This window comes from Kineococcus sp. GCM10028916 (assembly GCF_042674865.1).
Taxonomy (GTDB): Bacteria; Actinomycetota; Actinomycetes; order Actinomycetales; family Kineococcaceae; genus Kineococcus.
In genome coordinates this window covers 57,196-114,374 of the sequence record NZ_JBHTFM010000015.1, presented here as the reverse complement: position 1 = coordinate 114,374, position 57,179 = coordinate 57,196, and the positions used below count along the sequence as shown (strand labels likewise).

The following is a 57,179-nucleotide window of genomic DNA, read 5'->3' as shown; positions in this document are numbered from 1 at the left end:
CGGTGGCGACGGCGTCGAAGCCCAGGGCGATCCCCTTGTCGAGCAGGGCCGCGAACTTGATCCGCTCGTTGCAGCGCACGCACGGGTTCGGGGTCCGGCCCGCCGCGTACTCGGCGACGAAGTCCTCCACCACGTCCTCCACGAAGTCGTCGGAGAGGTCCCAGACGTAGAACGGGATGCCGAGCAGGTCCGCGGCGCGGCGCGCGTCGAGGGAGTCCTCGATCGTGCAGCACCCGCGGGAGCCCGTCCGCAGGGTCCCGGGGTTGCGGTTCAGCGCCATGTGCACGCCGACGACCTCGTGCCCGGCGTCGACGGCCCGGGCGGCGGCGACCGCCGAGTCGACCCCACCGCTCATCGCGGCCAGCACACGCATCAGGACACTCCCCCGGTCGATCCCATGGCCAGTTCCTTCGTCGTGCGCGGTCGTCGCCGCGCCCGGGCCGTGCGCGACCCCGTCGCCCGCCGGGCCCGTTCGACCGCCGGCCCGATCGCGGCGAGCGCCGCGTCGACGTCGGCGTCGGTGGAGTTCCAGCCCAGCGAGAACCGCAGGGCGCCGGCCGCCTCGGTCGCGCTCAGGCCCATCGCGAGCAGGACGTGGCTGGGTTGCGGGACACCCGCCTGGCAGGCCGACCCGGTCGAGCACTCGACCCCGGCGGCGTCGAGGAGGTAGGTGAGGGAGTCCCCCTCGCAGCCGTCGAAGGTCACGTGGGCGTTGCCGGGCAGCCGGTCGGGAGCGGCGGCTCCCCGCAGGGTGGCGCCGGGGACCTCCAGCAGGCCGGTGACCAGCCGGTCGCGCAGGGCCGAGAGCCGGGCGCCCTCGGCCGGCAGGCCCGCGGTCGCCGCGGTGAGCGCAGCCGCGGTCGCCCGGGCCCCCGCCGCGTCCAGGGTGCCCGAACGGACACCCAGCTCCTGCCCGCCGCCGTGGACGAGGGGGACGAGGGTGGTGCCGCGCTTGACCAGCAGCGCCCCGCTGCCGACGGGGCCACCGAACTTGTGGGCCGAGAGGGAGAGCAGGTCCGCACCGGAGGCGGCGAAGTCGAGCGGGAGGTGCCCCACGGCCTGGACGGCGTCGGTGTGCAGCGGGACCCCCGCCGCGTGGGCGAGCTCCGCGGCCTGCGCGACGGGCTGGACGGTGCCGACCTCGTTGTTCGCCCACATCAGCGAGACGAGGGCCACGTCGTCACCCCCGCCGTCGGCGAGGGCGGCGGCCAGGGCGTCGAGGTCGGTGCGCCCGCTCGCGTCGACGGGCAGCCAGGTCACCTCGGCCCCTTCGTGGGCCTGCAGCCACTCGACGCAGTCGAGGACGGCGTGGTGCTCCGTGGCGCTGAGCAGCATCCGCCGCCGGGCCGGGTCGAGGGCGCGACGGGCGCGCAGCAGTCCCTGCAGGGCGAGGTTGTCGCTCTCGGTGCCCCCGGAGGTCCAGACGACCTCCCCCGGGCGGGCGCCGAGCGCGCTCGCCAGCGCCTCGCGGCTCTCCTCCACCGCCACCCGGGCGCGACGGCCCGCGGAGTGCAGCGAGGACGGGTTGCCGGCGCCGAGGCGGGACTCACCGACGAACGCCTCGAGCGCCTCCGGGCGCAGAGCCGTTGTCGAGGCGTGGTCCAGGTACGCGCTCACACCCGACAGTCTAAGGACTGGCAGACTGCGCCGGTGCCTGTCCCGACCCACCGAGAGCCCACCGCAGCGTCGTCGCCCGGTCGCGGCGCGCCGACCCGCGCGCACCCGCTGGGGGTCACGCTCACCGGTGACGGGGCGGACGTCGCGGTGCTGGCGGCCCACGCCGACGGGGTCGAGGTGTGCCTCTTCGACGACGCGGGACGCGAGACCCGCACGGCCCTGCCCGACGTCGAGCTCGGCGTGTGGCACGGTCACGTCCCCGGTCTCGTCGCCGGCACCCGCTACGGCCTGCGCGTGCACGGCCGCTGGGACCCCGAGCGCGGGCTGCGGCACAACCCGGCCAAGCTGCTGCTCGACCCCTACGCCCGGGGCGTGGAGGGCGAGGTCGCCCTCACCCCCGAGATCTTCGGGCACACCGTCGGTGAGGACCTCGAGGGCGAGGACCTCGCGGTCGCCGACCCCCGCGACAGCGCTCCGCACGTCCCCCGCGGGGTGGTGCTCGCGCCGATGCCCGAGGCGCTGCGGGTGCTCGAGGGCGAACGACCGCGCACCCCGTGGTCCGACACCGTCCTCTACGAGGCGCACGTGCGCGGGTTGACCCAGCGGTTCCCGGAGGTGCCCGAGGCCGAGCGCGGGACGTACGCGGCGCTCGCGCACCCCGCGGTCCTGGCCCACCTGAACTCCCTCGGCGTCACGGCCCTGGAACTGCTGCCGGTGCACGCGAGCACCTCCGAGATCGCCCTGCGCCGGCGCGGGCTGTCGAACTACTGGGGGTACAACACCCTCGGGTTCAACGCCCCGCACGCCGGGTACGCGAGCGCGGCGGCCCGGGACGCCGGGGCCGACGCCGTGCGCGAGGAGTTCCGGCGCGCCGTGATGGCCCTGCACGAGAACGGGATCGAGGTCATCCTCGACGTCGTCTACAACCACACCTGCGAGGAGGGGCCGGACGGCCCGCACCTCTCGCTGCGCGGTCTGGACGACTCGACGTACTACCTGCGCGACGCCGGCGGCCGCCCCTTCGACGTGACCGGGTGCGGCAACTCCCTCGACTTCGCCGAGCACCGCGTCGTGCAGTTCGCGCTGGACTCGTTGCGGCACTGGGTGACCGAGTACGGCGTCGACGGGTTCCGGTTCGACCTCATGACGACCCTGGCGCGCGGGCGGGACGGGTACTCCCCCGACCACCCGTTCCTGGTCGCCCTCGGCGCCGACCCGGTGCTGGCCGGCACGAAGCTCATCGCCGAACCGTGGGACGTCGGGCCCTACGGCTGGCGCACCGGCCAGTTCCCGGCCCCCGTCCACGAGTGGAACGACCGGTTCCGCGACGGCATCCGCCGGTTCTGGCTCACCGACGCCCGCGAGATCTCCTGGGGCCACCCGGCCCCCGTCGCCGGGGGCCGGGGCCTGCCGGAGCTCGCGACCCGCTTCGCCGGTTCCGCCGACACCTTCGACGTCGCGCGCGGCCGGCTCACGAGCGTGAACTTCGTGACCGCCCACGACGGGTTCACCCTCGCCGACCTCACCGCCTACGACCGCAAGCACAACGAGGCCAACGGCGAGGGCAACCGCGACGGCAGCGACTCCGACACCAGCTACAACCACGGCGTCGAGGGCGACACGAGCGACGCGGCGGTCCTGGAGCTGCGCCGACGCGCCATCCGCAACGTGTTCGCGACCCTGGTGCTCTCCACCGGGGTCCCGATGATCACCGCGGGTGACGAGTTCGGGCGCAGCCAGGGCGGCAACAACAACGCCTACTGCCAGGACGACGAGACGTCGTGGATCGACTGGGAGCTCGAGGGCTGGCAGCGTGAACTGCTCGGTGACGTCCGCGAACTCCTGGCCCTGCGCCGGCGCTACCCGGTGCTGCGCGAGGCCGGGGTGCGGCGCGGGTCGCCGATCCGCGACCAGCGCAGCGACCTGATGTGGTTCGCCGAGGACGGCACGCCCATGAGCGGCGAGAACTGGCACGAGGCGGACCGGCGGATCCTGCAGGTCCTGGTCGACGGCCGCGACCGCGGTCAGGCCTCGGTCCTCGTCGTCGTGAACGGTGGACCGCGTCAGCGTGACGTCGTGCTGCCGAGGGTCGAGGGGTTGCCGACGTTCCAGCCCCGCTGGTCCAGCACCGCCGACCGCCGCCACCGGGCCACCCCGGCCGGTCGCTCGTTGCGGCTGGCGCCGTGGTCGGTGCGGGTCCTCGCCACCGCGTGAACCCGCTGGTCCTCCTCCCGGGCCTCGGCTGCGACACCTCGCAGTTCCGGTTCCTGGCCGGGGCGTTCTCCGGCGGGTTCGACGTGCGGGCGCTCGAACTCCCGGGCCACCACGGTGCGCCTGCGGTGGCGGGCCGGGCGTCCCTGGACGCCGTGGCCGAGGAGGTGGCGACACGGGTCCCGGCGGGTTCCGTGCTCGTGGGTCACAGCACCGGCGGGATCGTCGGCCTGGTGATCGCCGCGCGGCACCCCTCGCTCGTCGAGCGGCTGGTGCTGCTGGACTCCAACGTGCCCGTCACCCCGGAGGCGTTGGCGCGCAAGGTCGCCCGCGCGGGCGACGTGCGGGGACCGTCGTGGCGCACCGTGCTCGAGGAGTCGATGCGCTCCTCGTGGGGACCCCGCCGGCCGCAACTGCGCGAGGAGGTCGTGGCCGGGATCCTCGCCACCCCGGAGGCCGCGCTGCGCCCGTTGTGGTTCGACGTGCTCACCCTCGACCCGCGACCGCTCCTGGCCGCGCTGCGGGTCCCGGCGCTCCACGTGCGCTCCAGCCGCGACGTCGACGCCGCGGCCCTGCACGCCCTGAACCCGGGGGTGGGTTCGGTCGACCTGCGCGAACTCTCCCCCGGGCACTGGCCGCACCTCACCGAACCCGACGCGGTGGTCAGCGCCGTCCGGCGTTGGGTCCCCACTTGGCCAGCACCAGCGTCTCCACGATGCTGACGACGGTGTAGAGCAGGATCGAGGTGAACGTCACGACGACGACGATCGACCAGAGCTTGTTGTACTGGACGTTGGCGTTGGCGCGGAAGATCTCCGATCCCAACCCGGTCCCGCTGAACAGCCACTCGTAGAGCATCGCGCCGATGACCGCACCGGGCACCGAGATCCGGATCGCGGCGAACAGGTTGGGCAGCGCGGTCGGTACGGCGACCAGGCGCAGTGCCGTCCACTTCGTCCCGCCGTTGACCCGGATCACGTCGATCGCCTGCGGGGAGGCCGAACGCAGACCGATGGCCGCGTTGACCAGGACGGGGAAGAACACGACGACGCCGCCGATGGTCGCCGCGCGCAGCAGTTCGGAGTGGAAGGTCATCCCGATGATCGGGGCCATCGCGACGAGCGGGACCGAGCGCAGCATCATGGCCAGCGGCATGAAGACGAACTCGAGCGGGCGGATCACGGTGAACAGCGACGCGACGACGATCGCGCCGACGACCCCGGCCACGAAACCCGTGACCGAGTCGGTGAGCGTGACCTTCAGCCAGCCCCACATGTCGCTGCGGTTGGCGGCGGCCTTGTCGTCGGCGAACAGCCACTGGTAGACGTCGAGCGGGCGTTTGCCGACGAACTCGTCGATGGCGAGGATGCGCAGCAGGGCGTACCAGGCGATGACGAGGACGACCGCGGAGATCACCAGCGTGAGCACGGAGATCCCGATGCGCCTGCCCACGGCGGAGGCGACGGAGGCGTTGCTGCGGTTCTCGTGCACTTCGGTGCCCGCGGGTGCACCCGTGGTCGTGGTGGCCATCAGAGACCCGCCTTCCGTTCACCGGTCGAGGACCAGGGCGTGAGGAGCTTCGCGACGAGGCCGATGACGACGTAGGCGAGGCCCGCGATGAGGCCGCAGAGGATCGCCAGGCCCCAGATCTGCGCGTACCTGAGGTTGGTCTGCGCCGCGATGATCATGATGCCGATGCCGGAGTCCACCCCACCGAGGTACTCACCGAGCACCGCGCCGAGGAAGGAGGCCGGGGCGGCGAGCTTGAGGGCACCGAAGACGTTGGGCAGCGCGGCGATGAGGCGCACCTTCACCAGCGCCGTCCACGTCGACCCGCCGTAGGCGTGCACCACGTCGAGGGCGGTGCGGTCGGCGGCGCGCAACCCGAGCAGGCAGCCGACGACGGAGGTGAAGATGACGCTGATCGCGGCGAGGAAGATCGAGGCCGTCCGCGCTCCCGGGTCGGAGACGATGAGAACGATGGGCCCGATCGCCGTCAGCGGGATGCAGTAGGAGATGACCGCGACCTGGTTCGCCGCCCCCTCCAACGGCGGGATGAGCAGCACGATCACCGCGATGGCGATGGCGGCGAGGTTCCCCCACAGCCAGCCCTGCGCCGCCGAGGACGTCGTGACCGAGAGGTTGTTCCAGTAGGTCTGGAACCCGGTGTCGCCGAACTGGCGCAGCACGCCCCAGGGCGTGGGGACGATGCCGTTGCTGCCGAAGAAGATCGAGCTGACCAGGCTCCAGACCGCCAGCACCGAGACGACGCCGATGACGCCGCCGACCCACGGCGGCATCTCCTTCCCGGCGACGACGCGCCTGCTGCGGGGGGCCGTGGCGCCGGCGAGACCGGTGACCGAGGCCTCGACCTCGGCCTGCGAACGCGGGGCGACGACGTTCTCCGACATCAGTGCTCGTCCCCGCTGCCGCCGCCGAAGAGGATCTCGGAGAGCCGGTCGTGGTAGGCGTGGAACTCCGGGGTGCGCATCATCTCCGGCGTGCGCGGGCGCGGCAGGTCGATCTCGACGACCTCCACGACCCGGCCGGGGCGCGGGCTCATGACGGCGACGACGTCGGAGAGGAAGATCGCCTCGGAGATCCCGTGCGTCACCATGAGGGTCGTCGCGGGCTTCTCGGTCCAGATGCGCAGGAGTTCGACGTTGAGGCGCTGGCGGGTCATGTCGTCCAGCGCCCCGAAGGGCTCGTCGAGCAGCATCACCGTGGGCTGCACGACGAGGCAACGGGCGATGGAGACGCGCTGGCGCATGCCGCCGGAGAGCTGGGCCGGCTTGGCCTTCTCGAACCCCTTCAGCCCGACGAGGCCGATGAGGTCGTCGACGAGGCCCTTCGACGGGTTGACCCCGGCGACCTCGAGGGGCAGCCGGATGTTCTGGGCGACCGTGCGCCAGGGCAGCAACGCGGAGTCCTGGAACGCGACGCCCAGCTCGTGGGCGCGCTGCAGCTCCCGCGTCGTCATGCCGTTGACCAGCGCCTCCCCTCCCGAAGGGGTCTCGAGCCCCGCGAGGATGCGCAGGATGGTCGACTTCCCGCAGCCGGAGGGCCCGAGCAGCGAGAGGAACGCGTTCTTGCGCGTCCCCAGGTTCGTCTGCTCCAGCGCCAGGACGCTCTTGCGGCCCAGGTCGAAGCGTTTGGTCAGGCCCTGGAGGTTGAAACCCGTCGCCGCCTCGGGGTGGCCCTTCGGATCGGTCGTGGCCGAGAGCGTTCCCGCGGCGCCGGTGGTGACGGACAGGGACGGGGTGTCGTACGACACGGTCTGGCCTTTCTCGAGGACGGCGACGGGGTACCGCGCAGGGGTGACTCAGCCGGTGGCTCAGCCGGTGATGAGGTCCGGGTTCTCCTGGTAGACCTCTTCCAGCAGGGAGAGGTCGAAGAGGTCCTCCGCCGTGATCTTGGTGCCCATGACCTCGAGCGCCTGGATGTTCTCGTCGATGAGCGCCTGGGTCATCGTGAAGAGCCCCTTGGCCTTGGTGTCCTCGGACACGATGAGCGCCGCCTGCGCGGTCGCCTCCTGGGTCTGCTCGGCCAGGTCGAGGTCCTGGTCCTTGCCGTAGGTGTTCACCGCGAGGGCGGCGCTGGCGGCGGCGTCGGCGACCGCGTCGTTCCAGCCCTGGATCTCGGCCTTGAGGAAGGCCTTGAGCAGGTCGCGGTCCTTGTCGATCGTGGCCTGAAGGACGGTGAAGGTCTCGGAGACGACGGGGAGGCCGTTGTCGGCGAAGCCCAGCGTGACCGGGGTGAGCTTGCGGCCGGCGAGCAGGATCGGCTCGTTGGTCAGGTAGGCCATGAACGCGTCGACCTCGCCGGTCTCCACGACGGATGGGTCGTACTGCACGGGGACGATGGTGAAGGTGGACTTGTCGATGTCGTTGGCCTTGCAGAAGCCGTCGAAGATCGTCTCGTTGCCGCCGGTCTGGATCCCGACCTTCTTGCCGGCGAGGTCGGCGATGGTCGCGACCGGGGTCTTCTCCTTCACCGACACCAGGCAGAACGGGTTCTTCTGGAAGGTCGCACCGATGATCTTCAGCGGCGCGTCCTCGTTCGCGATGGCCGGGCCGGTCAGCGTCGGCGACGACAGACCGACGAGGGCCTTCTTGGAGAGGACCATCGCCTCGGCCGCGGTCCCCGAGCTGCCACCGGCGAGCAGGTTGACCTTGGAGAAGCCTGCCGCGGTGTAGTAGCCCTTGCTGTCGGCCATGTACTCGCCCGCGAACTCGATGTTCTTGATCCAGGACAGCTGGACCGAGATCTCGCCGAAACCGTCGGAGGAACCGCCGCTGCTCGAACCGGTGGTGGACCCGGCGTCGTCGTTGCCGCAGGCGGCGAGGCCGGTGATCCCGGCGACGGCGAGCGCGCCGAGGCCGGTGCCGCGGAGGAAGGTGCGACGGTCGCCGACGAGACGCGGACGGGATTCGTTCATGAGCTGCTCCACGGGTGCTTGGGTGTCCTGCGAGTCCGGGACGGATCGGTGCGGACAGACGAGGCCGGCTGACGTTCGGCTCTGATCCGGTACTGAAGCACCTGCGCGCTGCGGGGCTGTCACGTCCGCGTGAACGGGGGGTTACGTGGCGGCTCATCGTGTGACAACCGTGTTACGGGGACTCCGGGGTGGGCCGAGCGGGGGACGAGTGGTGACGGATCCGTCACAGTCCCCCACGGGGAGACACCGTCGGGCTCGGCCACGCCCGCCCCCTGCCCCCGGACGCACCCCGGACGCACCTCGCACGAGCTTTACACGCCCGAAACACGGGTGTGCTGTCATCTGAACCAGTCGGTTCAACGAGAGGGGTCACACCAGTGCGCACGATGCACCTGGGAGTTTTCGAGGTCGCGGGGCCGCAGGTCGGTGGCACGCTGAGCTGGTCGCACCCGTACAGCGATTCCGTGCACCACCGGGAACTGCAGCACTGGATCGACGTGGCCCAGCTCCTCGAGGCCGCGGGTTTCGACTTCCTGTTCTTCGCCGACGGCTACGGCTACCCCACCGTGGGCGGTGACCTGCCGGCCGTGGCCGCCGCCGGCGGCCTCAACTTCAGCGGGATCGACCCCATGATGATCATCCCGACCCTGGCCCACCACACCTCCACGCTGGGTTTCGTGCTGACCTCCTCGACCGGCGTGGACCACCCGGTGGCGACGGCGCGGCGCTTCGCGACCCTCGACCACCTGACGAACGGCCGCATCGGCTGGAACATCGTGACCGGCGCCTCCCAGGACACGATCGCCCAGTTGTTCGGGCACACCGAGATGGTCGCGCACGACACCCGCTACGAGATGGCCCAGGAGTACGTCGACCTCACCCTGCAGTTGTGGGAAGGCTGCTGGGAGGACGCGGCCCTGGTGCAGGACAAGGAGTCCGGCGTCTTCGCCGACCGCGACAAGCTGCACCGCGTGGAGCACGTCGGCAAGCACTTCCGCTCCTCGGGGTTCTTCACCGTCGCGCCCTCCGTGCAGCGCACCCCCGTCCTCTTCCAGGCCGGCAGCTCCGACCGCGGTCGCGAGTTCGCCGCGGGGCAGGCCGAGTGCGTCTTCCTGCAGGGCACCACGTTGCCGCACGCCGCCGCCAACGTCGCCGACATCCGCGCCCGCGCGGCGGCGGCCGGCCGCGACCCGCAGTCGGTCAAGGTGCTCGTCGGCGCGACCGTGACCGTCGCCGCCACCCACGACGAGGCGATCGCGCGGCGGGCCGAGTTCGAGGACATGCAGACCGACGAGGTCGCCGCCGTGATCTACGCCGGCAACACCGGGATCGACCTGTCCGCCCTCGACCCCGACCGCCCGCTCAGCCAGATCCACGAGAGCAGCGACGGCCGCATCGGTCAGATGGGGCAGAGCAACATCGACCGGTTCAAGCGGGCCGACGGGACCTGGCCCCTGGTGCGCGAGGTCCTCGAGGAACTGCGGGGTCGCGGGACCCGCGGCTTCACGGTCGTCGGCGACCCGATCGAGGTGGCCGACCGGCTCGAGGAGATCATGGACGTCACCGGCGTCGACGGGTTCCTGCTCGAGGCGATCTTCTCCCCCTCCGACCACCGCCTGTTCTGCGAACTCGTCGTACCGGAACTCCGGCGCCGCGGGCGCCTGCTCGCCGAGGAGGACCGCCCGGCGGGTTCCGGGTCCCTGCGCGAACGCATCGGGGGTTCCTCGCCGCGGTTGAGCGCCGACCACCCGGGCGCGCGCTACGTGCCGGAACCCACCGCGGTCTGAGCGCCGGTGCGGGCGCAGAACGCCTCGAGCGCCTGCGCCTGCACCGCGTCCACCCCGGCGTGGTCGGCGGTGATGATCAGCGTCATCTGCAGCCCGCGCCACAACGCGATGAGTTCGGTGGCGCGGGCCCGGGCGAGCGCGGGCGCCAGCCCCTCCCGCTCCAACCGCGCCACCGCGGGTCGCTGCCAGGACCCGATGTCCCCCAGCAGCTCCGCGTACCCGGGCTGCTGGGAGGCCTGGCCGAACACCTCGAAGAACAACCGCAGGAACGCCAGGTTGGCCGGGTCGGCGATCTGGTCCCAGACGTGCTGGAGGTCGCCCCGCAGATCGCTCTCACCGTTCTCCAGGGCGACCCACGCGTTCTCGAAGGAGGGGAACGCGTCGCGGCCGACGGCCTGCAGCGCCTCCCCGATCAACTGCTCCTTGCTGCCGAAGTAGTACAACAGCATCCGGTGGTTGGAACCCACGGACCGGGCCAGCCCGCGCAACGTCAGCGATGTGACACCGTGGGCCAGGACGTGTTCCGCCACCAGCCGCAGCAACCGGTCCCGTTCCATCCCGACAGGGTAACCACCCACCAGGAGACACCATGCGCGATCTCGCGACGCTGCCCAAGGCGCACCTGCACATCCACCTCGAGGGCGCGATGCGTCCCTCCACCCTCGCCGAGTTCGCGGCGGAGGCCGGCGAGGCCGCTCCCCCCACCCGGGGTTTCACCTCGTTCCCGCAGTTCGTCGAGCACTACGACGGCGCGGTCGCGTTCATCCGCACCCGCGCGCAGCTCGCCCGGGTGGTCCGCGAGGTCGTCGAGGACGCCGCGCTCGCGGGCGCGGTCTGGATCGAGGCCCAGGCGAACCCGATGTTCTACGTCCCGCGGTTCGGGACGCCCGAGGAGGTCCTGACCTTCATGCTCGAGGTCGGGCAGACCGAGGCCACCCGGCTCGGCATCGGTTTCGGTCTGATGGCCGTCGCCATCCGCAGCCTCCCCACGAGCGAGGCCGAGACCCTCGCCGTCCTGGCCGCCGAGTTCGCCGGACGCGGTGTCGTCTCCTTCGGGCTCGCCGCCGACGAGGCCCTCTGGCCGCCGGCCCCCTTCGAGCGGGCCTTCGACATCGCCCGCGAGGCCGGCCTGAAGTCGGCCCCGCACGCCGGGGAACTGCTCGGTCCGGAGAGCATCGTCGGCGCCCTCGACAAGCTCGGGGCGCAGCGCATCCAGCACGGCGTCCGCGCCGTCGAGGACCCGGAGCTGGTCCGCCGGCTCGCGGCCGAGGGCATCGTCCTCGACGTCTGCCCGACCTCCAACGTCGAACTGTGGGTCGTCCCGGAGATCGGCGCGCACCCGCTCCCCGCCCTCCTGGAGGCCGGCGTCCGCTGCTCGCTCAACGGCGACGACCCGCTGCTCTTCGGCCCCGGCCTGCTCGAGGAGTACGAGACCGCCCGCACCGAGCTGAAGCTCACCGACGCGGAGCTCGCCGGCGTCGCCAAGGCCTCGCTCGAGGGATCCGCCGCCCCGGCCGACTTCGTCGCCACCCAGGTCGCGGCCGTCGACGCGTGGCTCGCGGGGTGAGCGCGTCGACCCCGGAGTTCCTGCGCTCGCTGCCCAAGACGGAGCTGCACTGCCACTTCGCCTCCACCATCCGCCCGGAGCGGCTGCTGCGGTGGGCCCGCGAACGCGGGGTGCCGCTGCCCAGCGACGATCCGGCGGAACTGGCCCGCTACACCGGTCTGCAGGACTTCCTCGTCCTGTTCAACGCGGCGCACGCGGTCTTCCGCTCCGGCGAGGACGTGGCCCTCGTCGCGTACGAGGGCGTCCGGGCGGCGGTCGCCACGACGAACCTGCGCTACCGCGAGTACTCCGTGAACCCGCACAACTTCGCCGAGCTGGGCCTGCCGTGGCCGGTCGTGCTCGCCGGGCTGGTGGAGGGCCTGACCCGCGCCGAGGAGGAGTTCGGCGTCGGTTTCGGGATCGTGCCGGCGCTGAACCGTTCCCTCGACCTCGCGGCCGCGCACGCCACCCTCGACGTCGTCCTCGCGAACCCGCACCCCGCGGTCGTGGGGTTCGGTCAGGACGACCTCGCCGCCGACGGGTACGAGTCACCGCTGACGTGGGAACCCGTCTACGCCCGGGCCCGCGCGGCGGGGTTGCGCCTCACCGCCCACGTCGGCGAGATCGCCACCTCGACCGCCGCGTCGGTGGTGGAGGCCGTCGAGGTGCTGCACCTGGACCGCGTCGACCACGGGTACCACGTCGTCGACGACCCGGCCGTCGTGGAGCGCGCCCGGGCCGCCGGGGTGCACTTCTGCTGCACGCCGAAGTCGGCGCACCTGCTCTCCGGCTGGGCCTTCGACGCGCAGCACCCCGTCGCCCGCATGATCGAGGCCGGGTTGTCGGTGAACCTCTCCACCGACGACGAGGTGTTCTTCGCCACGAGCCTGCAGGCCGAGTTCGAGCACGTCGGCCTCGACCTCGGTTTCGGGGACGACGTGGTCGAACAGCTGGCCCTGAACGGGGTGGCGGCGTCGTTCGCTCCTGAGGACGTCAAGGCACGACTCCGCGCGGAGATCCGCGCCCTGCGCGGTGGCCCACCGGGGTGAGGTGACGTCACCCGCGAAACTCCCGAGGTGGGATCGTGGGAACCTGCCGCCCGGACGGGGCCCGCTATGATGGAGGTCGAGTCGTATCCTCACCACCTCCTGGGAGCCACTGTGTCGGGACGCTCATCGCTGACGATGGCGGATGTCGCGCGGCTCGCCGGGGTGTCGACGGCCACCGTCTCCCACGTCGTCAACAAGTCCCGGCGACACACCCCCGCCACCGAACGCCGCGTGCACGAGGCCATCGAGCAGTTGGGCTACGTCCGCGACCCGTTCGCCCGTTCGCTGCGCACCCGCACGAGCGGGATCATCGGCATCGCGATGTCGGCGATCTCGAACCCGTACTTCGCCACGATCGTGCAGGAGATCGAGCGGAACCTCAGGGGAACCGGAACCTCGATACTCCTCGCCGACACCCACGACGACCCGGTCATCGAGGACCGCGTGGTCGAGGACCTCATGTCCCGCCGCGTCGACGGCCTCGTCCTGGCTCCCAGCCGGTCTCCCGAACGTGCTCTGCGCCTCGCCGCCCGCTACGGCGGCCCCCTGGTGGTCGTGGACCGCATCGACCCGGGGATCGACTGCGACCAGGTGGCGGTGGAGAACGTCGAACCGGTCCGCGAGATCACGGCGCACCTGCTGGACCTGGGCCACACGCGCCTCGGGATGGTCACGGGGATTCCCGGGATGACCACCAGCGAGGAACGTCTGCGAGGTTTCCGCCTGGCCCACGAGGAAGCGGGTCTGGACGTCGATCCCGTACTGGTCAGGTCCGGTCGCAGCAGCAGCGTCGGGGCCCAGGAGGCGGTGGAGGAGATGCTGGGCCTGAGCAACCCCCCGACCGCGCTGGTGGCGGGCAACAACGCCATGACCATCGGGACGCTCCGGGCGCTGAAGGCCACCGGCCGGCGCGTTCCCGACGACACGGCCCTGGTCTGCTTCGACGACTTCGAGTGGGCCGACCTGTTCGAACCCGCCCTCACCGCGGTCGCCCAGCCCGTGCGGGCCATGGCTCAGCGGGCGGTGGAGATGCTGAACAGCCGGCGGTCGGACAGCTCGATCGCCGTCCGCCGGGAAGTTCTGCGTCCCGTCGTCGCGCACCGCACGTCCTGCGGCTGCGGGGGTGTCGCACCCGACCGGCCGGCCCGCCCCGGCGGTCTGCACTGGGAGAACACCGGGGCGGGCGGTCACGCGCCTCACGACGCCGGGGAACCCCGCAGCGGCACGTCGAGCGTCTCCCCGTCGATGACCCGGTCGGCGTAGTCCCGGGAACTGCGCACCACGGCGGCGTTGTCCTCGTCGCTGCCCTCCGCCCAGCGGCGCGCGGACGTCTCGTCCTTCCCGAACGCGACGTGCCGGGCGACGAGGCGCTCCACCCGACGGGCCGGGTCGGTGTCGACGTACCAGACCTCGTCGAGCAGGGGCGCGACCTGCGACCAGCCCCCGGCCCGGCTGAGCAGGTAGTTCCCCTCGGTCAGGACGACGGGAACCTCCGTGGTCACGGCGATCGCCCCGGCCACCGCCTCCTCGAACTCCCGGAGGTAGTCGGGGGCGTAGACGACCTCGTCCGCGCGGGATCGCAGGCGTCCGAGGAGGGTGACGTACCCGGCGACGTCGAAGGTGTCGGGCGCCCCCTTGCGGTCGAGGCGCCCCAGCCTGACCAGTTCGCGGTTGGCGAGGTGGAAACCGTCCATGGGAACCACGGCGGCATCCCCCCCGAGACGGGTGGCGACCGCTCCGGCGACCGTGCTCTTGCCGCTGCCGGGCTCACCCACGATCCCGACGAGAACCCGGTCCCGGCCTGCCTGCAGCCGTCGCACGCACCGGACGAGGTCGTCGACGCGTGAGACCCGCGGCCGGAGCCCGGCACCGCTCACGGCGAGGTGGAGCGCACGGCGAGCACCGGGCAGGTCGCCTCCAGCAGGACCCGCTGGGCCGTGCTGCCCAGCAGGGCCTTGCGGACCGGGGAGAGGCGGTGGAGGCCGACGACGATGAGTTCCGCGCCGATCTCCTCGGCGATCTCCAGGATCACCTCGGCGACCGGGGTGGAGGAGGCGTCGCGGTGCTCGATGCGGAACGGGACGCCCTCGTCCGTCATGCGTTCCTGCAGGGCGTCGAGGTCGCGTTCGTCGGCGGCCGTCGGCCTGGTGTACCCGGCCCGGTCGACGGTGTTCACGATGACGACGTCGCTGCCGCGCCAGCGCGCCTGCTGCACCGCCTCGGTGACGGCGAGGAACCCGGTGCCGTCGGGGACGTAGCCGACGACGATGCTCACGGCGCGACCTCCTGCACCGGTTCCGGCGGCGGCAGCGCACCGGTCATGAACCCGACGACCTCGTTCATCTCGTGGTCCTGGGGCCGCACGACCGCGGCCCGGCGACCGAGGCGGTGGATGTGGATGCGATCGGCGACCTCGAACACGGCCGGCATGTCGTGGCTGATCAGCACCACGGGGATCCCGGTGGCGCTGATGCGCCGGATGAGGTCCAGGACACCCTGGGACTCCCGGACCCCGAGGGCGGCCGTGGGCTCGTCCATGATGACGACGCGACGCCCGAAGGCCGCCGCCCGCGCGACCGCCACCGTCTGCCGCTGACCGCCGGAGAGGCTGTCGACGGGCTGGGTGATGGACTGCAGGGTCGTGATGCCGAGCTCGTCCATCTGCCGGCGGGACTGGCGGCGCATCTCCTTGACGTCGAGCATGCGCAGGACCGAGCCCAGGGGCCCCTTCCGGCGCAGCTCGCGGCCGAGGAAGAGGTTCGTGGCGATGTCGAGGGCGGGAGCCATCGCCAGGTCCTGGTAGACGGTCTCGATCCCGGCCCGCTGAGCGTCCTGCGGGCTGCGGAAGTGCACGGGTTTCCCGTCCAGCAGGACCTCTCCGGCGTCGGGGACGACGTCACCGGAGAGCACCTTGATGAGACTGGACTTGCCGGCGCCGTTGTCGCCGATGACCGCCAGGATCTCCCCGGCGCGCAGGTCGAAGTCCGCGCCGGCCACGGCGGTGACGTGCCCGTAGCGCTTGACGATGCCGCGGGCCTCCAAGACGGTGTCGCTCATCGCGCCTTCCTCCGGGTGACGGTGTCGAGGGCCACCGCGGCGATGACCAGGACGCCGGTGACGATGTTCTGGAACAGCGGGTCGATGCCGGCCTGGGTCAGACCGGACTGGAGCACCAGGACGATGAGGGCCCCGATGTAGGTGCCGACGACCGTGCCGCGGCCGCCGAAGAGGCTGGTGCCGCCGATGACGACGGCGGTGATGGTGTCCAGGTTCGCGGTGGGGAACGCGTTGGGGGAGGTCGCCGGGCTGCGGCCGAACGCCTGCAGCGCAGCGAGGGCGTAGAACACACCCGCCAGCACGTACACCGAGAGCAGGACCCGGTTCACGTTGATGCCGGTGCGCTTGGCCGCGAGGTCGTTGTTGCCGACGGCGTAGACGTGCCGGCCCCACGCGGTGCGGGTGAGGGCGTAGTGCAGGACCGCCACGCTGATCAGCACCACGACGACGCCGGTGGTGACCTGGAACTGCCCGAAGAGGTATCCGCCCTTGGACAGGACCGTCAGGGGCCCCTCGTCGACGAGGACGGTCTCCTTGGTGTACAGCCGCGAGGCGGCCTGCAGGATCGTCAGCAACCCGAGGGTGACGATGAACGGCGGCAGGCCCAGCTTGGAGACGATCAGGCCGGAGACGAGCCCGAGCGCCGCGCAGACGAGGAGCCCCGCGAACAGCGCGGGAACCTGGGCCCCGGTGCTGCCGGCGGCGAGCTTGGCGACCACGAGGGTCCCCAGCACCATGATGGCGCCGTTGGCCAGGTCGATGCCGCCGGTCAGGACGATGAGGGTCTGCCCCAGGGCGAGGGTCCCCACCACGACGGACTGCTGGAGGATCAGCGAGAAGTTGTCCACGCTCGCGAAGTTCTCGGTGAGGACCGAGAACGCGATGATGGCGAGGACCAGGGCGGACAGGGGGCCCAGGACGGGGTTGCGGAAGATGTGGTCCGCGAGGGTCGCGGCGCGGGTTCCCGAGGTGTCGGGCACCTCGGCCGCCTTCTCGCTCGCCACCTGGAGGGAGTCGGACATCGGGACGCCTTTCGGGTCGCTGTTCACGGTCGAGGACCGCGGTCCGGCGCGACGCCGCGCCGGACCGCGCGGGATCAGGAGGCGGTTCCCCAGCAGTTCTGCAGGCCCCAGGTGGTGTCCTGGGACTCCAGGCCGCCCAGCGGCTTGTCCGTGATCAGCTGCACGCCCGTGTCGATGTACCCCGAGGCCGGGACGGTGGGCTTCGTGCCGTCCTTCGCGAACGCGACCGCCGCCTTCACGCCCTCGACGGCCATCTTGGAGGGGAACTGCATGACGGTCGCGGCGATCTTGCCGTCCTTGACGGCCGTGACGCCGGTGCAGCCGCCGTCGATGGAGCCCAGCACCGTGGTCGTGTCCTTGCCGGCGTTCTTCAGCGCGGTGTAGGCGCCGATCGCCGCGGGTTCGTTGATCGTGTACACGGCGTTGATGGCGTCGTTCTTCTGCAGCAGGTTCTCCATCGCGGTCTGGCCCTTGGCCTGGTCACCGCTGGTGTCCTGCTTGCCGGCGATCTCGGGGCTGTCGTCGGTGAGCCCGATGCCCGTGAGGAAACCGGCGTGGCGCTGGTCGCCGACGGAGACGCCGGGCTGCAGGTCGAGCATCGCCAGGACCGGCGCGGTGCCGCCCAGCGCCGCCTTGACGTAGGCGCCCTGCTCCTCGCCCGCCTTGGTGTTGTCGGTGGCCCACGTCGCGTCGACCCCCTGGTTGCCGTCGGTCTGGGTGTCGAGGGCGGCGACGAAGATCCCCTTGGCCTGGGCGGCCTTGAGGGTCGGCACGATGGCCTTGGAGTCGTTGGGGGTGATGAGGATGGCCTTGACCCCGGAGGCGATGAGGTTCTCCACCGCGGTGACCTGGCTGTCGTTGTCGCCGTCGGCGGTGCCGGCCTTGGCGATCAGTTCCGCGCCCTCGGCCTTGGCCTCCTTCGTGGCGGCGTCGCGCATGGAGACGAAGTAGGGGTTGGAGTCGGTCTTGGTGACCAGACCGATCTTGAGGGTGCCGCCGCTGTCGCCGCTGCTGCCCGTGTCACCCGTCTTCGTGGCGCTGCAGCCCGCGAGAGCCGTGGGGACGGCGAGGATCACGGCGGCGAGGGCGATGGTGCGGGTTCTGCGGGTGGTGGCGCGCATGACAGTTCCTCCTGGTGACCTCGACGAGGTCTGGACGTTGCTGGGCGGGCCCGTCGGAGACGGGTGGTGCGTGGGGGTGTCCGCTGCGGCGGACCGCGAGCTCGTGACACGGGGTGGACGGGCGCGGTGGGTGCGACCACGCGTGCGGTGCCGGTGGAGTGCGGTGGGGAGATCGACGGCTGATCACTCGCTCATGGGCACCCTTGCCTGTGGCTCGAGACGTAATCCATTGCGCAATGGATTACGTGAGGTTACGACACCCCCCTCGGCGGACGCAAGCACGTTCAGGACACGGAACTCTCACGAAGCGCGGGGCCGGGTCCGACGCGGCCGGGTCGGCGTCGACACGACCCGTCCGGGCTCCCCGGCGCCGTTCGCCACGACCTGGTCACCCCCGTCGGAGGGGGTGACCAGGCGCCCGGGGTTCAGGCGTTGGCGACGAGGCCCAGCTCGGCGGGGGTGGCCAGCCCCGCGTGGCGGGGCAGGACGCGCACGGTGTAGCCGAACGGGCCGGTCTGGCGGAGGGTGAACTCCCCCTCGAACCGGTGCCGGCCGTCGCCGAAGGACTCACCGTGGTGCAGCGACACCGTGCCCGAGGGGCGCAGCTCGTCGGAGTCGTTGACCCGGCCGTGGACGACCTGGACCTCGACGTCGTCGGTGGAGAGCTCCCCCAGCGACACGAAACCCCTGACGTGGACGACGTCGCCGATCTCGGCGGAGTCGCCGACGCCGGAACTCTCGACGTGGTCCACCCGCACGGACGGCCAGGCCCGGCGGACGGTGCTCTTCCAGGCGGCGAGGTCCTTGGCCGCGGCCCCGGAACCGGCGAGCGCCGCGCGGCCGGCCCGGGCGGCCGGCACGTAGAGCTGCTCGACGTAGTCGGTGACCATCCGGCTCGCCAGCACCTTCGGGCCGAGGGAGGCCAGGGTGTGACGGACCATCTCCAGCCAGCGGGCCGGCAGACCCCGTTCGTCGCGGTCGTAGAACCGCGCGGCGACGGAGTTCTCCACGAGGTCGTAGAGCGCGGCGGCCTCGAGGTCATCGCGGTGCTCGGGGTCCTCCACGCCGTCGGCGGTGGGGATCGCCCAGCCGTTGCCACCGTCGTACCACTCGTCCCACCAGCCGTCGAGGATGGAGAGGTTCAGGCCGCCGTTCAGCGCGGCCTTCATCCCGCTCGTCCCGCACGCCTCGAAGGGACGCAACGGGTTGTTCAGCCAGACGTCGCAGCCGGGGTAGAGCGAGAGCGCCATCGTGATGTCGTAGTTGGGCAGGAACACGATCCGGTGCCGCACCTCGGGATCGTCGGCGAAGCGGACCATCTGCTGGATGAGGCGCTTGCCGGTCTCGTCGGCGGGATGCGACTTCCCGGCGATGACCAGCTGCACGGGACGCTGCGGGTGCAGCAGCATGGCCTTGAGCCGCTCGGGATCGCGCAGCATGAGCGTGAGGCGCTTGTAGGTCGGGACGCGGCGGGCGAAACCGATCGTGAGCACGTCGGGGTCGAGCACGTCCTTGGTCCACGCGAGCTCGGCCTCGGAGGCCCCCCGCTGCAACCAGGACAGCTTCAGCCGCCGCCGCGCGTCCTCGACGAGACGACCGCGCAGCACCCGCCGGGTCCGCCAGATCTCCTCGTCGGGGACCTGGCCGACCTTCTCGAAGCCCAGTCCGTCGCGGGCGATCTCCTTGCCGATGTACTGCCGGCCCATGGAGATGACCTCGGGCGCCACCCACGTCGGGGCGTGGACGCCGTTGGTGATCGAGGCGATCGGCACCTCGGGGGCGTCGAACCCCGGCCAGAGGCCGTCGAACATCCCGCGGCTGACGGCCCCGTGCAGCTGGGACACCCCGTTGGCGCGCTGCGCGAGCCGCAACCCCATGACGGCCATGTTGAAGACGCCGGGGTCCCCGCCCTCGTAGTCCTCGGCCCCGAGCGCCAGGATGCGCTCGACGGGCACGCCCGGCAGCGGGTTGTCGCCGCCGAAGTACAGCTCGATCTGGTCGCGGCCGAAGCGGTCGATCCCGGCCGGGACGGGGGTGTGGGTGGTGAACACCGTCGCGGCGCGGACGGCTTCCAGGGCCTCGTCGAAGCTCAGTCCCCGCTCGACGTGCTCGCGGATCCGTTCCACCGACAGGAACCCCGCGTGGCCCTCGTTGGTGTGGTAAACCTCCGGCTGCGGGGTCCCGGTGAGGCGGGCGTGCAGGCGCAGGGCGCGCACACCGCCGATGCCGCAGAGGAGTTCCTGCTGCAGCCGGTGCTCGCCACCCCCACCGTAGAGACGGTCGGTGACCCCCCGGGCGGCGTCGTCGTTCTCCTCGACGTCGGAGTCGAGGAGCAGCAACGGGACGCGCCCGACCTGCGCCTTCCAGACCTGCGCCCACAGCCGACGCCCACCGGGCAGGTCGACGGAGACCTTGGCGGCGCTGCCGTCGGTCTCGCGCAGCTGCGACAGCGGCAGCCCGTCGGGGTCGAGCACCGGGTAGGTCTCCTGCTGCCAGCCGTCACGGGACAGCGACTGCTTGAAGTACCCCGTGGCGTAGAACAGGCCGACGCCGACGATGGGGACGGCGAGGTCGCTCGCGGACTTCAGGTGGTCCCCGGCGAGGATCCCGAGGCCCCCGGAGTACTGCGGCAGCGCACCGGTGATGCCGAACTCCATCGAGAAGTAGGCCACCGTCGCCGGCGCGTCGGCCCCGAGTGTGGCGTACCAGCCCGGTCGTTCCAGGTAGGTGTGCAGGTCCTCCGCGCAGGCCTCGACCCGCTCCACGAACCGCGGGTCGGCGGCGAGGGCCTCGAGGCGTTCGGTGCTCAGGGCGCCCAGCAGCGCCCCGGGTTCTCGGTGCACGGCGACCCAGGCCGCGGGGTCCATCGACTCGAAGAGGTCCCGGGTGGGCTTGTGCCAGGACCAGCGGAGGTTGCTCGCGAGCTCACCCAGCGGCGCCAACGGCGCGGGCAGCACGGTGCGGACGGTGAAGCGCCTGATTGCTCTCACGCGCCGGACCCTAGTCCCCGGGATCACGCCACCGCGACGACGCGCGGAGACCTTCCGTCCTCCCGCCCGACTCCCTCCCGACTCCCCGTGCCCCTCCCGCGCGACGGGAGGCGTGGCCCTCGGTAGGTTCGCCCCGTGACGACCGACCGCGCCGCAGACCTCGAGACGCTGACCGTGCAGAGCACGGCGACCAGCACCCCCGTCGTGGGGCGCATCCCGGTGCTCGGGGTGAGTCCCGTCGTCGACGCCGGCCGCTGGCCCTCCCAAGCCGTGCCCGGTGAGCTGATCCCCGTGCGCGCCACCGTCTTCCGCGAAGGCCACGACGCCGTCGCCGCGACCGCGGTGCTGGTCCGCCCGGACGGCACGGACGGCCCCTCGACGCGGATGACGCTGGTCAACGCCGGCCTCGACGCCTACGTGGCGACGCTCTCCCCCGACACCGAGGGCGACTGGGGCCTGCGGGTCGAGGGCTGGTCGGACCCGTACGGCACCTGGGACCACGACGCGACGATCAAGGTCGAGGCCGGGGTCGACGTCGCCCTGATGCTGGAGGAGGGCGCGCGGCTGATGGAGCGCGCAGCGACCTCCCCGGGGCGTCCCGACGGGGACGCGGACGTGCTGCGCGAGGCCGCCGACGGCCTGCGCGACACCTCCCGCAGCGACCACGACCGTCTCGACGCCGGGCGCAGCGACGCCGTCCGGGGCGTCCTGGACGCCCTGCCCGTCCGCGACCTGGTCAGCCCGTCGCAGACCTTCCCCCTGCGGGTGGAACGGAAGCTGGCGACGTTCAGCTCCTGGTACGAGTTCTTCCCCCGTTCCGAGGGGGCGCACTGGCTCGAGGACGAGCAGCGCTGGGTCTCGGGGACGTTCCGCACCGCCGCCGAGCGGCTGCCCGCGATCGCCGACATGGGTTTCGACGTCGCCTACCTCACGCCCGTCCACCCGATCGGGCGGATCAACCGCAAGGGCCCCAACAACTCCCTCACCGCCGGCCCGCTCGACCCGGGCTCGCCGTACGCGATCGGCGCGGCCGAGGGCGGGCACGACGCGCTGCACCCCGACCTGGGCACCTTCGAGGACTTCGACTTCTTCGTCGCCCGGGCCCGGGAGCTCGGCCTCGAGGTCGCGATGGACATCGCCCTGCAGTGCGCGCCGGACCACCCCTGGGTGGCGAGCCACCCCGAGTGGTTCACCACGCGCGCCGACGGCACGATCGCCTACGCGGAGAACCCGCCGAAGAAGTACCAGGACATCTACCCGCTGAACTTCGACAACGACCCCGCCGGCATCTACGCCGAGGTCAAGCGGGTCGTCGACGTGTGGATCGAGCACGGGGTGACGCTGTTCCGCGTCGACAACCCGCACACGAAGCCCGTCGAGTTCTGGGAGTGGCTGATCAACGAGGTGCGCGCCGAGCACCCCGAGGTCGTCTGGCTGGCCGAGGCGTTCACGAAGCCGGCGATGATGCACACCCTGGCCAAGGTCGGGTTCCAGCAGTCGTACTCCTACTTCGCGTGGCGCAACGCCGCGTGGGAGATCCGCGAGTACGTCCAGCAGCTCTCCCAGGAGTCCGCGCACTACATGGTGCCGAACTTCTGGCCGACGACGCACGACATCCTCACCCCGACCATGCAGTACGGCGGGCCGCCGGTGTTCAAGCTGCGCGCGGTCCTCGCGGCGCTGCTCAGCCCGTCCTGGGGCATCTACACCGGCTACGAACTCGTCGAGCACGCCGCCCGTCCGGGGGCCGAGGAACAGCTCGACAACGAGAAGTACCAGTTCCGTCCCCGGGACTTCGCCAAGGCCGAGGCCGAGGGGTGGTCGCTGGCGCCCTACCTGAAGAAGCTGAACCAGGCCCGCGCCGCGCACCCGGCCCTGCAGCAGTTGCGGGGCACTGTCTTCCACGCCACCGACGACGAGAACGTCCTGTGCTTCAGCCGTCGCCGGGTCGAGGCCGACGGCACCGAGGACCTCGTCCTCGTCGTCGTGAACCTCGACCCGCACGCCGTCCGCGAGACCAACGTCCACCTCGACATGGCCGCGATCGGGCGCGAGTGGTGGGAACGGTTCACCGTGCGCGACGAGCTGACCGGTGCGGAGTTCGAGTGGGGCGAGCACGACTTCGTGCGGCTGAACCCCTACGAGGAACCCGCGCACGTGTTCCACGTGCGGTCCTGACGGTGGAAGGTCTCCACTTCGCCGGGCTCGGGGACCGCGGCGGTCTGAAGAACGACCCCCAGTGGTACAAGACGGCGGTCTTCTACGAGGCGCTGGTGCGCGCCTTCGCGGACTCCAACGGCTCCGGAACCGGTGACTTCGCCGGGCTGGCGGCCAAGCTCGACTACCTGCAGTGGCTCGGCATCGACTGCCTCTGGCTGCCGCCGTTCTACGCCTCCCCGTTGCGCGACGGCGGGTACGACATCTCCGACTACAACGCGGTGCTGCCCGAGTTCGGGACCCTGCACGACTTCCAGCGCCTGGTGACCGAGGCCCACCAGCGCGGGATCCGCATCGTCATCGACCTGGTCATGAACCACACCAGCGACCAGCACCCCTGGTTCCAGGCCAGCCGCAACGACCCGGACGGGCCCTACGGGGACTTCTACGTCTGGAGCGACGACGACACGAAGTACCCCGACGCGCGCATCATCTTCGTCGACACCGAGACCTCGAACTGGACGTTCGACCCGGTCCGGCGGCAGTTCTTCTGGCACCGCTTCTTCTCCCACCAGCCGGACCTGAACTTCGACAACCCGGCCGTGGAGGAGGCGATGTTCGACACCGTCCGCTTCTGGCTGGACATGGGCATCGACGGCTTCCGCCTCGACGCCGTGCCCTACCTCTACGTCCAGGAGGGCACCAACGGCGAGAACCTCCCCCAGACCCACGACTACCTGCACCGGCTGCGGAAGATGGTCGACGAGGAGTTCCCCGGCCGCGTCCTGCTCGCCGAGGCCAACCAGTGGCCCTTCGACGTCGTGGAGTACTTCGGGACCGAGGAGGCCCCGGAGTGCCACATGTGCTTCCACTTCCCGGTGATGCCCCGGCTCTACTACGCGCTGCGCGAGGGGCGGGCGACCCCGATCTCGGAGATCCTCTCGGCCACCCCCGACATCCCCACCTCCAGCGGTCAGTGGGGCACGTTCCTGCGCAACCACGACGAGCTGACGCTGGAGATGGTGACGACCGAGGAACGGGCCGCCATGTACGGCTGGTACGCCCCGGACCCGCGGATGCGCGCCAACGTCGGGATCCGCCGCCGGCTCGCGCCGCTGCTGGACAACTCCCGACCCGAGATCCAGCTCATCCACGCCCTCGTCCTGTCGTTGCCGGGCAGTCCGTGCCTCTACTACGGTGACGAGATCGGCATGGGCGACAACATCTGGCTCGACGACCGCGACGCCGTCCGCACCCCGATGCAGTGGACCCCCGACCGCAACTCCGGGTTCTCCTCCGCCGACCCCGGCAAGCTGTACCTGCCGACGATCCAGTCGCTCGTCTACCACTACCAGTCCGTGAACGTCGAAGCGCAGCTCGCGACGGGATCCTCGCTGCTGCACTGGGTCCGCGACGTGCTCGCCGTCCGGCGGGCGCACCCGGCCTTCGGGCGCGGGGCCTACGTGCCGCTCCCGACGCGCGCCGAGGCACGCCCCGAGGAAGGCTCCTGCAGCAACGAGGCGGTGCTCGCGTTCCTGCGCGTGCTGCAGCCGACGCACGAAGAGGAAGGTGAAACCGTGCTCTGCCTGAACAACCTCTCCGACCACCCCCAGGCCGCCGCTCTGCGGATGCCGGGCCACGCCGGAGCCACCGTCCGCGACGTCTTCGGCGGTGCCGCCTTCGGGCAGGTCGACGCCGACGGGTCGCTGGTCGTCACGCTCGGCTCGCGGGGCTTCTACTGGCTGAAGGTGACCTCGTGAGCGCCGACGTCCGGACCTCCACCGCCTCCGACGAGGCCATCGCCGCCCTGCTGCGGGACTGGGCCCCCGCCCAGCGCTGGTTCGCGCACAAGGGGGTCGCGGCCCACGTGCAACGCATCGAACGCACCCCGCTCGACGAGACCGGCGTCGCGCAGCTCGTCGCGCTCACCGTCCGATCCGGTGAGGCCGACGACGCCCCCCGCACCGTCTACTCCGTCCCCATCAGCGTCCGGCCCGCCCCCGACGAGGCGCTCGCGCACGCCCTCATCGGCGAACTGCCCGACGTCGACGGCGTCCGCGCCTGGATCTACGACGGTCCGCACGACCCGACCTTCACCCGCTCCCTGCTGACCCTCGTCGCCAGCGGGGAGGGCGCCGGTTCGCGCGCCTTCGGCGTGCACGGCCACAGCGCCCACGGTGGTCTGCCCGTCCCCGCGGCGGCCCGCACCAAGGTGCTCAGCGGCGAGCAGTCCAACACCTCCATCGTCGTCTCCGCCGACGAGGGCGAGACCCCGCTCATCGCCAAGGTGTTCCGGGTCCTCTCCGCCGGCGACAACCCCGACGTCGTCGTCCAGACGGCGCTCGCCGACGCCGGCTGCGGTCGCGTGCCCCGCCCCTCGGGCTGGGTGGACGGGCAGTGGACCGACGCGCAGGGTGGCCGCGCCGTCGGGCACTTCGTGCACGTGACCGAGTTCCTCGCCGGTTCCGAGGACGCCTGGCGCGTCGCCACCGCGGCCGTCGCGCAGGGCCGCGACTTCTCGCCGGAGGCCCGCGAACTGGGTCGGGCCACGGCCGAGGTCCACGCCGTCCTCGCCGTGGAACTGCCCACCGAGACCGCCACCCCCGACCGGTTGGGGGCGCTCGCCGACGGCCTGCTGGAACGGGTCGCCTGGGCGTGCACCGCCGTACCGCAGCTGCGCGACGTCGCCGAAGCGGCCCGCGCCCGCGTCGACGCCGTCCGCCACGTCACCCACGCCCCGGCTCTGCAGCGCGTCCACGGCGACTACCACCTCGGTCAGGTCCTGCACTCCGCCACCCGCGGCTGGGTCCTGCTGGACTTCGAGGGCGAGCCGCTGCGACCCCTCGCCGAACGCAGCGTGCCCGACCTCGCGCTGCGCGACGTCGCGGGCATGCTGCGGTCCTTCGACTACGCGGCCTCGACCGTCCCCGACCCCGGTGGCTGGGGCGAGGCGTGCCGCGAGGCGTTCCTCGCGGGCTACACCGAGGTCGTCGGTGCCGACCCGCGCGCCGGGGACCAGGCGGTCCTGCTGGCCGCGCTGGAACTCGACAAGGCCCTCTACGAGGTCGTCTACGAGGCCCGCAACCGGCCCGACTGGCTGCGCATCCCCCTCGACGCCGTCCACCGCCTGCTCCAGACCGCCTCCGCCGACCCGTCCTGAGAGGCGAGGTCTTGATCACCACGGGAGACTCCGACCATGTCCAGTGAAGCCCCCTCCCCCGCCCCGACCCCCCGCCCCGTCGACGCCGACGACCTGGCCCGGGCCGCCGCCGGGGCGCACTGGTCCCCGCACTCGGTCCTCGGCGCCCACCCCGACGGTGACGCGCTCACCTACCGGGTCCTCAAGCCCTTCGCCTCGGCCGTCACCGTCGTGACCGAGGACGGCAGCCGCGTCGGCCTCGTCCACGAGTACGACGGCGTCTGGGTCGGCGTCCAGCCGGGTGGGTCGGTCGGCGACTACCGCGTCGAGGTGACCTACCCCGGTGCGGAACCGGTCGTGGTCGACGACCCGTACCGCTTCCTCCCCACCGTGGGCCAGGTCGACCTGCACCTCATCGGCGAAGGTCGCCACGAGGAGCTGTGGAACGTCCTCGGCAGCCACGTCAAGCGCTGGAACGGGCCGCTGGGCGCCGTCGAGGGCACGGCGTTCGCCGTGTGGGCGCCCGCGGCGAAGGCGGTGCGCGTCGTCGGCGACCACAACCACTGGAGCGGCCGCGAGCACGGGATGCGCTCGTTGGGCTCCTCCGGGGTCTGGGAGATCTTCGTGCCCGGGGTGGCCGCGGGGTCCCGCTACAAGTTCGAGATCCTCGGCGCCGACGACCACTGGCGTCAGAAGGCCGACCCGATGGCCCGCGCCAGCGAGGTCCCGCCCGCGACGGCCTCGGTCGTCACCGAGTCCTCCTACGCCTGGAACGACGCGGAGTGGCTGGAGCAGCGCGCCGCCCGCAGCGCCCAGGACGGGCCGGTCTCGGTCTACGAGGTGCACCTCGGGTCCTGGAAGCAGGGGCTGAGCTACACCGACCTGGCGACCGAGCTCGTCGACTACGTGAGCGCGGCGGGCTTCACCCACGTCGAGTTCCTGCCCGTCATGGAGCACCCGTTCGGCGGATCCTGGGGTTACCAGGTCACGGGCTACTTCGCGCCCACCTCCCGCTTCGGCTCCCCCGACGAGCTGCGTCACCTCATCGACGCCCTCCACCAGGCCGGCATCGGCGTCATCATCGACTGGGTCCCCGGCCACTTCCCCAAGGACGAGTTCGCCCTCGCGAAGTTCGACGGCACCGCGCTCTACGAGCACCCGGACCCCCGCCTCGGCGAGCACATGGACTGGGGCACCTACATCCCGAACTTCGGGCGCAGCGAGGTCCGCAACTTCCTCGTCGCCTCCGGGCTGTACTGGCTGGAGGAGTTCCACGCCGACGGCCTGCGCGTCGACGCGGTCGCCTCCATGCTCTACCTGGACTACTCCCGCAACGAGGGCGAGTGGGTCCCCAACCGCTACGGCGGCCGGGAGAACCTCGAGGCGATCGCCTTCCTGCAGGAGGCCAACGCCACCGCCTACAAGCGCACCCCGGGCATCATGATGATCGCGGAGGAGTCCACGGCCTACCCGGGCGTCACGGCCCCTACCAGCGGTGGCGGTCTCGGGTTCGGCCTGAAGTGGAACATGGGCTGGATGAACGACTCGCTGCGCTACTTCGCGCAGGACCCGGTGAACCGCCAGTACCACCACGGTGAGCTGACGTTCAGCCTCGTCTACGCGTTCACCGAGAACTTCACCCTCCCGATCTCCCACGACGAGGTCGTGCACGGGAAGGGCTCGCTGCTGCGCAAGATGCCCGGCGACCGCTGGCAGCAGCTCGCCAACGTCCGCGCGTACCTCGCCTACATGTGGTCCCACCCCGGCAAGCAGCTGCTGTTCATGGGCTCGGAGTTCGGCCAGGAGGCCGAGTGGTCGGAGTCCCGCTCGCTGGACTGGTGGCTGCTGGACACCCCGTGGCACCAGGGTCTGCACCGCCTCGTCTCGACCATGAACGCCGTCTACAAGGACCGACCCGAACTGTGGTCCGACGACTTCACGTCCGAGGGCTTCCAGTGGATCGACGGTTCCGACAACCAGCGCAACCTCATCTCGTTCGTGCGCCGCTCCACCGACGGCAAACCGCTCGTCGCGGTCTGCAACTTCTCCGGTGCCGCCTACGAGGACTTCCGCGTCGGCCTGCCCAGCGCGGGACCGTGGCGCGAGATCCTCAACACCGACGCCGAGGAGTTCGCAGGGTCGGGTGTGGTGAACGCCGGCGTCCTGCAGGGTGAGGACGTGGCCTGGAACGGTCAGCAGTTCTCCACCGCCCTGCGCGTCCCGCCGCTCGGCGTCACCTGGCTGGTCCCCGCCTGACGCGGACCACCCGGACCACCCGGAACTGACGACGGCCGACGGTCCGGCAGGGAGAACCCTGCCGGACCGTCGGCCGTTCGCGTGGGCGACTCAGGCGAAGGCGTCCACGCCGGTCAGCTCCGCCGACAACGCCCACAGCCGGGCCGCGGCCTCGGGGTCGGTCGCGTGCGGGGCCACCCCGACGGTGAACCGCGGGCGCTCGGCGTCGACGGGCAGGGCGATCTCGCAGTCCTCGCAGAACACCCCGCCGAGTCCGTCGAGCTTCGGGTTCGTCGCCGCCCAGACCTCCGTCGAGGCACCCCCGGCCGGGGTCTTGAACCCCTCCATCAGGAGGTTCCCGTCGGCGTCGATCCAGCCGAGGTTCACCATCTCCTCGCGCGGAAGGTGGCGCTGCAGCGGGGTCATGATCCCCCCGGGGTGCACCGAGAAGGCCCGGACCCCTTGCGGCGCAGCGAGGACGTCGAGGTGGAGCGCGAACAGCGCGTTGGCCGTCTTGGCCTGGCCGTAGGCCGCCCACTTGTCGTACTCGGAGCGTTCGAACATCACGTCGTCCCACCGGATGTCGGAACGGTGGTGGGCGGAACTCGACAGCGACACGACGCGGCCGCCGCCCGCGGCGATCGCCGGCCACAACCGGTTCACGAGGGCGTAGTGGCCCAGGTGGTTGGTCCCGAACTGCGATTCCCAGCCACCCTCGATGCGGGTCAGCGGGTTCGCCATGATCCCGGCGTTGCCGATGAAGGCGTCGATGCTGCGGCCGGAGTCGAGGAAGGTGTTCGCGAACCGGGCGATGCTGCCCTGGTCCCCGAGGTCGAGTTCCGCGACCTCACCGATGCCGCCCAGTTCCGCGGCGGCGTGCTCCGGGCGACGGGCGGGGACCACGACGTGCGCGCCGGCCGCGGTCAGGGCCCGGGTCGCCTCGAGGCCGATGCCCGAGTAGCCGCCGGTGAGGACGACGAGCTTCCCCGTCAGGTCGATGCCCTCGAGGACCTCGGCCGCGGTCGAGTCGTGTCCGAACCCGGAGCCGACCGGTTCCTGCGGGGTGCGTTGGTGGGTCTGTGTCATGTCCCCGACGGTAGGACCTGGAGTCGACTCCAGGTCAAGCCACGGCCGCCGTGCGGTGTCGTCACGCACGGCGGCCGGACGTCACCGGCTCAGAGCAGGCCGAGGGAGGTCAGGTAGTCCTTCGCGACGGTGGCCGACGGCTTCTTGTCGACCTGGACCTCGGCGAGGAACTTCGTCAGGTCCTCGGTGGTGAGCTTCGCCGACAGCCCGTTCAGGGCGTCGGTGATCTGCGAGGTGTTCTTGGAGGACCGGATCAGCGGCAGGATGTTCTGCGCGAGGAAGAGGTTCTTGGTGTCCTCGAGGGTGACGAACTTGTTCGTCTCGATGGCCGAGTCGGTGGAGAAGATGTTGCCGACCTGGATCGAGCCGTCCACGAGCGCACCGACGGTCAGCGGGCCACCCGCGTCGAGGGCCTTGAACTCCTTGAACTCCACGCTGTAGAGCTCCTTGAGCCCGACGAGACCCTGGTAGCGCTCCTGGAACTCCGGCCCGGCCCCGCAGACGAGGTCCTTGGCGACGGGCGCGAGGTCCTCGATGTTCTTGAGGCTGTACTGGCTCGCGGTGGCCGCGGACACCGAGAGGGTGTCCTTGTCCTCGGCCGCGGACTGCTCGAGCACCTCGGTGCCCTCGGGCAGGACCTTCTTCAGCGCGTCGAGGACCTGCTCGGGGGTGGAGACGCCCTCCGGGGCGCTGCCGCTGTCGGAGAGGCCGGCGAGCAGGGCGCCGTTGTACTCGGGCAGCAGGTCGATCGAGCCGTCGTCGAGGGCCTTGAGGTAGACCTCACGGGCCCCGATGTTGAACTTGCGGGTGACCTTCGCGCCGGCCTTCTCGAGGACCTGCGAGTACATCTCGGCCAGCAGTTCGCTCTCGGGGAAGTTCGCCGAGCCGACGATGACCGTCGCGCTGTCGGCCGACCCCGAGGAGGTGTCGGTCGTGGACAACGGGTCGTCCCCGCCACCGCACGCGGCCAGGGTCGCGCTGAGGGAGCCCACCAGGGCGAGTCCGAGGAGGTTCCGGCGGTTCATGACGAGCCTTTCGACGATCCAGCACCAACGAGTTCAACTTCTCCGGGGGACTCTGCCACGGATCCCGCGGCCCGTGCGCGGCCCGGACCGCGCCCGGTGATCCCCGGCGAGACGACGTAGCGCTGCACGAGACCGAGCAGCAGGTCGAGCACGATGGCCAGCGCGGCGACCACGACGGCCCCCGCGACGACCCGGCCGTAGTCGTTGACGGCGAGGCCGTCGACGAGCAGACGACCGAGACCGGACTGCCCGACGTAGGCCGCGACGGTGGCCGTCGCGACGACCTGCAGCACCGCGGCGCGCAGCCCGCCGAACACGACGGGCAGCGCCATCGGCAGTTCGACGCGGAACAGCACCTGGGTGGACGTCATGCCCATCCCCTTCGCCGCGTCGACGGCGTTGCGGTCCACCGAGCGCAACCCCGCGTAGGTCGAGGTCAGGATCGGCGGGATGACCAGCACGACGAGCGCGATGAGCACGGGGGTGAACCGCAGCCCCATCAGCACCACGAGCAGGCTCAGCAGCCCCAGCGTTGGCAGCGACCGGCCGGCGTTGCCGGCGTTGATGGCCAGGAACGAGCCCTTGCCGGTGTGGCCGATGAGCAGCCCGATGGGGAAGGCGATGACGAAGCCGACGAGCACCGAGATCGCGGTGTAGCCGAGGTGGGTCACCAGCAGGTGCGGGATCGAACCGGTGGTCCCCCAGTCCCAGTGGGCGGGGTCGAGCAGGTACGGGGTGTCGTTCACGTCAGGCCCCCGCCCCGGCTCGGGTCCACGGGGTGACGGCCCGCTGGAACAGCACGATCACCACGTCGGCGATCGCGGCGAGCAGGATCGAGAGCACGATCCCCACCACGATCGGTGCGGTGTAGAAGAGCTGGAACCCGCGGGTGAACAGGGCCCCGAGGCCACCGATCCCCAGCAGGGCCCCGACGCTGACGAGGGAGATGTTCGAGACCGCCGCGACCCGGACCCCGGCGAGGATGACGGGCGCCGCCAGCGGGAGCTCGACCTCGAGGAGGCGCCGGGTTCGCTTGTAGCCCATGGCCGTCGCGGCCTCCGTCAGCGCCGGGTCGACGGAGCGCAGTCCGTCGGCGACGGTCCGCGACATCAGCGCCACCGTGTAGATCGCGAGCGCCACGACGATGTTCACCGGGGAGAGGATCTTCGTCCCGAGCACGTAGGGCAGGGTGACGAAGATGGCCAGCGACGGGATCGCGTAGACGACGCCGGAGATGTTGAGGATCGGGTGGTAGAGCCAGCCGAACCGCACCCCGAGGTAGCCGATCGGCAGCGCCACGACCACCCCGACGACGAGCGGGATGACGGCGAGCAGCACGTGCTGGCCGAGGGCGTCGAGGACGATCCCGGAGTTGTCGCGGAGGTAGTCGAGGATCGAGTTCACCGGCGCTTCTCCAGCAGGTCGACGACGTCGTGGTGGTGCACGAACCCCGTCGCGCGGCCCTCGTCGTCGACCTGGACGGCGATCCCGTGCGGGGAGGTCAGGGTCAGGTCGATGACGGTGCGCAGCGAGTCGCCGGCGCGGAAGCCGTCGATCCCGACGGGTCGCCCGGCCTCGTCGAGGGCGAGGGTGGTGAAGGTCTCGTCGGTGACGGGCCGCACGGGGAGGTCCTGCAGGCCCTCGAAGGAGAGCCCGCGGTAGCCGCGGTCACGGCCGACGAAGTGGCGGACGAAGTCGTCGGCCGGTTTCGTCAGCAGGTCCCGGGGGGACCCGACCTGGGCGAGGTGGCCGCCCTCGCGGAAGACGGCGATGCGGTCCCCCAGCGTGATGGCCTCGTCGATGTCGTGGGTGACGATGGCGATGGTCTTGCCGAGCTCGCCCTGCAGCCGGAGGAACTCCTCCTGGAGCTGACCGCGCACGATGGGGTCGACGGCGGAGAACGGTTCGTCCATGAGCATGACGGGCGGGTCGGCCGCGAGCGCCCGGGCGACGCCGACGCGCTGCTGCTGGCCGCCGGAGAGCTGGGCCGGGTAGCGGTCGGCGAAGGCCGTCGGCAGGCCGACGCGTTCGAGCAGCTCGAGGGCGACCTGACGCTGCTTGCCGCGGCCGACGAGCTTGGGGACCGTCATGACGTTGTCGAGGACGGTCTTGTGCGGGAAGAGGCCCGCGTGCTGGATGACGTAGCCGATGCCGCGGCGCAGGGCCGCGGGGTCCTTGCTGCGGACGTCGTCGCCGTCGATGGTGATGCGTCCACCGGTCGGTTCGATCATCCGGTTGATCATGCGCAGGGACGTCGTCTTGCCACATCCGGAGGGGCCCACGAAGACGGTGATCTGGCCCGTGGGCAGTTCGAGGTCGAGCTGTTCGACCGCCACCGTCCCGTCGGGGAACTGCTTGCGGACGGCCTCGAACGTGATCACGGGCGGCTCCTGGGTTGAACCGACGGGCCCACGGGGCGCGCCTGCGGTGCTGTGGTCTCGGGCTGGTACATGGTTGGCGGTGGTCGTGGTCGGGTCAACCAGGCACGGCCAGGCACGACCAGGCTTTACCTGATCGCAACCTGCACCTGATCGAACCGGCCGCGGAGGAAGAGTGGAGCACGAGGCCGTCCCGCCCGCGACTCGCGGGGTCCCGGTGGCGGGGCACGCGCTGTCGCTGGAGGACCTCGCCGACCTGGCGTCGGGCCGCGCGCGACCGGTCGTGGACCGGGTCGTGCTCGCTCGGTTGGAGGCGTTGCACGAGGCGATGGGCGCAGCCCGTGAGCGCGGAGCCGTCTACGGGGCGACGACGGGCGTGGGCGCCAACAAGGACGTCGAGGTCGAGGAGGAGCAGGCCGAGCACCCGCGGGCGCACGGGCTGCGGTTGCTCCGTTCGCACGCGGCCTCGCTGGGTCCGGTGGAGGACGAGGCGACGACGCGCGCCGCGCTGCTGATCCGGTTGAACCAGCTGCTGGCCGGGGCGCACGCCCAGCTCGGGGCGGGCATCAGCCCGCCGGTCCTGGGGGCCCTGGCCGACGCGGTCGAGTCCGACGCGCTGCCGACGATGCACCGCTTCGGCGGGATCGGGACCTCCGACCTCGCGTCGCTGGCCGAGCTGGGGCTGACGCTGGTCGGCGAACGGCCGTGGGCCCGCGGCGGGGTCGCGCCCGTCGCGCTGGGGGCGGCCGACGCGCTGCCGCTCATCTCCTCCCACGCCCTGACCCTGGCCACGGCGTCGCTGGCGCTGGCCCGGTTGCGCCAGCTGCTGGCGGCGGGGGTGGGGATCTCGGCGCTGTCGTTCCTCGCGCTGCGCGGGAACCCGGAGGCGTGGGCCTCCCCCGTGCACGCGGCCCGCGCGCACCCCGGTCAGCGGGGGGTGGCGGCGACGTTGTCCGCACTGGTCGCCGACGGGCCCGAGCCGGTGCGGTTGCAGGACCCGTTCGCGTTGCGCACCGCGCCGCAGGTCCTGGCGCCCGCGTTCACGGCGGCGCAGGCCCTCGAGGACGTGCTGCTGCTGGAGGCCTCGACGCCCGGGGAGAACCCGCTCGTCTCCCCGCACGGGGTGTTCCACCACGGCCAGTTCCACGCCGCGTCGTTGGCGACGGCCTTGGACACGTTGCGCGCCACCACCTTCGGGGTGCTGACGTTGTCCGCCGCGCGGCTCGCGCTGCTGCTGCGTCCCGAGCACACCGGCCTGCGGGCGTTCCTCGCGGCGGGTCCGCGCGGGTCGTCGGGGTTGATGATCGGCGAGTACGTGGTGCAGGACGTGCTGGCCGAGCTGCGCCCGGCGACGGCGCCCTCGACGTCGGGGACGGTCAGCATCTCCCTGGGGCTGGAGGAGCACGCGAGCTTCGCGACCCAGGGCGCGCGGGCGTTGCGCCAGACCGCGGAGCTGGCTCCCGTGGTGCTGGCGATCGAGGCGCTCGCGGCGGTCCGGGCGTTGCGGGCCGCACCGGACCGGCTCTCCCCCGGCGCCTCGGCGCTGTTCGCGGTGTTCGACGAGTTCCTGGAGCACGACTCCCGCGACATGCCGATCGGGCCGGACGTGGAGGCCGTCGTGGCGCGGGTCGCCGACCTCGCCCTGCTGGTGCGGGTGCCACGGGACTAGTCGTCCCTGGGCGGTACAGCTAGTCGATCCAGATCGCGACGTCGTCGAAGACGTGGCGTCCGGGGACCCCGCCGGTGCTCGCGGCGGCGGCCACCACGGCGTCGAGCTGGGCGGGGGTCATCGGCAGCGGGGCCTCGCCGTCGTGACGGGTCGAGCCGCGGGGGTGGTCCACCCCGGCCACGTCGGACATCTCGACGTGGGCCCCGAGCAGGTGCTCGACCCCGGCGTCGCGCACGAGGCGCTGCAGGCGCGCCAGCGACCGGGAGAACGCCGGGAAGTCGTCGACGTACAGGCGGCCCGGGTAGAGCGTGTCGCCGGTGAGGACCGTGCGGGTGGCGGGGTCGTGCACGGCGATCGACGTGGGGTGGTGGCCCGGGATCGGGAGCACCGCGAGGTCGCGTCCACCCAGGTCGAGGCGACCGGAGCCGTTGCGTCCGTCGGCGCTGGGCTCGATGCCGAAGAACGCGTGCACGGCGGCGACGTCGTGGCCGACGACGACCGTCGAGGGCCGGTCGTGGAACTGCGCGTCACCGGCGACGTGGTCGCCGTGGGCGTGGGTGTGGGCCACGACGAGTCCGTAGCCGGGGTGCGGGTGCTCGGTGAGCCACTCCGCGAGCAACCCGTCGACGGTCTCGCGCACCGGGAAGGCGGCCGGGTCCGCGACGGCCCCGGTGTCGAGCAGGAGCGCCCGTCGCGACCCGAGCAGCAGGTAGAGGAACGGCGCCTCGAAGTGGGTGGCGATGCCCTGACGCAGGACGACCGTGTCCGCCCGGGCCCGGTGGACCTGGACGGGCGGTTCGGGGACACCGGAGGCTCCGGAGTTCCAGACGACGTCGAGGTCCAGTGCGGGCACGGGAGCAGGCTAGGCGTCGAGGGGGCGCAGCTCGTCGGCGTAGCTGACTGACATCCGGCGCATCACCCCCGAGGGGCTGATCGAGTACTGGCCCATCCGCCACAACGGCGGCGAGTAGGCGTGGATCGAGACGGAACCGTCGACGGCACCGGACATGCGGTGGATGTGGTCGGGGCCGAAGGCGAACGAACGGCCGGCTTCGACGGTGCGCACGAAGGGTTCGCCCCCCATCCGCGGGTTGGCCTCGACGACGGCACCGCGGGTCACGGCCACGGCCCCGGAGGAGGTGTCGTGGTCGTGCCAGCCGGTGTCGTCGACGGTGTTCCAGCACAGCAGCCAGACGTCGACGTCGCCGTCGCGGTAGAGGGAGACGAAGTGGCGGCCACCGGTGTCGTGGCGGACGAGGTGCTCCCAGGCCTGCGGGGTGGCCGCCGCCTGGTCGACCCAGTCCTTGAGCTCGCGGGGGGAGAGGGTGCGCCCCGGTGCGGCGGGCAGACCGGTGGAGCCGGGGGCGGTCGGGGTTTCGTGGGCGATGGTCACCGGGGTGTCCCTTCGAGGAGGTGGGCGGGGTTGGAACGGGTCAGGGCGTGGGCGAAGGCCGCGCCGAAACCCGGGAGGTCGGTGGCGTCGAACGGTTGGGCGTAGGGCCGGTCGGTCCCGAGCACCAGCGGGTCGACCCCGACGACGCGGACGAGGGCGTCGATCGCGCGCGGTCCGTAGGAACTCGTCTCGTAGTGCACGAGGGGGTCGAGGCGGCCCAGCGCGCCACCGCGGGCGGCGAGGCGTTCGTGGTGCAGCGCAGCGAGTCCGGCGAGCGCGACGAACGCGATCCGCAGGGTCGGGTGTCGTTCCCGGCCCCCGACGTGCCACGCCAGCCAGGACGCGTGCAGCTGCTGCACGTAGGGCACGAGCGCCGGCCACCAGGCGGGGAGGTCGCTCGTGTCGCAGACCGGGGCGGGACCCGGGTGGATCAGGACGGGCTTGTCGGCCAGTTCGCACTCGGCCAGCAGGGGTTCCAGCCGCGCGACGGCCCGCGGGTCGGCGAAGGCCGTCGCGGGCAGCTGCAGGCCGACGACGCGGTCCTGGCGCAGGGTCTTGGCCAGCGAGCCGGGGTCGAGGTCGGTGACCCCCGCGGCGGCCCAGACCCGGAACGGGTCGGGCAGCTCCAGCGCACCGTCGTTCCAGGCCGCGAGGAGCGGGTCGGCATCCTCCCCCGGCAGGTGCTCGAGCCCGAGCGGGGAGGACAGCGAGACCAGCGCCCGTCCGGTGCCGTCGGCGGTCTCGGCGGCCGCGCGCGTCACCACGTCGTGGGCGGCGGGGTCGATCGGGCAGGGCGGCTCGCCCGGCAGGTGCAGGGTCCAGCCGTCGAGGAAGGGCGGGGTGGTGCGTTCGCGGAGGGCGTCGAGCAGTCGTGCGGGCCACAGGTGCTGGTGGCAGTCGGTGCGCACGGCCCCTCCTCGGTTCGCTTCGTGAAGCGCTTCACTCCCATCGACGAGTGAAGCGCTTCACTCAAGCGTTCGTCAAGTCGGCCCCTGCCGGGGGCGAGCTCGCCGTGCGGCGCGGCCCGGCACGGCTACTGTCCACTCCGTGCCGAAGGAAGCGCGCCGCACTCTGCAGGACGTCGCCGACGCGGCCGGACTCTCCCTCGCCGCCACCTCCTACGCCCTGCGCGGGACCCGCGGTTCCGCCGCGACCATCGCCAAGGTCCAGACCCTCGCCGTCGAGCTCGGCTACCACGTCGACCCCATCGCCCGGGCGCTCGCGAGCGGGCGCACCGGGACGATCGGCGTGAGCGGTTCCCTGCGCGACCTGTGGCAGCAGGACCTCTCGGTGATGCTGACCCGGGCCCTGCGCACCGCCGACCGGGACGCCACGATCGCCGACGCCGACGCCGACCCCGCGGCCGAACGCCGTGTGGTGCAGCGGTTCGCGGCCCAGCGCGTCGACGGGGTGCTCGTCTCCCCCGTGGACCCCTCCGCCGACTACTGGTCGCTGCTGCCGCCCTCGACGGCCGTGGTGTCGATCGGCGACGCGCTCCCCGGCCGCCCCGCCAGCGGAGCGGTCCTCTTCGACAACCGCTTCGGCGTGACCACGGCGATGGACCACCTGCGCGCGCTCGGCCACCGACGGATCGCCCTGCTGACCCCGTCGCTGCCCTCCACGCCGGGACGCCCCTCGGAACTGCTGGCCGTGGAGGTCGCCGGGGACCTCGGCCTCGACCTGCTCGTCGTCCCCGCCGCGGCATCGCCCGCACAGGCCGCCGGGACCGCCGCGCTGCTCCTGTCCGTCCCGGACCGCCCGACCGCGGTGTTCTGCCTCTCCGACTCCCTGGCCTTCGGCGTCTACCGCGCGGCGAGCGACCTCGGGCTGCGGATCCCCGACGACCTCTCCGTCGTCGGGTTCGACGACCACCAGCTCGCCGGCCTCGTCGCCCCCGGCCTGACGACGATGGCGTGGGACGAGGACGCCATCGTCGCCGCGGCCGTGGAGCAGCTGCTGGCCCTCGAGGGGGACGGCGAGGTGCCCGAGCCCGTGACGTTCCGGCCCGAGCTGGTCGTGCGCGCCTCGACGGCGGCGCCGGGCGCCTGACGTCCGGCCCGACGGTGTCCGGACGGGCGGAGAGGGGCCCGGCGCGAGGTCACCGCGCGCCGGCGGTTCCCCAACCGTGGCTCAACAGCTCGGTGAGCCGGTCGAGGTCGCGTCCGTAGGGGCGGTCGCGCACGTCCTCACCCAGCGCGGCGGCGACCTCGTCGAGGGCGGCCACGACCTTGCCCGCCAGCCCCGGCAGGCCCCCGCGCAGCAACCGGGCGCGGTGCACGGCGAGCAGTTCCACGGCCAGCACCTCGCGCACCCCGGCGAGGCCCTCGGCCAGGCACTCCGCGGACTCCAGCGCGAAGCTCTGCACGTCCTCCTGCCCCAACGACGTCTCGACCGACCCCAGCGCCGCGGGGACGGCGAAGCGGCGCAGCCGGTGCACTACCCCGACCGCCCGCTTGTGGACGGCGACGAGTCCCGCCTCGACCCCCGGTTGCGGTGAGAGCTGCGGGGGCAGGCCGGTCTGGCGGGTGTCGAGCATCCGGTGGGTGCGTGCGGCACCGGTGTCCGCGAGGTGGACCAGGGCCGCGGTGAGGGCGTCGGAGTCGGCGGCCAGGTCGGTCCCGGCGAACCCGGCGGTGCCGGTGAACTCGCCGTCGAGGAACGCTGGCGAGTCGGTCACCCCGTCCAGCGCCCGGTCGACGGCGTCCCCCAGTGCGACGCAGCGACGGTGCACCAGCGCGCAGGCGGCCGCCCCGACCCGGACCGAGAGCGGGGCCTGCAGACCGTGGACGTCACCGACCGGACGCCGGGACCGCAACCGCCCGAGCACCCCGGCCAGGACGTCGTCACCGCGCGCGACCCCCTCGCGGACGGGGTCGTGGCTCGCGCGCAGGACCTCGCTCGAGGCGGCGAGGACGAGCTCCGACTGGGCCAGCAGGGTCGCCGCCTCGGCCCCGTGCAGGACGGCGAGCGCGGTGGCGACGGGCACGCCCTCGAGGAACGCCACCCCTTCCTTGGTCCCGAACGCGAAGGGTGGCAGCGAGCGCCCGTCGAGGGTTCCCGAACCCCCGAGCGCGACGGCCCCGACGTGGGCGAGCGGGATGATCTCCCCCGCCGCACCGTTGCCGCGCCACGGGACCTGCGGGTGGATCCCGGAGTTCAGCAAATCCACCAACCGCCCGCACAACTCCGGGGAGACCCCGGCCTCGGGGTGCAGGAACGTCCGCAACCGGACGGCCAGCACCGCCCGCGCGGCGGGCTCCGACAACCAGGGCGCCGACCCCACGGCGCGGCCCACGACGAGGTTCGCCTGGTGCCTCGCCCGGGCCCGGGCGTCCAGGGTGATCCCGGCCATCGCGCCCATGCCGGTGGTCACCCCGTAGACCGGCCCCGACCCCTCCAGCGCAGCCAGGACGGCCACCCGGGAGGAGACCAGGGACTCGCGGAGTTCGGGGGCGAGTTCCACGGGCGCCCCGGCCGCGATCGCCAGTACGGCGTCGCAACCGAGGTCCCCGGCCCGGCGCAGCCGGATCACCGTCGACGGACCGGATCAGTGACGGACGGGTTTGCGCAGGATCGAGAGCGCGGGGGCGTGCAGCGGGACGGTCTCCCAGGTGGCGGTGAACTCCGAACCGGAAAGACCCAGGTGCAACCGGTGCGGGGTCTCGACGAAGACCACGTCGATCCCGCCCGGCGTCGACGTCACGGCCAGCGGCCCGGTCACGGCCCACTCACCCGCGCCGATCGCAGCCCGCAGTTCCGAGCCCGCGTCGTGCAGCACGACCTCGCCGTCGGTGACGACGACCTTCGTCAGCATCGACTGCTGGTTCCCGACGGCCGGGGTGAACTCCCCCGTCGTCGGCGCCCCGCCCGCGGTGGGCAGGACCAGGTTCGACAACCGTTGCGTCAGTGCGGTTTCCACGTCAGTACCAGGGAGTTCGGTGGCGTCCAGGGCCGGCAGCAGGTGCTGCCAGAGGGCGTCGAGGACGGCCTGCATGTCGGGGCTCTGCGAGGTGACCGCCACGACGGCGTCCTGCTCGGGGAGCACGACGCAGAACTGTCCGTAGGCGCCGTCGCCGCGGTAGCCGTGGCGGGCCATCCAGAACTGGAACCCGTACCCCTGCCGCCAGTCCGGGTTGTCGTTGAAGGAGGAGTTGTCGATGTGCGAACGCGTCGCCTCGGCGACCCAGGCTTCCGGCAGCAACCGTTCACCGTTCCAGACCCCGCGCTGCAGGTACAGCTGACCGAGTTTCGCGATCGCCTCGGTCTGGGCGTGGAAACCCGAGAACCCGAGTTCGCGGTCCTGCCCGTCGAGCAACCAGCCGACACCGGCGGGGTCGATGCCGAGGGGTTCGAGCAGTCGCGGGCGCAGGTACTCGAGCAGCCCCTGGCCGGACTGGCGCTGCACGATGGCCGAGACCGAGAAGGTGCAGGGCTGGTTGTAGCAGAACAGCGTGCCCGGTTCCTCGTCCGGCCGGATCTGCAGGAAACCGCGGACGACGTCGCCCGAGGGGTGCTGCGCCGCGCGCCCGAGGGTCTCCTCGCGGTGGCCGCTGGCCATGTTCGCGACGTGGCGGACGAGGATCCGCCGGGCCCGGTCGTCGGTGACCTCGGCGTCGAACTCGGGGAAGTAGGAGAGCACCGTGGCGTCGAGGTCGACGAGACCTTCGGCGACGGCGAAACCCAGGGCGGTGGAGGTGAAGCTCTTGCTGAGGGAGTACAGCAGGTGCGGCCGTTGCGGCGCGTAGGGCGCCCACCACCCCTCCGCGACGACCGCACCGTGGCGCAGGACCTGCAGGCTGTGCGGTTCGACGCCGGGGGTGTTCTCGAGGGCGTCGACGAAGGCGGCGATGCCGCGTGCGTCGACCCCCTGCGCGGACGGCGACGTCCGCGGCAACGTGGAACCTGCGGAGGGACCCTCGGAGGGGCGGACGGTGGTGGCCTCGGTGCTCACGGGGCGACTCTACGACTCGGCCCCGCACCCCCCCGATCGCCCCCGGACCCCTGGACCTCTGGCCCCCTGGAAAAGAGGTTGCGACCGTCGGCCGGGCGGGAGCAGCATCGACCTCGTCCTGCTGCCGACCCGAGGAGCCTCTGCGGTGCTCGTCTGACGTGCCCGATCCCCCGGACCCGCTGCCGTCGCGCGGGTCCTCCTTCGGCGTACGTCCCTGGAGCCCCCGTGCCTCTCGTCACCACGACCTCCCTCGCCCTGCGCGAGGTCACCAAGAGCTACGACCACGTCGTCGTGCTCGACTCCCTCACCCTCGCCTTCTCCCCCGGTCGGGTCACCGGGGTGATCGGCGAGAACGGCTGCGGCAAGTCCACCCTGCTGCGCGTCCTCGCCGGTGCCGAACCCGCCGACTCCGGCCGGGTCGTCGCGACCGCGGAAGGCGGCATCGGCCACCTGCCCCAGGACGCCGGCGCCCCCTCGCGCACGAGCGTCGGGCAGGTGCTCGACGCGGCCCTCGCCGACCTGCGCACCCTGCAACGTCGGATGGTCGACCTCGAGGGACGGATGGCCGGGGGCGGTGACCTCGACGACGTCCTCACCGAGTACGGCGAGGTCCAGACGGCCTTCGAACTCCGCGGTGGCTACGACGCCGACGTCCGGGTGGAGAAGTCGCTGGCCGGCCTGGGCCTGCCGTTCCTCGACCGGGCCCGCGAACTCGCCACGTTGTCGGGCGGGCAGCGGTCCCGGCTGCACCTGGCCGCACTGCTGGCCGCGGCGCCGGAGGTCCTGCTGCTGGACGAGCCGACCAACCACCTCGACGACGACGCCGCCCACTGGCTGGAGGACCACCTCCGCTCCCGGCGGGGAACCACGGTCGTCGTCAGCCACGACCGGGAGTTCCTCGACGCCGTCGCGCGCGAACTCGTCGAGGTCGACCCGCACCACGAGACCGGGGCGAAGCGCTACCCCGGCGGCTACGCCGACTTCCTGCTCGCGAAGGCCGCCGAGCGGCGGCGCTGGGAAGCGGCCCGGGCCGAGTGGGAGACCGAGGTCGAACGGCTCGGCAGCACCGGGGACGCGGTGGCGCGCACCGTGAACCACCAGCGGGACCGCAAGGACAACGACAAGATGCAGTACGACTTCAAGGGTGGGCGGGTGCAGGAGGCGCTGGCGTCGCGGGTCCGGGCCAACGCCGAGAAGCTGCGGCGGTTGCACGAGGACGAAGTTCCCCGACCACCCGACCCGCTGCGGTTCACCGCCCCGCCCGGGTCCGCGTCGACCCGCGGGTCGCTGCACGCCGAGGGGGTCTCCGTCCCCGGGCGACTGACGAGCGTCGACGTGCACCTCGGACGGAGCGACCGGTTGCTGATCACCGGTCCGAACGGCAGCGGGAAGTCGACCCTGCTCGACGTCCTCGCCGGGGTGCTGGCTCCCGCGAAGGGAACGGTGCGACGGCGGGGCCGGATCGGGTTGCTCCGGCAGGACCCCGCGGACACGGACCTGGACCGTTCGGTGCTCGCGACGTTCGCGACGGGCCGCCCGGGGACTCCCGAGGACAACGCACACCGACTCCTGGGCATGGGGCTCTTCGACCGGGAACGCCTCGGGGTCGCGGTCGGGAAGCTGTCGACCGGGGGCCGCCGCCGCCTCGACCTGGCGCGCCTGCTGGCCGACCGCCACGACGTCCTGCTGCTCGACGAACCGACCAACCACCTCGCCCCGCACCTGGTCGAGGAGCTCGAAGCCGCGATCGACGCCTTCGCCGGCGCGGTGGTCGTGGTGAGCCACGACCGGCGCTTCCGCGCGACGTTCCGCGGTCGGGTCCTGGACACCTCCACGCTCACGGCGCCGGCGGTGGCCGACGCCGTGGAGACGCGGGTGCGGAACGGCCTGACGAACCAGGACCGCCTGGCGGACTAGAAGAGGGCGCGGGTGAGCGCCTGGCGCGCCTTGACGACGCGGGGATCGGTGGGGCCGACGACGGCGAAGAGCTCCACGAGGTGGGTGCGGGCGAGGTCGCGTTCCTCGCCGACGGTCCGCTGGACGATCCCGAGCAGACGGTCGAAGGCGTCCTCGACGTGGCCGCCGACGAGGTCGAGGTCGGCCACGACCAGCTGCGCGGCGACGTCGTCGGGGGCCGCGGCGGCCCCGGCACGGGCGGAGGCGAGGTCGACCCCGTGGACCCGGCGCAGCACGCCGACCCGGGCCAGGCCCTCGGTCGCCGCGGTGTCGCGCGGGTCGTTCGCGAGCGCCTTCTGCCACGCGGCGGCCGCGGCGTCGTAGTCGCCCGCGTCGACGGCGGCGAGCGCCTCCGCGTGCAGGGGCGGCAGCGGCGGGGCGGCGGGCTCCTCGGCCACCTCGACGTCGCCCTCGAGACGGCCGGTCACCCCGTTCGCCTCGGCGACGCGCAGGACCTCCTCCAGCACCGGACGGATCTCCTCGGCGCTGGGGTAGGAACCGGTGAACAACGGGATCGGCTGGCCCTTGACGATGGCCGCGACGAGCGGGATCGCCTTGGCCTGCAACGACTGCACCAGGGACTGCGCCAGCTGGGGTTCGGCCTGGGCGTCGATGCGGCCGAGCAGGAACGCCCCGGCGTACTCCTCGACCAGGGTCTGCAGGGCCTCCGAGCCCTGGTCGTAGCCCTCGGCCCACAGGTCGAGGAGCACGGGGACCTCGACGGATCGCTGCACGACGTCGGTGAAGGTCTCCTCGGTCACGTCCACGACGAAGGAGGACCGGGGGGCCACGGCGTCGGGGTCGGCGGCGGCACGCCGGGCGACCTCCTCGCGACGGGTGTTGCGAGCGGCCAGGGCACCGAGGTCCACCGCTCCGCGCAGGTTGAGCTGGGCGCCGGGAGGAGTCGGCTGCTGAGTCATGCCGGTCACCTTCTCACGAGGCCCTCACGGGGCTGTCCCACGAGGCCCTCACCGGGCCGGGGTCACTGGACGGTGACCGACACGGGACCGCTCTCGGCGGCCAGGGCGAGCGCCTGTCCCTGTCCCGGTGGGAGTCTCAGGACGACGACCTCGCGGTGCACGACCGTGGCGCTCAGCGCGTCCTTCGTCCCGGCCAGGGCGGCGAGCGCCGGTTCCAGCGTCCCGCTGCGTCCGTCGGCGGGGCCCGCCGACGTGGTGGACCACGAGAACGCGGCGACGACGAGGGCGCCACCGTCGCGGGTGCGCACCCCGAGGACCCCGTCGGGCAGGACGGAGCGTTCCTGGCTGAAGCTGCCGCCGGCGGCGTCGAGGGCCGCGGACTCGGTCTGCGCCGCGCTCGCCACCTGGTCGCGGTAGGCGTCGTCGGCGAACTCGGGGGCGTACCGGCTCTCCCCACCGTGGGTGAGGACGTCGGCGTAGTGCTCCGCCGCGGCCTGCGGGCTGAGCGGCAGGTTCGTCGTCTCGCCGGCCGCGACGGCGGCCACGCCGCCGGCGGGTGCGGCCAGCGTCGGCAGCGAGGCACCCGGGAGCAGCGACGGCGTCGCCCACACCGTGTAGGGCTCACGCGCGGAGGGCGAGCGGAAGACGACGAGCGAGGGGGACTGGTCGGCGCCGGCGTCGGTGACGGTGGCGAACCAGCGGGGGAAGGCCTCCTGCCGCGGCAGGATCGAGGTGAGGGCGCTGAACTCGTCCGCCCCTCCGCTCGGCGGCGGCGTCGCGCCGGCGACGGCGATGGTGTGCGCGGCGGTGCGGAGGTCCAGTTCCGGGCCGCTGACGCGGGTGGCGAGCGCGGTGAGGTCGGCCGTCGCGGGGTCGGCGGCCGCGGCCAGGACGGTCCCGGCGGCCCCGACGATCCGGTTGGCCTGCACCGGTTGCACGACGAGGGGCTCCCGGTCGCTGCCGGCCGGCGCGGTCACGGGAGGCAGCTGGGCGCAGCCGGCGAGCAGCCCCGCGGACAGCGCCACCGACAGGCGGAGGGGGTGTCGAACTCGGGTCCTCACGCGCGCCTCCGGGCTCCGGGTCGGGTGGTGCGGGGACGGAGCAGCGCTCCGATCGCGCCGAGCAGCACGAGGACGCACCCCGCGACGACGAGGGGGACTCCCGACGGGTTCTCAGCGGCCCGGCCCTCGGCCGCCCAGCTGAACGAGACCCGCTGCGGGGCAGCGGAGGTACCGTCCGTCGCGGCGAACACGACGACTCCCCCGGCGTCGGCGTAGTCGCGGTCGGCCGCGGTGGACCAGGTGAGCTGCGCGGAGTCGGCGCCGCTCGCGCTGGCCAGCCAGATGTCGGCGGAGCGGGGGTCGGTCGCCGCTCCGGTGCCCGACGTGGTGGCCACGGCCGCCGGGTCGTCGAGGTCGCCCCCGACCCCCGTCACCTCGGTGTGGGCGGCGTCGGCGAGCCAGGCGGTCACGTCGTCGGCGCGGGCGACGGCGAGGAAGACGTCCTTCCCGCCGGAGGCGCCGAGCCGCACGTCGGAGCCGCTGAGGTCGAGCACGCCGGGGGCGCTGACGACGGCCACGCCCGGATCGTCGCCGGTGCGGGTGACGTCGATCCGGTCGGCCGGGGCGAACACGGTCAGGGCCAGGGCCCCGGCGACACCGCAGGCGAGTCCCAGGGCGAGCAGGAGCCAGGCGAGCAGGCGTCTCACGTCGGGTCCTTCGTCGTGGCGGGGCGGATCGGGTCGAGGAGTCGAGGGTGGGGGCCCGCGCCACCCTACGGGTCGGGCACCGGTGCTCCGTTCCCGCGAGCGACCCCGGCCGCCGCCGACGCGGTGTGGTCCAGACCACTCCCGACGCGGTGAACCCCGGGGCCCGCCGCGTCGTGACGGGAGTGCACCACGACCTCGTGCCCGCCCGAAGAGCCGGAACCAGTGACTGAGCCACTCAGCCCGAACGACTCCCTCCCGACGCAGAGGAACGACCCATGACCACCACGTCCACCGCCGCCCGCACCGACCGTCCCCAGGTCGTGCGCACCACCGCCGCCGCCTCGATCGGCCTGCTCGCCCTGCGGCTCGCCGCCGGCGTGCTGCTCCTCGTCCACGGCGTCCCGAAGCTGTCGGACCCCGGGACGGCCACCGGGATGGCCGCCTCGCTCGACGTCCCCGCACCCGACGTCGCGGGCTGGCTGATGATCCTGGGCGAGGTCGGTCTCGGCTCGCTGCTGGTCCTCGGCCTGCTCACCCGCGCCGCGGGCACCCTGCTGCTCGTGCAGATGGTGGGGGTCTGGGTGCTCGCGCACGCCCCGCAGGGCTTCCTCGTCGACGGTCAGGTGAACGGCGAGAACGCGTTGCTCTTCGCCGCCCTCGGCCTGACGTTCGTCTTCACCGGCGCGGGCCGGTTCAGCCTCGACGCAGCGGTGTTCCGCCGCCGCTGAGGATCACGGGCCGGCCGCGGTCACTGGCCGCGGCCGGCCTCCCCCTCGGCACGTTCGACGGCCGCCTCGAGGCGGTCGAGCTTGCCCGTCATCTCCCCCGTGTGGCCGGGACGGATGTCGGCCTTGAGCACCAGCGAGACCCGGGGACCGTGCTTGCCGACGGCCTCGCAGGCCCGGCGCACGACGTCCATGCACTCGTCCCAGTCCCCCTCGATGCTCGTGAACATCGAGTCGGTGCGGTGCGGCAGACCGGAGTTGCGCACGACGAGCACCGCGTCGGCCACGGCCGCGCTCACGGAGTCCGGTTCACCTCCCAGCGGGGCGGGACCACCGGACGGGGCGACGGAGAAGGCGACGATCACCCTGGGCAACCTAGACCCGCCGTGTCCCGCCCGCAGCGGGACGTCCCGCCGTTACGCTGCGGACGTCCTTTCCGATCCGGCCGGAGGTCCCCACGGTGTCCACCGACTCCCACGAGGCGTTCAGCATCGTCGTCCGCGGTTACGACCGCAGTCAGGTCGACGCACGCCTGCAGCACCTCGACGACTCCCTCGCCGAAGCCCGAGCCCGGGTCGCCCAGCGCGACCACGAGCTTCGCTCGGCCGAGGAACAGCTCGCCGACGCCCTCAAGGAGATCCGCGAGCACGAGAAGCCCTCCTACGCGGGCCTCGGCTCCCGGATGGAGAAGCTGCTGCGCCTCGCCGAGGACCAGTCCTCGGAGATCCTGCGCTCGGCCCGCCGCGACGCCGACCGGCTGCGCGAAGAGGCCCGGGCCGAGGCGTCCTCGACGCGCAACCAGGCCGACGAGGACGCACGCCGCCGCACCGGCGAGGCCAGCCGGGACGCCGAGGAGATCGTGTCCCGGGCCAAGCACCAGGCCGACGGCATGGTCGAGGCTGCCCAGCGCACCGCCGCCGAACTCACCGCCTCGGCGCACCGCACGGCCGACCAGGTCACCGCGAGCGCCCAGCACGAGGCCGCCGAGGCGCTCGCCGCCACGGAACGCCAGGTCGCCGCGCTGCGCGCGCAGGTCGAGCGGGAGGTCATCGAGCTGCGCTCCTCGACCGACGCCGCCGTGCGCGAGCAGGAACTCGCCCTGGCCGCAGCCCGCGAACAGGCCGCCGAGGAGGACCGGATGCGCCTCGAGGTCGCCGCCGCGCGCACCGCGGCCCGCATCGCCGAGGCCGAGCAGCGCGCCGTCGAGGCCGAGGAACGGGCGCACGAGGCCGTCGAGGCGGCCGAGTCGATCCGCGCCGACGCGATCGCCCAGGCCGCCCTGCGGGCCGAGACGGCACGCCGGGAGTCCGACGAGCTGCTGGCCGACGCGCGCTCACGGGCCCAGCACATGGTGGACTCCGCCCGCGAGCACGCCGAGCAGAGCCGCACCAGCGCGCAGATGCAGGTCGACGAGCTCATGCAGCAGCGCGACCAGATCACCGATCAGCTCGACGACCTGCGGGGTCTGCTGGGCCTGGGCCCCAAGACCGATGCCCGCGCCGTCGACGTGCGCGAGGTCGAAGCGCCGGCTCAGTAGTCGGTGGGCAGGGGTGAGCGCGCGGGGTTGACCCGCGCGACCACCTCGTCCAGCACGCGGCGGACCGAGTTCTCCCCCACCCACAGGTGCTTCGCGCCGTCGACGGGGACGATCTCGGCCTGCCGCAGCGGCACGAACCGCTCCCGCGCCTGCTCGGGACGCAGGAAGTCGTCGAACTCCGGGACGAGCGCCGTGACCGGCCGGCCGAACTCCGCCCAGGCCTCGAGGTCGCCCGGGGTCGACCAGCGCAACGGCGGGGACAGCAGGATCAACCCCTCGACGAGCGGGTCACGACCGTGGACGAGGGCCAGGTCGGTCCCGAAGGACCAGCCCAGCAGCCACACGTGCGGCAGGTCGCGGAACTCCGCGAACTCCAGCGCCGCCGCGACGTCGAACCGCTCGCCGTCGCCCGCGTCGAAGCGCCCCTCGCTCGTCCCCCGCGGGCTGGTGGTGCCGCGGGTGTTGAAGCGCAGCACGGCGAGGTCGGCCAGCGCGGGCAACCGGTAGGACGCCTTCTTCAGCACGTGGCTGTCCATGAAACCCCCCGCGGTGGGCAGCGGGTGCAGGGTCACCAGGGTCGCGACGGGGTCGTGGTCCAGCGGCAGGGCGAGTTCGCCGACGAGGGTCAGTCCGTCGGCGGTGTGCAGCTCGACGTCCTCGCGACGCGCGGGGAGGACCGTCTCGGAACGGATCTCAGTCACGCGCGAGTTCTTCGGTGAGGACCGCGGCGAAGTTCTCGACGTCGCCGTCGGTGGTGTCGAAGCTCGCGACGAGGCGCACCTCCACCCCCTTCTCGGAGTACTCCGGGTCCCAGACGTGGAAGGGGACCCGCGCCGCGGCGCGGGCGGCGACGGCGGCCGGGAGTTCCGCGAAGACGGCGTTGGCCTGCACCGGGCGGGTCAGCACGACCCCCGTCGCGGTGACGGCCGCGGCCAGCCGGGCGGCGGCGGCGTTGGCCGTCGCGGCGGTGCGCTGCCAGAGGTCGGTGCCGAACAGCGCGAGCAGCTGCGCCGAGACGAACCGGGTCTTGGAGGACTGCTGCATGCTGGGTTTCACCAGCCGGGCGAGGCCGGGCGCGGTCGCGGCGTCGCGGACGACGACGACCTCGGCGAAACCCCCGCCGTTCTTCGTCCCGCCCAGCGACACCGCGTCGACCCCGAGGGCGGTGGTCGTCTCGCCCAGACCGACCCCGAGGGAGACGGCCGCGTTGGAGAGCCGGGCGCCGTCGACGTGGACCCTGACCCCGAGCCGGTGCGCGACGGCCACGAGGTCGCTGAGGTGCTCCAGCGAATAGGCCGTGCCCAGTTCGGTGCTCTGCGTCAACGTCAGGGCGCCGACGGGCGCGCGCATGAGGCTGTCGGCCGCGCGGACGGCACGTTCGACGTCGGCGGGGTCCACGAGACCGTCGCGGGTCGGCAGCGCGATGACCTTGGTCCCACCGACGTGCTCGAGACCACCGGCCTCGTCGTGCAGGACGTGGGCCTGGTCGGAGCTGAGGACGGACTCCCAGCGCTGGGTGAGGGCCTGCAGGGCCGTCACGTTGGCGCCCGTGCCCGTGAGGACGACGGCGCTCACGACGTCGGGGCCGAAGTGGCCGCGCAGGCTCTCCTGCAGGGCGAGGGTGTAGGGGTCACCGCCGTAGCTGACGACGTGGCCACCGTTGGCGCTGCTCAGCGCGGCCAGGACCTCCGGGTGCATGCCGGCGGCGTTGTCGCTGGCGAAACCACGGACGGCGGGGTCGTGGAGAGGGATCACGCTGGCACGGTACCCGGCGGTCGTCACCAGCTGCCGCGGCGTCCACGGGCGTCGAAGCAGGCGCGGTGCCAGTGCCGCCGTTCGGTGGCCCCGTCGGCCGGACTGAACGTGCCGCGGGAGGGCCAGACCACGAGGTGCGGGATCCCCGGCGGGATCTCCTGGGTGCAGCCGGGACACCGGTAGGTCTTCGTGGAGGACGTCCCGCGCAGCTCGCGCACGACCCAGTCGCCGTCGCTGCCCGAGACGGTGCGGTCGACTCCCGCGCCGAGCGGGGTGCGCGGCGGCGGGTCGGGCCGGCGGCGGTTCGAGCGGGGCACGGACGACATCGTCTCAAACCCGCCGACTCCCCCGGAGGTGAGCCTCCTCGCTGCGGACCGGCGCTGCCGCGGTGGTGTCCCCTCCACACCACCGTGGCCGCGCTCGGTTCGACGGGTAGTCGCGCGAGCGCCCCGATTCGTTACACCCACGCCCGCGACGGGTCGCCGGCGGGAGCAGCGACCCGTCGGGCGCGGGCCGCCACGTCTCGTAAGCTCGCTCCTCGTGCGTCTCGTCATCGCCCGGTGCTCCGTCGACTACGCGGGCCGGCTCACCGCCCACCTGCCCCTGGCCACGAGGCTCCTGCTCGTGAAGGCGGACGGCAGCGTCCTCGTCCACTCCGACGGGGGCTCCTACAAACCCCTGAACTGGATGAGCCCCCCGGCCAGGCTGACCTTCTCCGTGCCGGAGGAGGACGCCCGCGAGATCGGCGTCACGCAGACGTGGACGGTCCAGCACACCAAGACCGACGACCGCCTGATCGTGTCGATCCACGAGGTGCTGCACGACAGCGAGCACGAGCTCGGGGTGGACCCCGGCCTGGTCAAGGACGGGGTCGAGGCCCACCTGCAGAAGCTGCTGGCCGAGCACATCACGACGCTCGGCGACGGCTACCGCCTCGTCCGGCGCGAGTACATGACCGCCATCGGTCCCGTCGACATCCTCGCCCGCGACGGCGCCGGGTCCGCCGTGGCGATCGAGATCAAGCGTCGCGGCGAGATCGACGGCGTCGAGCAGCTCACCCGCTACCTCGAGCTCATGAACCGCGACCCGTTGCTCGCCCCGGTGACGGGGGTCTTCGCCGCGCAGGAGATCAAGCCGCAGGCCCGCACCCTGGCGAGCGACCGCGGCATCCGGTGCGTGGTCCTGGACTACGACGCCTTGCGCGGCATCGACGACGTGGACTCGCGGCTGTTCTGAGCGGCTTCCTGCGGGCGCAGGATCGCCTCGGCGCGGGCCCGACGGACCGCGGCGCGTTCCTGGGCGCTCAGGACCTCGTCGTCGACCTGCAGGACCAGGTGCAGCTTCGTGACCCGCAGCAGGCGCAGGGCCGGCAGCGGGACGTCGCGCAGGACCAGACGGCGTCCGACCCGCAGGGCGCGGCGGTGCGCTCCCACGAAGACCCCGAGGCCGGTGGCGTCGGCCACCACGATGCCGTCCACGTGGACGACGAGTTCACCCGCACCGGCGTCGACCGCCGCGTGCAGGGCAGAGCGCACGTCCGGGACGGTGTGCACGTCGAGGCGGCCCACCACGTGGACCACCTGGCCGTGGACTTCCTCCCGCACGCTGGCCCCCAGGCCGGGTGCCGAACGGGCCGCCCTGCGGGCTGCCACGTCGTCCGCCGCGCTGGGCGCTGTCGCGATTCCGATCGCCATGTGTTCCTCCCCCGAGGACGCCGGTCGTGATCATCGTCGTGTCGTCGTGATCGTCACCGGTCTGACGCAGGACGCCGTTCTCCGGTTGCACCCAGGGGCGAGGTCATACGCACCGCTCGCGAGGAACCTGCGTGTGGCTCCTGGGGCCACCGGGACGAACGAGCATCCCGCGAACACACTCTGCCACCAATGGGTACCGCTGAGTGGTCATTTTCCCCGCCGTTGCCAGACGGTGACCTTCCGGAGACGCGGGAGCGCACGGCGGGATCCCGGCGTTGGACACGGCGGGGATGATGGGGGGGTGAACTGGACCAGCTACCACTACGCCGTCGGGCCGAGCGTCGCCCTGGTCGTCGTCGGGGTGCTGGTGCTGCTGCTGCGGTGGACGTTCTCGCACGGCCGTTCGCTCGTCGAACGTCGCCCCCAGCAGGGCGCCAGCGACGACTACGGCCTGCTCGAGGTGGTCTCCTCCCCCGGCACCTTCGTCGAGGCCGAGGTGCAGCGCCGCACCCTCGTGGACGCCGGGATCCGGGCGACGCTCGCCCCCACGACGGAGGGGCCGCGGGTCATGGTCTTCCCGAACGAAGCGGGGTTGGCGCGTCAGATCCTCAAGGGTCCGCGCACCTGACGAGCGGCACCGCCCTAGGCGATGTTCACGCCCTGCCCGGGCGGGGCGGACTCCAACCAGGACGCGAAGCCGGTGTAGGCGTCGTGCGACATCGCGAGTTCGATCTCCACGCCTTCGTGGCGGCACTCGACGACCATCGCGCCGGGTTGGACGGCGATGAGCTCGGAACCCTCGGCCTCGCGGAAGAGGGTCACGCCGAGCGCCCGTCGTGCGTAGGTGCACGACGGGCGCGGGGACAACGAGAACGTGCGGTACCAGTCGAGACGGTCGGTCTCGTACCGCGCCACACCCAGGGCCCACCGACGGCGGGAACCCCTGGGCTGGCGGATGGAGCAGTCGAAGGTGCCCAGCCGCGACGTCAGCCGACGCCGCCGCAGGACGACCGCGACGAGGACGAGCAGGAGGAGGACGGCACAGGCTCCTGCGATCTCCAGGGAGAGCAGGAACTCGTGCACGCGTCGTCCTCGGTCGTTCTCAGCGCGTTCCGGCGCCGACCTCGACGGATTCGGCGACGATCGTCACCTTGTCGTGGTCGACCGAGAAGAACCCGCCGCTGACGGTGGCGGTGATCCCCTCCGAGCCCGAGCCGGTGATGGCCACGTCACCGGGGGCGAGGATGGCCAGCAACGGCTCGTGGCCACCCATGATGCCGATCTCACCCTCGGCCGTGCGGGCGCGGACCAGCGAGGCCTCGCCCGACCACACGGAGCGGTCGGCGGCCACCAGTTCGACCTGCAGCGCCACGGGTCAGTTCTCCTTCTGGATCTGAGCCCACTTGCGCTCGACGTCCTCGAGGCCACCGACGTTGAAGAAGGCCTGCTCGGCGACGTGGTCGAACTCGCCGTCCGCGATGCGCTTGAAGCTCTCGACGGTGTCCTTGAGCGGAACCGTCGAACCCTCGACACCGGTGAACTTCTCGGCCATGTAGGTGTTCTGGGAGAGGAACTGCTGGACGCGGCGGGCACGGCTCACCGTCAGCTTGTCCTCCTCCGACAGCTCGTCGACACCGAGGATGGCGATGATGTCCTGGAGTTCCTTGTTGCGCTGCAGGATCTGCTTCACGCGGACCGCGGTGTCGTAGTGGTCCTGCGCGATGTAGAGCGGGTCCAGGATGCGCGACGTGGAGGTCAGCGGGTCCACGGCCGGGTACAGACCGCGCGAGGCGATCTCGCGGGAGAGCTCGGTCGTGGCGTCCAGGTGCGCGAACGTCGTGGCCGGCGCCGGGTCGGTGTAGTCGTCGGCGGGGACGTAGATCGCCTGCAGCGAGGTGATCGAGTGACCGCGGGTCGAGGTGATGCGCTCCTGCAGGGTGCCCATCTCGTCGGCCAGCGTCGGCTGGTAGCCCACGGCGGAGGGCATGCGGCCCAGCAGGGTCGACACCTCCGAACCCGCCTGGGTGAACCGGAAGATGTTGTCGATGAAGAGCAGCACGTCCTGGTTCTGCACGTCGCGGAAGTACTCCGCCATCGTCAGGGCGGACAGGGCCACGCGCAGACGCGTGCCCGGCGGCTCGTCCATCTGGCCGAAGACGAGGGCCGTCTTGTCGAAGACGCCGGCCTCGGCCATCTCGCCGATGAGGTCGTTGCCCTCACGGGTGCGCTCGCCGACACCGGCGAACACCGACACACCACCGTGGTTCTGGGCGACGCGCTGGATCATCTCCTGGATGAGGACGGTCTTGCCGACGCCCGCACCGCCGAAGAGACCGATCTTCCCGCCCTGGACGTAGGGGGTGAGGAGGTCGATGACCTTGATGCCGGTCTCGAACATCGTGGTCCGGGACTCGAGCTGGTCGAAGTTCGGCGCCTTGCGGTGGATCGGCCAGCGCTCGGTGACCTCGAGCTTCTCGCCCTCGTCGAGGTTGAGGCACTCGCCGATGGCGTTGAACACGCGGCCCAGCGTCACGTTGCCCACCGGGACCGAGATCGGCGCACCGGTGTCGACGACGGAGGCCCCGCGGACCATGCCGTCGGTCGGCTTGAGCGAGATGGCCCGCACCATGTTGTCGCCGAGGTGGGAGGCCACCTCGAGCGTCACGGTCTGGGTCAGCCCGCCCATGCTCACCTCGGTGGTGAGGGCGTTGTTCTGCTCGGGCATCGTGTCGGCCGAGAACTCGACGTCGACGACGGGGCCGATGACTCGGGCGATGCGTCCGGTCGCACCCTTGCTGGTGCTGCTCGGCGCTTCGTTGACGGTGGCGGTCATGTCGCTCCTCGGGCTTCCTTCGTCGCGTGCGTTGGTGCTGAAGTGGGTGGGGGCCGAGCGCGAGGTCAGGCGCGCGAGCCGGAGGAGGCCAGTGCGTCGGCGCCGCCGACGATCTCGCTGATCTCCTGGGTGATGTCGGCCTGGCGGGCGTTGTTCGCCAACCGGGTCAACTTCTTGATGAGCTCGTCCGCGTTGTCCGTCGCGCTCTTCATGGCCCGCTGCCGGGCGGCGAGCTCGGACGCCGACGCCTGCAGGAGGCAGTTGTAGATCCGGCTGTTCACGTACTGCGGCAGCAGGGCGTCCAGGACCGCGTCGGCGCTGGGCTCGAACTCGTACAGCGGCTGCAGGTCACCCTCGGAGGGTGCTTCCACGCCCTCGACGACCTCCAGCGGCAGGAGCCGGATGACCCGGGGCTCCTGAGTGACCATGCTGACGAAGTGCGTGTAGACGACGTGGATCTCGTCGACGCCCCCGTCGGCGAACTCCTTGCCGAAGTCGGCCACCAGGCGGTCGCCGATCGTCTTGGCGTCCTCGTAGCTGGGCGAGTCGGTGAAGCCGGCCCACGCCTCGACCACCGCGCGGCGGCGGAAGTTGTAGAACGACGCCGCCTTGCGCCCGACGAGGTAGGGGGCCACCTCCTTGCCCTCCTCGCGCAGGGTCGCGGTGAGCCGCTCCCCCTCGCGCAGGACGTTGGAGGAGTAGGCCCCGGCGAGTCCGCGGTCGGAGGAGCAGAGCAGCACCGCTGCGCGCTTCACCTCGGACTTCTCGGTGATCAACGGGTGGTCGAGCGAGGAGTTCGACGCCGCCGCCGACACCGCCCGGGTCAGCGCCCGGGCGTACGGGGTCGACGCGGCGACGTTCGCCCGCGCCTTGATGATCCGCGACGCCGCGATGAGCTCCATCGCGCGCGTGATCTTCTTGGTCGCCTGGACCGAGCGGATCTGCCGCCGGTAGGCCCTCAGCTGGCCTGCCATGTCCTGCTCCTCTTCCTTGCTCCGCTCGGTCCTTGCATCACTGCCTGTGGGTCCTCAGCCGCGAGCGGCCGTGGCCCCGCCCTTGCGGGTGGTGATCTTCTCCTGCGAGATGTCGTCGGCGTCGGTCCGGCCCTCGTCAGCGTCGGTCGGCACGGCCGAGGCCTGCGAACCGGCGGAGAACTGGGGCTTGAAGGCGTCGACGGCCTTCTTGAGCTCGTCCTTGGCACCGTCGGAGAACTGCTTCGTCTCGCGGATGCCCTGCATGAGCTCGGCGTGGTTCCGCTTGACGTACTCGAGGAACTCGCGCTCGAAGCGGGAGATGTCGGAGACCTCGACGGAGTCGAGCTGACCGGTGGTGCCGGCCCAGATCGAGACGACCTGCTCCTCGAGGGAGAACGGGGTGTACTGCGGCTGCTTGAGCAGCTCGACGAGGCGTGCACCCCGGGCGAGCTGGTTGCGCGAGGCCTGGTCGAGGTCGGAGGCGAACATCGCGAACGCCTCCATCGCGCGGAACTGCGCGAGGTCCAGCTTCAGCGTGCCGGAGATGCCCTTGATGGCCTTCGTCTGCGCAGCGCCGCCGACGCGGGACACCGAGATGCCGACGTCGATGGCCGGACGCTGGTTCGCGTTGAACAGGTCCGACTGCAGGAAGATCTGGCCGTCGGTGATCGAGATGACGTTGGTCGGGATGTACGCCGAGACGTCGTTGCCCTTGGTCTCGATGAAGGGCAGGCCCGTCATGGAACCGGCACCGAGCTCGTCGGACAACTTCGCACAACGCTCCAGCAAGCGGGAGTGCAGGTAGAAGACGTCACCGGGGTAGGCCTCGCGGCCCGGCGGACGACGCAGCAGCAGCGACACGGCGCGGTAGGCCTCGGCCTGCTTCGACAGGTCGTCGAAGACGATGAGGACGTGCTTGCCGCCGTACATCCAGTGCTGCCCGATGGAGGAGCCGGTGTAGGGGGCGAGGTACTTGAAGCCGGCCGGGTCGGACGCCGGGGCCGCGACGATGGTCGTGTACTCCATCGCGCCGGCCTCCTCGAGGCTGCGGCGCACCGCGGCGATCGTGGAGCCCTTCTGACCGATGGCGACGTAGATGCAGCGGACCTGCTGCTTCGGGTCGCCGCTCTCCCAGTTGGCCTTCTGGTTGATGATCGTGTCGATCGCGATGGCGCTCTTGCCGGTCTGGCGGTCGCCGATGATCAGCTGACGCTGGCCACGGCCGACCGGGATCATCGCGTCGATCGCCTTGATGCCGGTCTGCAGCGGTTCGCGGACCTCCTGGCGCTGCATGACCGAGGGGGCCTGCAGCTCCAGGGCGCGGCGGGTCTCGGCCTCGATCGGGCCGAGACCGTCGATCGGGGCACCCAGCGGGTCCACGACGCGGCCGAGGAAGTTGTCACCGACGGGCACGGAGAGGACCTCGCCGGTGCGGTGCACCTCCTGGCCCTCCTCGATGCCAGCGTAGTCGCCCAGGACGACGACACCGATGTCGCGCACGTCGAGGTTCTGGGCCAGGCCCAGGGTCCCGTCGGCGAAGCGCAGCAGTTCGTTCGCCATGACCGAGGGCAGGCCCTCGACGTGGGCGATGCCGTCGCCCGCGTCGGTCACGCGGCCGACTTCCTCACGCGCGGCGGTACCGGGGTCGTACGACGCCACGAAGGCGTCGAGAGCGTCCCGGATCTCCTCCGGGCGGATGGTCAGCTCGGCCATGGAAGCCCTGCTCTCCTTGTCGGTCGTGCGGTGTCGACCCTGCGGTCGATCGTGCGGTTCTCGAAGTCCATTGTCCCCCGCGATGCGCGGGAGCGGTGTTCGACGGGTGGTCAGCCGGCCAGGCGGCGACGGGCCTCGTCGAGGCGGGTCGAGATCGACCCGTCGATGACGTCGTCGCCGACGCTGACGCGCAGGCCCCCCACCAGGTGGGGGTCGACGTCGACGTTGATGCGGATCGCCCGGCCGTACTGGCGCGAGAGCGACGCGGCGAGCCGCTCACGCTGGTTCTCGTTCAGCGGGACGGCCGAGACCACGTGGGCCACGAGCTGCTCGCGGCGCCGGGCCACGACCTCGACCCAGTCCTCCAGCAGGTGCTCGGCGCGCAGACCCCGCGGGGAGGTCGCGACCCGGCGGGCCAGCTGGACGGTCTCGGGCGAGGCCTTGCCGAGCAGCAACCGCGAGGCCAGCGACGCGCGGTTGGCGTCGGGGGCCG

Annotated in this window: 53 protein-coding genes and 1 pseudogene (2 of these 54 only partly in view); 17 read left to right on the top strand and 37 right to left on the bottom strand. The window is 72.3% G+C overall.

What is annotated here, in order from left to right:
• A protein-coding gene (gene mnmA, locus ACFQ46_RS13775) for a tRNA 2-thiouridine(34) synthase MnmA (RefSeq protein WP_380259985.1) crosses the window boundary here: on the bottom strand, window positions 1–373 show its 5' end (the start). The gene continues 710 nt to the left of window position 1, outside the view; only the first 373 of its 1,083 coding nucleotides appear in the window; the start codon lies at window positions 371–373; its stop codon lies beyond the left edge, outside the window.
• Entirely contained in the window at window positions 373–1,617 is a 1,245-nt protein-coding gene (locus tag ACFQ46_RS13770) for a cysteine desulfurase family protein (RefSeq protein WP_380259984.1), read from the bottom strand. The genes mnmA and ACFQ46_RS13770 overlap by 1 nt, the downstream gene beginning before the upstream one ends.
• A 33-nt stretch (window positions 1,618–1,650) precedes the next feature.
• Between ACFQ46_RS13770 and glgX the strand changes: the two genes are divergently transcribed.
• Together glgX and ACFQ46_RS13760 are read left to right on the top strand one after the other, a co-directional pair.
• Window positions 1,651–3,831 (top strand): glycogen debranching protein GlgX, encoded by a 2,181-nt coding sequence (gene glgX, locus ACFQ46_RS13765; protein ID WP_380259983.1) that lies wholly within the window; start codon window positions 1,651–1,653, stop codon window positions 3,829–3,831.
• Complete coding sequence (locus tag ACFQ46_RS13760) at window positions 3,828–4,550, top strand: alpha/beta fold hydrolase (protein ID WP_380259982.1); 723 nt, start codon at window positions 3,828–3,830, stop codon at window positions 4,548–4,550. The genes glgX and ACFQ46_RS13760 overlap by 4 nt, the downstream gene beginning before the upstream one ends.
• On the opposite strand, the gene ACFQ46_RS13755 is transcribed toward ACFQ46_RS13760, so the two are convergent.
• Genes ACFQ46_RS13755 through ACFQ46_RS13740 form a run of 4 tightly spaced genes read right to left on the bottom strand, consistent with a single transcriptional unit; the run spans window position 4,492 to window position 8,266 of the window.
• Window positions 4,492–5,358, bottom strand: coding sequence for an ABC transporter permease (locus ACFQ46_RS13755; protein ID WP_380259981.1), 867 nt, complete (start codon window positions 5,356–5,358; stop codon window positions 4,492–4,494). The genes ACFQ46_RS13760 and ACFQ46_RS13755 overlap by 59 nt on opposite strands.
• Window positions 5,358–6,239 carry an ABC transporter permease gene (locus ACFQ46_RS13750; RefSeq protein ID WP_380259980.1) on the bottom strand — a complete coding sequence of 294 codons (882 nt, stop codon included), beginning with the start codon at window positions 6,237–6,239 and terminating at the stop codon, window positions 5,358–5,360. The genes ACFQ46_RS13755 and ACFQ46_RS13750 overlap by 1 nt, the downstream gene beginning before the upstream one ends.
• Window positions 6,239–7,102, bottom strand: coding sequence for an ABC transporter ATP-binding protein (locus ACFQ46_RS13745; RefSeq protein ID WP_380259979.1), 864 nt, complete (start codon window positions 7,100–7,102; stop codon window positions 6,239–6,241). Before ACFQ46_RS13745 ends, ACFQ46_RS13750 begins: the two co-directional genes overlap by 1 nt.
• A gap of 60 nt (window positions 7,103–7,162) precedes the next feature.
• Window positions 7,163–8,266, bottom strand: a complete 1,104-nt coding sequence (locus tag ACFQ46_RS13740) for an ABC transporter substrate-binding protein (protein ID WP_380259978.1) — start codon at window positions 8,264–8,266, stop codon at window positions 7,163–7,165.
• Between the two features lie 386 nt (window positions 8,267–8,652).
• Between ACFQ46_RS13740 and ACFQ46_RS13735 the strand changes: the two genes are divergently transcribed.
• Window positions 8,653–10,053, top strand: a complete 1,401-nt coding sequence (locus ACFQ46_RS13735) for an NtaA/DmoA family FMN-dependent monooxygenase (RefSeq protein ID WP_380260000.1) — start codon at window positions 8,653–8,655, stop codon at window positions 10,051–10,053.
• Here the strand turns inward: ACFQ46_RS13735 and ACFQ46_RS13730 are convergent.
• On the bottom strand, window positions 10,026–10,610 hold the full coding sequence (locus ACFQ46_RS13730; protein ID WP_380259977.1) for a TetR/AcrR family transcriptional regulator: 585 nt from the start codon (window positions 10,608–10,610) through the stop codon (window positions 10,026–10,028). The two genes, ACFQ46_RS13735 and ACFQ46_RS13730, sit on opposite strands and share 28 nt — an antisense overlap.
• A gap of 32 nt (window positions 10,611–10,642) precedes the next feature.
• Between ACFQ46_RS13730 and add (ACFQ46_RS13725) the strand changes: the two genes are divergently transcribed.
• From add (ACFQ46_RS13725) to ACFQ46_RS13715, 3 genes are all read left to right on the top strand, one after another.
• Complete coding sequence (add, locus tag ACFQ46_RS13725) at window positions 10,643–11,620, top strand: adenosine deaminase (protein WP_380259976.1); 978 nt, start codon at window positions 10,643–10,645, stop codon at window positions 11,618–11,620.
• On the top strand, window positions 11,617–12,648 hold the full coding sequence (add, locus tag ACFQ46_RS13720; protein ID WP_380259975.1) for an adenosine deaminase: 1,032 nt from the start codon (window positions 11,617–11,619) through the stop codon (window positions 12,646–12,648). The genes add (ACFQ46_RS13725) and add (ACFQ46_RS13720) overlap by 4 nt, the downstream gene beginning before the upstream one ends.
• Window positions 12,649–12,759: 111 nt before the next feature.
• The gene (locus ACFQ46_RS13715; protein ID WP_380259974.1) at window positions 12,760–13,911 is read left to right on the top strand and encodes a LacI family DNA-binding transcriptional regulator; all 1,152 of its coding nucleotides are present in this window, start codon (window positions 12,760–12,762) and stop codon (window positions 13,909–13,911) included.
• Here the strand turns inward: ACFQ46_RS13715 and ACFQ46_RS13710 are convergent.
• The 6 genes from ACFQ46_RS13710 to glgP form a co-directional block, all read right to left on the bottom strand.
• Window positions 13,845–14,468 carry a nucleoside/nucleotide kinase family protein gene (locus tag ACFQ46_RS13710; protein WP_380259973.1) on the bottom strand — a complete coding sequence of 208 codons (624 nt, stop codon included), beginning with the start codon at window positions 14,466–14,468 and terminating at the stop codon, window positions 13,845–13,847. The two genes, ACFQ46_RS13715 and ACFQ46_RS13710, sit on opposite strands and share 67 nt — an antisense overlap.
• Before the next feature lie 53 nt (window positions 14,469–14,521).
• Entirely contained in the window at window positions 14,522–14,923 is a 402-nt protein-coding gene (locus ACFQ46_RS13705) for a universal stress protein (protein ID WP_380259972.1), read from the bottom strand.
• Window positions 14,920–15,705: an ATP-binding cassette domain-containing protein gene (locus tag ACFQ46_RS13700; protein ID WP_380259971.1), complete on the bottom strand. Its 786-nt coding sequence runs from the start codon at window positions 15,703–15,705 to the stop codon at window positions 14,920–14,922. Before ACFQ46_RS13700 ends, ACFQ46_RS13705 begins: the two co-directional genes overlap by 4 nt.
• Window positions 15,702–16,727 (bottom strand): ABC transporter permease, encoded by a 1,026-nt coding sequence (locus ACFQ46_RS13695; RefSeq protein ID WP_380259970.1) that lies wholly within the window; start codon window positions 16,725–16,727, stop codon window positions 15,702–15,704. The genes ACFQ46_RS13700 and ACFQ46_RS13695 overlap by 4 nt, the downstream gene beginning before the upstream one ends.
• A 74-nt stretch (window positions 16,728–16,801) precedes the next feature.
• Window positions 16,802–17,848 carry a substrate-binding domain-containing protein gene (locus tag ACFQ46_RS13690; RefSeq protein WP_380259969.1) on the bottom strand — a complete coding sequence of 349 codons (1,047 nt, stop codon included), beginning with the start codon at window positions 17,846–17,848 and terminating at the stop codon, window positions 16,802–16,804.
• Between the two features lie 425 nt (window positions 17,849–18,273).
• Window positions 18,274–20,838 carry an alpha-glucan family phosphorylase gene (gene glgP / locus ACFQ46_RS13685; protein WP_380259968.1) on the bottom strand — a complete coding sequence of 855 codons (2,565 nt, stop codon included), beginning with the start codon at window positions 20,836–20,838 and terminating at the stop codon, window positions 18,274–18,276.
• Window positions 20,839–20,973: 135 nt separating this feature from the next.
• Between glgP and ACFQ46_RS13680 the strand changes: the two genes are divergently transcribed.
• From ACFQ46_RS13680 to glgB, 4 genes are read left to right on the top strand one after another with little or no spacing between them, the layout of a single operon-like run.
• Entirely contained in the window at window positions 20,974–23,016 is a 2,043-nt protein-coding gene (locus ACFQ46_RS13680) for an alpha-1,4-glucan--maltose-1-phosphate maltosyltransferase (protein ID WP_380259967.1), read from the top strand.
• A gap of 2 nt (window positions 23,017–23,018) precedes the next feature.
• Complete coding sequence (gene treS, locus ACFQ46_RS13675) at window positions 23,019–24,755, top strand: maltose alpha-D-glucosyltransferase (RefSeq protein ID WP_380259966.1); 1,737 nt, start codon at window positions 23,019–23,021, stop codon at window positions 24,753–24,755.
• Entirely contained in the window at window positions 24,752–26,155 is a 1,404-nt protein-coding gene (locus ACFQ46_RS13670; protein ID WP_380259965.1) for an aminoglycoside phosphotransferase, read from the top strand. Before treS ends, ACFQ46_RS13670 begins: the two co-directional genes overlap by 4 nt.
• A gap of 36 nt (window positions 26,156–26,191) precedes the next feature.
• Window positions 26,192–28,390, top strand: coding sequence for a 1,4-alpha-glucan branching protein GlgB (gene glgB / locus ACFQ46_RS13665; protein WP_380259964.1), 2,199 nt, complete (start codon window positions 26,192–26,194; stop codon window positions 28,388–28,390).
• A 90-nt stretch (window positions 28,391–28,480) separates the two neighbouring features.
• Here glgB and ACFQ46_RS13660 read toward each other — a convergent pair whose 3' ends face one another.
• The 5 genes from ACFQ46_RS13660 to ACFQ46_RS13640 form a co-directional block, all read right to left on the bottom strand.
• A complete protein-coding gene (locus ACFQ46_RS13660) occupies window positions 28,481–29,455 on the bottom strand; it encodes an SDR family NAD(P)-dependent oxidoreductase (RefSeq protein WP_380259963.1) in 975 nt (324 codons plus the stop codon).
• A gap of 89 nt (window positions 29,456–29,544) precedes the next feature.
• Complete coding sequence (locus ACFQ46_RS13655) at window positions 29,545–30,480, bottom strand: glycine betaine ABC transporter substrate-binding protein (protein WP_380259962.1); 936 nt, start codon at window positions 30,478–30,480, stop codon at window positions 29,545–29,547.
• Window positions 30,477–31,226 carry an ABC transporter permease gene (locus ACFQ46_RS13650; RefSeq protein ID WP_380259961.1) on the bottom strand — a complete coding sequence of 250 codons (750 nt, stop codon included), beginning with the start codon at window positions 31,224–31,226 and terminating at the stop codon, window positions 30,477–30,479. Before ACFQ46_RS13650 ends, ACFQ46_RS13655 begins: the two co-directional genes overlap by 4 nt.
• 1 nt (window position 31,227) lies before the next feature.
• On the bottom strand, window positions 31,228–31,884 hold the full coding sequence (locus tag ACFQ46_RS13645) for an ABC transporter permease (protein ID WP_380161483.1): 657 nt from the start codon (window positions 31,882–31,884) through the stop codon (window positions 31,228–31,230).
• Window positions 31,881–32,861, bottom strand: a complete 981-nt coding sequence (locus ACFQ46_RS13640; RefSeq protein ID WP_328292215.1) for an ATP-binding cassette domain-containing protein — start codon at window positions 32,859–32,861, stop codon at window positions 31,881–31,883. Before ACFQ46_RS13640 ends, ACFQ46_RS13645 begins: the two co-directional genes overlap by 4 nt.
• A 172-nt stretch (window positions 32,862–33,033) precedes the next feature.
• On the opposite strand from ACFQ46_RS13640, the gene ACFQ46_RS13635 reads away from it, so the two are divergent.
• Window positions 33,034–34,527, top strand: a complete 1,494-nt coding sequence (locus ACFQ46_RS13635; RefSeq protein ID WP_380259960.1) for an aromatic amino acid lyase — start codon at window positions 33,034–33,036, stop codon at window positions 34,525–34,527.
• Window positions 34,528–34,546: 19 nt separating this feature from the next.
• Here ACFQ46_RS13635 and ACFQ46_RS13630 read toward each other — a convergent pair whose 3' ends face one another.
• The 3 genes from ACFQ46_RS13630 to ACFQ46_RS13620 are packed head-to-tail and all read right to left on the bottom strand — an operon-like array spanning window position 34,547 to window position 36,828.
• Window positions 34,547–35,380, bottom strand: coding sequence for an MBL fold metallo-hydrolase (locus ACFQ46_RS13630; protein ID WP_380259959.1), 834 nt, complete (start codon window positions 35,378–35,380; stop codon window positions 34,547–34,549).
• A 9-nt stretch (window positions 35,381–35,389) separates the two neighbouring features.
• Window positions 35,390–35,920 (bottom strand): cysteine dioxygenase, encoded by a 531-nt coding sequence (locus ACFQ46_RS13625; RefSeq protein WP_380259958.1) that lies wholly within the window; start codon window positions 35,918–35,920, stop codon window positions 35,390–35,392.
• Window positions 35,917–36,828 (bottom strand): amidohydrolase family protein, encoded by a 912-nt coding sequence (locus ACFQ46_RS13620; RefSeq protein WP_380259957.1) that lies wholly within the window; start codon window positions 36,826–36,828, stop codon window positions 35,917–35,919. The genes ACFQ46_RS13625 and ACFQ46_RS13620 overlap by 4 nt, the downstream gene beginning before the upstream one ends.
• 139 nt (window positions 36,829–36,967) lie before the next feature.
• Between ACFQ46_RS13620 and ACFQ46_RS13615 the strand changes: the two genes are divergently transcribed.
• Complete coding sequence (locus ACFQ46_RS13615) at window positions 36,968–37,969, top strand: LacI family DNA-binding transcriptional regulator (protein ID WP_380259956.1); 1,002 nt, start codon at window positions 36,968–36,970, stop codon at window positions 37,967–37,969.
• Window positions 37,970–38,018: 49 nt separating this feature from the next.
• On the opposite strand, the gene ACFQ46_RS13610 is transcribed toward ACFQ46_RS13615, so the two are convergent.
• Window positions 38,019–39,452: an aromatic amino acid ammonia-lyase gene (locus ACFQ46_RS13610; RefSeq protein WP_380259955.1), complete on the bottom strand. Its 1,434-nt coding sequence runs from the start codon at window positions 39,450–39,452 to the stop codon at window positions 38,019–38,021.
• 15 nt (window positions 39,453–39,467) lie between these two features.
• Window positions 39,468–40,871: a serine hydrolase domain-containing protein gene (locus tag ACFQ46_RS13605; protein ID WP_380259954.1), complete on the bottom strand. Its 1,404-nt coding sequence runs from the start codon at window positions 40,869–40,871 to the stop codon at window positions 39,468–39,470.
• Between the two features lie 225 nt (window positions 40,872–41,096).
• Between ACFQ46_RS13605 and ACFQ46_RS13600 the strand changes: the two genes are divergently transcribed.
• The gene (locus ACFQ46_RS13600; protein ID WP_380259953.1) at window positions 41,097–42,788 is read left to right on the top strand and encodes an ABC-F family ATP-binding cassette domain-containing protein; all 1,692 of its coding nucleotides are present in this window, start codon (window positions 41,097–41,099) and stop codon (window positions 42,786–42,788) included.
• Here the strand turns inward: ACFQ46_RS13600 and ACFQ46_RS13595 are convergent.
• From ACFQ46_RS13595 to ACFQ46_RS13585, 3 genes are all read right to left on the bottom strand, one after another.
• Window positions 42,785–43,747, bottom strand: a complete 963-nt coding sequence (locus tag ACFQ46_RS13595; protein WP_380259952.1) for a co-chaperone YbbN — start codon at window positions 43,745–43,747, stop codon at window positions 42,785–42,787. The two genes, ACFQ46_RS13600 and ACFQ46_RS13595, sit on opposite strands and share 4 nt — an antisense overlap.
• A gap of 62 nt (window positions 43,748–43,809) precedes the next feature.
• Window positions 43,810–44,808 (bottom strand): hypothetical protein, encoded by a 999-nt coding sequence (locus ACFQ46_RS13590; RefSeq protein WP_380259951.1) that lies wholly within the window; start codon window positions 44,806–44,808, stop codon window positions 43,810–43,812.
• Window positions 44,805–45,455 (bottom strand): hypothetical protein, encoded by a 651-nt coding sequence (locus ACFQ46_RS13585; RefSeq protein WP_380259950.1) that lies wholly within the window; start codon window positions 45,453–45,455, stop codon window positions 44,805–44,807. The genes ACFQ46_RS13590 and ACFQ46_RS13585 overlap by 4 nt, the downstream gene beginning before the upstream one ends.
• Window positions 45,456–45,730: 275 nt before the next feature.
• Between ACFQ46_RS13585 and ACFQ46_RS13580 the strand changes: the two genes are divergently transcribed.
• Complete coding sequence (locus ACFQ46_RS13580; RefSeq protein WP_380259949.1) at window positions 45,731–46,183, top strand: DoxX family protein; 453 nt, start codon at window positions 45,731–45,733, stop codon at window positions 46,181–46,183.
• A 20-nt stretch (window positions 46,184–46,203) separates the two neighbouring features.
• Here the strand turns inward: ACFQ46_RS13580 and ACFQ46_RS13575 are convergent, their stop codons facing one another.
• Window positions 46,204–46,545: an MTH1187 family thiamine-binding protein gene (locus tag ACFQ46_RS13575; RefSeq protein ID WP_380161474.1), complete on the bottom strand. Its 342-nt coding sequence runs from the start codon at window positions 46,543–46,545 to the stop codon at window positions 46,204–46,206.
• A gap of 95 nt (window positions 46,546–46,640) precedes the next feature.
• On the opposite strand from ACFQ46_RS13575, the gene ACFQ46_RS13570 reads away from it, so the two are divergent.
• Window positions 46,641–47,717: a hypothetical protein gene (locus tag ACFQ46_RS13570; protein WP_380259948.1), complete on the top strand. Its 1,077-nt coding sequence runs from the start codon at window positions 46,641–46,643 to the stop codon at window positions 47,715–47,717.
• Here ACFQ46_RS13570 and ACFQ46_RS13565 read toward each other — a convergent pair.
• From ACFQ46_RS13565 to ACFQ46_RS13555, 3 genes are read right to left on the bottom strand one after another with little or no spacing between them, the layout of a single operon-like run.
• Window positions 47,711–48,418, bottom strand: coding sequence for an alpha/beta hydrolase (locus ACFQ46_RS13565; RefSeq protein ID WP_380259947.1), 708 nt, complete (start codon window positions 48,416–48,418; stop codon window positions 47,711–47,713). The two genes, ACFQ46_RS13570 and ACFQ46_RS13565, sit on opposite strands and share 7 nt — an antisense overlap.
• Window positions 48,411–49,472, bottom strand: coding sequence for a threonine aldolase family protein (locus ACFQ46_RS13560; RefSeq protein ID WP_380259946.1), 1,062 nt, complete (start codon window positions 49,470–49,472; stop codon window positions 48,411–48,413). The genes ACFQ46_RS13565 and ACFQ46_RS13560 overlap by 8 nt, the downstream gene beginning before the upstream one ends.
• Before the next feature lie 23 nt (window positions 49,473–49,495).
• On the bottom strand, window positions 49,496–49,798 hold the full coding sequence (locus tag ACFQ46_RS13555) for a hypothetical protein (RefSeq protein WP_380259945.1): 303 nt from the start codon (window positions 49,796–49,798) through the stop codon (window positions 49,496–49,498).
• 214 nt (window positions 49,799–50,012) lie between these two features.
• Here ACFQ46_RS13555 and nucS point away from each other — a divergent pair, with 214 nt between their 5' ends.
• The gene (nucS, locus tag ACFQ46_RS13550) at window positions 50,013–50,708 is read left to right on the top strand and encodes an endonuclease NucS (RefSeq protein WP_380259944.1); all 696 of its coding nucleotides are present in this window, start codon (window positions 50,013–50,015) and stop codon (window positions 50,706–50,708) included.
• 80 nt (window positions 50,709–50,788) lie between these two features.
• Here nucS and ACFQ46_RS13545 read toward each other — a convergent pair.
• Window positions 50,789–51,076: pseudogene (locus tag ACFQ46_RS13545) on the bottom strand (STAS domain-containing protein); the annotation flags it as partial.
• A gap of 391 nt (window positions 51,077–51,467) precedes the next feature.
• On the opposite strand from ACFQ46_RS13545, the gene ACFQ46_RS13540 reads away from it, so the two are divergent.
• Window positions 51,468–51,794: a hypothetical protein gene (locus ACFQ46_RS13540; protein WP_380259943.1), complete on the top strand. Its 327-nt coding sequence runs from the start codon at window positions 51,468–51,470 to the stop codon at window positions 51,792–51,794.
• Window positions 51,795–51,808: 14 nt separating this feature from the next.
• Here ACFQ46_RS13540 and ACFQ46_RS13535 read toward each other — a convergent pair whose 3' ends face one another.
• The 6 genes from ACFQ46_RS13535 to ACFQ46_RS13510 form a co-directional block, all read right to left on the bottom strand.
• Window positions 51,809–52,249: a DUF2550 domain-containing protein gene (locus ACFQ46_RS13535; protein WP_380259942.1), complete on the bottom strand. Its 441-nt coding sequence runs from the start codon at window positions 52,247–52,249 to the stop codon at window positions 51,809–51,811.
• A gap of 19 nt (window positions 52,250–52,268) precedes the next feature.
• A complete protein-coding gene (locus ACFQ46_RS13530) occupies window positions 52,269–52,538 on the bottom strand; it encodes a F0F1 ATP synthase subunit epsilon (protein ID WP_328292238.1) in 270 nt (89 codons plus the stop codon).
• Window positions 52,539–52,541: 3 nt separating this feature from the next.
• Window positions 52,542–53,999 (bottom strand): F0F1 ATP synthase subunit beta, encoded by a 1,458-nt coding sequence (atpD, locus tag ACFQ46_RS13525; protein ID WP_380259941.1) that lies wholly within the window; start codon window positions 53,997–53,999, stop codon window positions 52,542–52,544.
• 65 nt (window positions 54,000–54,064) lie between these two features.
• Complete coding sequence (locus ACFQ46_RS13520) at window positions 54,065–54,973, bottom strand: F0F1 ATP synthase subunit gamma (protein ID WP_380259940.1); 909 nt, start codon at window positions 54,971–54,973, stop codon at window positions 54,065–54,067.
• A 54-nt stretch (window positions 54,974–55,027) separates the two neighbouring features.
• Entirely contained in the window at window positions 55,028–56,686 is a 1,659-nt protein-coding gene (gene atpA / locus ACFQ46_RS13515) for a F0F1 ATP synthase subunit alpha (RefSeq protein ID WP_380259939.1), read from the bottom strand.
• Between the two features lie 110 nt (window positions 56,687–56,796).
• Window positions 56,797–57,179, bottom strand: the 3' portion of a protein-coding gene (locus ACFQ46_RS13510; protein ID WP_380259938.1) for a F0F1 ATP synthase subunit delta. It continues 448 nt past the right edge of the window; only the last 383 of its 831 coding nucleotides appear in the window; its start codon lies off the right edge, out of view; it ends in the stop codon at window positions 56,797–56,799.

Coding starts and splice junctions, on each gene's coding strand:
- ACFQ46_RS13750 (WP_380259980.1), bottom strand. CDS start 6,239: ATGTCGGAGAACGTCGTCGCCCCGCGTTCGCAGGCCGAGGTCGAGGCC.
- ACFQ46_RS13730 (WP_380259977.1), bottom strand. CDS start 10,610: ATGGAACGGGACCGGTTGCTGCGGCTGGTGGCGGAACACGTCCTGGCC.
- ACFQ46_RS13580 (WP_380259949.1), top strand. CDS start 45,731: ATGACCACCACGTCCACCGCCGCCCGCACCGACCGTCCCCAGGTCGTG.
- atpA (WP_380259939.1), bottom strand. CDS start 56,686: ATGGCCGAGCTGACCATCCGCCCGGAGGAGATCCGGGACGCTCTCGAC.
- ACFQ46_RS13555 (WP_380259945.1), bottom strand. CDS start 49,798: ATGTCGTCCGTGCCCCGCTCGAACCGCCGCCGGCCCGACCCGCCGCCG.
- ACFQ46_RS13595 (WP_380259952.1), bottom strand. CDS start 43,747: ATGACTCAGCAGCCGACTCCTCCCGGCGCCCAGCTCAACCTGCGCGGA.
- ACFQ46_RS13700 (WP_380259971.1), bottom strand. CDS start 15,705: ATGAGCGACACCGTCTTGGAGGCCCGCGGCATCGTCAAGCGCTACGGG.
- glgB (WP_380259964.1), top strand. CDS start 26,192: ATGTCCAGTGAAGCCCCCTCCCCCGCCCCGACCCCCCGCCCCGTCGAC.
- ACFQ46_RS13755 (WP_380259981.1), bottom strand. CDS start 5,358: ATGGCCACCACGACCACGGGTGCACCCGCGGGCACCGAAGTGCACGAG.
- add (WP_380259976.1), top strand. CDS start 10,643: ATGCGCGATCTCGCGACGCTGCCCAAGGCGCACCTGCACATCCACCTC.
- ACFQ46_RS13660 (WP_380259963.1), bottom strand. CDS start 29,455: ATGACACAGACCCACCAACGCACCCCGCAGGAACCGGTCGGCTCCGGG.
- ACFQ46_RS13695 (WP_380259970.1), bottom strand. CDS start 16,727: ATGTCCGACTCCCTCCAGGTGGCGAGCGAGAAGGCGGCCGAGGTGCCC.
- ACFQ46_RS13690 (WP_380259969.1), bottom strand. CDS start 17,848: ATGCGCGCCACCACCCGCAGAACCCGCACCATCGCCCTCGCCGCCGTG.
- ACFQ46_RS13520 (WP_380259940.1), bottom strand. CDS start 54,973: ATGGCAGGCCAGCTGAGGGCCTACCGGCGGCAGATCCGCTCGGTCCAG.
- ACFQ46_RS13740 (WP_380259978.1), bottom strand. CDS start 8,266: ATGAACGAATCCCGTCCGCGTCTCGTCGGCGACCGTCGCACCTTCCTC.
- atpD (WP_380259941.1), bottom strand. CDS start 53,999: ATGACCGCCACCGTCAACGAAGCGCCGAGCAGCACCAGCAAGGGTGCG.
- ACFQ46_RS13655 (WP_380259962.1), bottom strand. CDS start 30,480: ATGAACCGCCGGAACCTCCTCGGACTCGCCCTGGTGGGCTCCCTCAGC.
- ACFQ46_RS13735 (WP_380260000.1), top strand. CDS start 8,653: ATGCACCTGGGAGTTTTCGAGGTCGCGGGGCCGCAGGTCGGTGGCACG.